This window comes from Affinundibacterium baiyunense (assembly GCF_018139645.1).
GTDB lineage: Bacteria > Pseudomonadota > Gammaproteobacteria > Burkholderiales > Burkholderiaceae_D > Undibacterium > Undibacterium baiyunense.
Map to the genome: position 1 here is coordinate 115,344 of NZ_JAGSPM010000001.1, position 57,671 is coordinate 173,014.

Sequence of the window (57,671 nt, forward strand, 5' to 3'; positions counted from 1 at the left end):
GTTGTGCCAGTTGAATCTGGATCTAAAACATTGAAAGATGCGTTAAACGAAGCGATGCGTGACTGGGTCGCGAATGTCGATAATACCTTCTATATCATCGGTACCGTCGCTGGACCACATCCTTATCCAATGATGGTTCGTGATTTTCAATCGGTGATTGGCGAAGAATGTTTATGGCAGATGCCCGAAGTTGCAGGTCGTCAGCCTGATGTCGTCACTGCATGCGTTGGTGGTGGTTCGAATGCGATGGGAATTTTTTATCCTTACATCGATTTAAAAGAAGTACAGTTGATTGGTGTCGAGGCAGCAGGTGAGGGCTTAGAAACAGGGAAACATTCTGCATCTATAACGGCGGGTTCACCAGGTGTTTTGCACGGCAATCGTACTTATTTAATGCAAGATGCGAATGGGCAAGTGATTGAGACTCATTCGGTTTCTGCTGGTCTCGATTATCCAGGGGTTGGTCCAGAACATGCGTGGCTCAAAGACTCTGGTCGAGCGCAATATGCCACGATTACCGACGAGGAGGCGCTCAAAGCGTTTCATGATTGTTGTCGTATCGAAGGCATTATTCCGGCATTGGAATCTAGTCATGCATTAGCCTATGCTGCGAAGTTGGCGGCAACTTTGCCAAAAGATAAAATTGTCTTGGCAAACTTGTCAGGTCGCGGTGACAAAGACATGCATACCGTTGCAGAACGTGCTGGCTTGAAGTTTTACTGATCAAGTACGCAAGCTAATAAATACAGCGTGAATTTCTGCATTCAAAAAAGCCAATTACCGGATATGACGAATGAAATTTGTTGATGCCGGTACTGCGCTTCCCAATTAACTTCTACTTATTGAAGATGGATAGCAAATACTATGTCCCGAATTCAAACATGTTTGGCCGCATTGGCGGCAAAAAATAAAAAAGGCTTGATTCCATTTATCACCGCAGGCGATCCTGATCCCGAGTTAACTTTGCCGTTGATGCACGCCTTAGTTGAAGGTGGTGCCGATATTATTGAGTTAGGGGTGCCATTTTCTGACCCTATGGCGGATGGTCCGGTGATTCAAAGAGCATCCGAACGCGCTCTGCTGAAAGGTGTAGGATTGCGTGATGTGTTGGCAATCGTGAAGCAATTTCGCGAAACCAACCAAGTGACTCCGGTGGTATTGATGGGCTATGCCAATCCGATAGAGCGCATGGGACAAGAGCAATTTATTCAAGCCGCTGCAGATGTTGGGGTAGATGGCGTGTTGGTGGTTGATTATCCGCCAGAAGAGTGTGAATACTTTGCCGAGAATATGCACAAGAATGGCATGGATACAATTTTCTTATTGGCTCCTACGTCTACCGATGAGCGCATCGCACAAGTTGGAAAAATTGCGACTGGCTATGTGTATTATGTTTCGTTGAAAGGTGTTACAGGCTCCGGGGCTTTGGATTTGGATGCTGTAGCGGCGATGATTCCCCGCATCAAAAAGCACGTCAATGTGCCGGTTGGTGTCGGTTTTGGCATTCGTGATGGCGTCACGGCAAAGGCGATTTCGTCAGTGTCGGATGCGGTCGTGATTGGTTCGAGAATTATTCAAGAACTGGAAAATACTCCAAGAGAACAAGCTGTATCGGCAGTGCAGCAATTTATATCCGAGATCCGCCACGCTCTTGATAAATGAATCTGGTCGATATCGTTGATTTTGTATTATTTGCAAATTTTCAGTGAAGACTATGCAAATCTATGCAAATTTAAGCACCTGAGATCGAGTCAGATTTCGTTGTTGAATAGTTATCTGAGTCGCAATTGGCGCCGAAATAGAATAGAATACGCGCCAATTGCAGCATTCCACGAAGAATGCGCCCCCGTTTGATGTCATAAATCATCAAGCAGATATGAGGAGAGAACTATGAGTTGGTTAGAGAAATTACTTCCCCCACGTATTCAACGCTCTGAGACGGCAAACCGCCGTTCTATGCCAGAAGGTTTATGGGTTAAATGTCCATCTTGTGAAGCCGTTTTATATCGTTCTGATTTAGAAGCAAATGTGCATGTTTGTTCTAAATGTGATCACCATTTACGTATCAGTGCACGTGAGCGCCTTGACGCTTTGCTGGACACAGGTGGTCGCTACGAAATCGGTCAAGAAGTTGTTCCTGTTGATACTTTAAAGTTTAAAGACAGTAAAAAATATCCAGAGCGCTTGAAAGATGCGATGGATAGTACGAATGAAACTGATGCGCTCGTTGTCATGGGTGGCTCAATTATGTCGGTTCCTGCTGTCGTTGCCTGCTTTGAATTTGGATTCATGGGCGGCTCTATGGGATCTGTTGTTGGTGAACGATTTGTGCGTGGTGTACAAACTGCTCTAGAGCAAAAGGTGCCATTTATTTGTTTCACCGCGACTGGTGGCGCGCGTATGCAAGAAGGCTTGTTGTCTTTGATGCAGATGGCTAAAACGACGGCGATGTTGACTAAACTCTCCGAGAAAAAATTACCATTTATTTCTGTTTTAACTGATCCAACGATGGGTGGTGTTTCCGCTTCCTTCGCCTTCATGGGTGATGTTGTAATTGCAGAACCAAAAGCATTGATCGGATTTGCTGGCCCACGGGTGATTGAAAACACCGTGCGTGAAAAGCTCCCAGAAGGATTTCAGCGTGCAGAATTTTTGCTGCAAAAAGGTGCAGTTGATATGGTGGTTGATCGCCGTAAATTGCGGGAAGAGCTGGCACGTTTAATGGCGCTTTTACAAAATCAGCCTGTCGAAGCGGTCTCTTAAATTCAAACCCTTGTTATAGCCTGAAGAAATTTGCTTATTAGGCAAAATCTTCAGGCTTTTTTATTTTTCAGCATCTTAGAAATTTAAAGCAAAATTAATATGACCAGTTCCAGTATTGCAGCCTTACCTACCACTTTGCCTGCTTGGTTGTCAGTGTTAGAAACACGTCACTCGAAAGAGATTGATATGGGTTTGGACCGTGTATCACAAGTCAAACAGCAATTAGATATTCGCTTTGGCTGCCCGGTGATCATGGTTGCTGGAACGAACGGTAAAGGTTCGACGTGTGCAATGTTGGAGGCTATATTAATGCAGGCCGGCTATCGTGTCGGTTTGTACAGTAAGCCGCATTTTTTGGACTTTAATGAACGCGCTCGAATTAATGGCATTCCTGTTGCTGATGAGCTATTTGTACGCGTTTTTGAGCAAGTAGAGAATGCGCGTGGCAACACGTCTCTTACTTATTTCGAGTTCACAACCTTAGCGATTTGTAAGCTATTGGCGGAGGCTCCACTTGATGTTGTTATCTTAGAAGTCGGTTTGGGTGGACGTTTGGATGCAGTCAACGTGATCGACGCGGATGTCTCGATTGTGACTAGTGTCGACATTGATCATGTTGACTATCTTGGTGATACGCGAGAAAAAATTGGATTTGAAAAAGCGGGAATTTTTCGAGCCGGTAAAGTTGCGATTTGTAGTGATCCTCAACCGCCGCAAAGCTTGATTGAACATGCCAATAAAATCGGCGCGGATCTACGTTTATTTGGTCGTGATTTCAATTACAACGGTGACAAACAACAATGGAACTTTGGTGGTCGTGAGCAACGACGTAATTCACTAGCCTACCCAAGTCTGCGCGGAGCAAATCAATTGCTCAATGCTTCTGCTGTTTTAGCTGCATTAGAAGCCTTACGTCACCAGCTTCCCGTTGGTGCACAGGAGGTGAGAACTGGTTTAGTGATGGTGGATTTGCCCGGTCGATTCCAGGTGTTGCCGGGACGTCCAACGGTCGTGTTAGATGTTGCGCATAATCCGCACGCGGCGGCAACCTTGGCGCAAAATCTCGACAATATGGGCTTCCACGCCTACACCTACGCAGTGTTTGGTTCGATGTTGGATAAAGATATTGAAGGTGTGATTTCGCACATGCAAGGCAAAGTGGATCACTGGTGTGTCTGTGATCTGCCATTGCCACGTGCTGCGTCCTCGGATCATTTGGTCGATGCATTGAAAGCTACTGGCGTACAAGAAGATCAAGAACATAGTGTGCAAAAATTCAATAGTCCCGAAGATGCATATATGTTTGCAATCAGCAAAGCGGGGGAAAATGATAGAATAGTGGTCTTCGGTTCGTTTTTGACAGTAGCAGGTGTCATGCGAGCTAGAAGAAACGCTCAATCCTAAGCGACCTACCAAAGAAAATTATTTGCTATGAGCCTAGACTCGCTATTTAAGCAAAATAACAAGAAAAATAATGACGCTGAATTCACCGACGATGTGAGTGGTGAATATCGATCACGCGCCGAAGAAGATAGTTTAAACGCCTCTGAATCCTCAGGACGCACGCAAAGTAAGTCGGCAAGATCCAATAAACGTGCAGCGAATACCTCAAATACACGTAAAAATCATTCTGATGATCATGCTTTACCAGAAAAAAAACGCGCGCGTCGTCGTCTTATTGGTGCTGTAGCACTTGTTTTGGCTGCTGTGATTGGCCTGCCTATGGTGTTCGATTCAGAGCCAAAACAGATCGCGCCGCAAATCGCGATAGAGATTCCTTCCAAAGACGAGCTCGTACCCAAGTCTCCCGTAGTAAATTCTCCGACTATAGAGCCATCTAAAAATCTGAATCAAAGTATTGATCAATCAGAAGAGGTCATTCAAGCAGTTACAGCTCCTGTGCAAAGTGCTAAGCCAGACGCGACCTCAAGCGATACCCGTCAAGTTGTTGGTGTTGATTCGCAAGCTAAGACTATTGTCGCTGCAAATGGAAAGCAGGTTGATAAGAAAGTCGATGTGACGACTGCAACCAATGCAAACACAGCGACTGCAGCGAATAAAGTGGTCGCAACTCAATCACCGCCTTCTACCACCAAGCCTGCCTTGGAACATAACAAAAAGCCTGAAGTAAAAGTTGACTCCAAAAAAGAAAATCAAGACGATGCAGCGAAAGCGCTTGCTTTATTAGAAGGACGCGCTGTTCCTGAAGACTTGGCTAAAGCGGACGCAAAAAACGACAGCAAAGCAAACAAGCTTGATAACGCGGCTGGTTCTTTCGTCATTCAAGTTGCAGCTTTAAATTCCGCAGCAAAAATAAAAGAGTTACAAGCCAAGTTGAAAGCGGCGAATATTAATTCGTACACGCAAAAAGTGATTACGAAAAATGGTGAAGTTAGTCGCATCCGGGTCGGTCCTTTTGCTAATAAAGCCGAGGCCGAAAAAATGCGCGCGAAATTAGTGAAGATAGGTTTGAGTGGTTCTTTGATACCAAATTAATGAAGAAATTTCTGAGACCACGTAATACGCTTTTTATAGAAACTTGATGTTCGACTTTTTGATCGACTTTTTTTGCAGATAGATTCGTGACTTTATTTGATTACATCGTTTTATTTATCATTATTTGCTCCGTAGTAATAAGCACTTTACGCGGTTTGATTAAGGAAATTTTGTCTTTGATCAGTTGGATAGTCGCATTAGTGGTAGCAAATGCGTTTGGTGCGACGGTAGCAAACTGGTTACCAGATGTGATCCCTGGACAACTGAGTCGAATGATTGTGGCTTTTCTTGCCTTGTTCATTGGTGTGCGTTTATTGATGGCTTTATTGATGCGCGCAGTGGATGCCATGATTAAGGCAAGTGGATTAAGTTTAGCTGATCGTGGATTGGGTGGTTTGTTTGGTTTGGCACGTGGCTGCGTGATTGTGATGGCGATTGTCTTGGTTTGTGGCATGACCGCGATTCCACAACAAGCATTTTGGAAAGACGCATTGTTAAGCCCCGTTGCGGTTAGCGCTGTGCGAACTGTGATGCCATTCTTACCCGGCTCTGTGACTCAGCACGTGAGACTGTAAAGCTCAAGTTTTGTTTGTTTTATTTTTATTTCGTTTTTTTTAGGAGTCCACCATGTGTGGCATCGTTGGCGTAGTCTCAAAAAATCCTGTAAATCAATTGATCTATGATGCACTGTTGTTGTTGCAGCATCGTGGTCAAGATGCCGCTGGTATCGCTACTAGTCATGGCAGCAAATTTGCTATGCACAAGGCAAACGGCTTAGTGCGTGACGTTTTCCGTACACGCAATATGCGATCCTTGCCGGGCAATATCGGTATTGGTCAAGTGCGTTATCCAACTGCTGGTTCAACTAGCGAAGAAGAAGCGCAACCATTTTATGTCAATGCACCGTTCGGTATTGTGTTGGCGCACAACGGTAACTTGACGAATGCGAGCGAATTAAAGGTCGAGTTATTTAAAAATGATTACCGTCATTTGAATACCGACTCTGATTCAGAAGTATTACTGAACATTCTCGCGCATCAGATTCAAGAAGTGGTGAGTGGCTATTCTCTTGATCCGGTATCGCTGTTCCGTGCAGTATCGATGTTGCATCGTCGTGTGCGTGGTTCTTATGCGGTGGTCGCGCAGATTGCTGGTCATGGCATGTTGGCTTTCCGCGATCCATTTGGTATTCGACCATTATGTTTAGGCTCCGCGCAAACTGATAATGGCATTGAATATATGCTTGCAAGTGAATCGGTTGCTTTGGAAGGAACAGGATTTAAATTTGAACGCGATGTTGCGCCCGGTGAAGCAATCTTTATTGACTTGGACGGCAAGCTGTATAGCGAACAATGTGCCGAGAATCCAAGCTTAAATCCTTGTGCTTTCGAATTCGTTTATTTGGCACGTCCAGATTCGACTATTGATGGAACTTCGGTTTATCAAACCCGTTTGAATATGGGTAACTATTTGGCTGAGAAAATTCGTTCACAATTTTCTGCCGGTGACATCGACGTCGTCATGCCAATTCCAGATTCCTCTCGTCCATCTGCAATGGAGTTAGCTAAATCACTCAATTTAGATTATCGCGAAGGCTTTATTAAAAATCGTTATATTGGTCGTACCTTCATGATGCCAGGTCAGGCAATTCGTAAGAAGTCGGTACGTCAAAAGTTGAATGCGATCGCCTCTGAATTTAAGGGCAAGAATGTGCTGTTAGTCGATGACTCAATTGTGCGTGGTACGACCAGCCGTGAAATCGTTCAAATGGCGCGTGAGTCTGGCGCTCGTAAAGTCATTTTTGCATCAGCAGCACCTCCAGTGCAATTTCCTAATGTCTACGGTATCGATATGCCGACAAGAAGTGAATTGATTGCCTATGGTCGTTCACAAGAAGAAATTTGCCGCGAAATCACTGCAGATGCTTTGGTTTATCAAGACGTGGCAGATATGAAGCGCGCGATTGCAGATGCAAACCCTGCTTTGAAGAGCATAGAGGCTTCTTGCTTCGATGGTTTCTATATTACAGGCGATGTGACACCGGATTATTTAGACCGACTTGAGGCAGCACGTAATGGATCGAGATCTGATAAAGAAGATATGGTTCGTTCGCAATTGAATTTGAATTTGTCACATAGCACGGACTAAAGTTAAAAAAATTTGTGTTCGCAATCAATCGCCGTTAGTGAAAGCTAACGGCGATTTTTTTGCGCTGTTTGCTGACATTTGTCATATAAAAGTCGTGGCAAATGCTTCTATTTATGCAATTTCATTTGTCGCACAATGATCAGGAATTTAGATTGAACTGATAACGAATTTTTTGATTGGACCGACAATGGCAAACACCGTTCTTGAAGTAAAACAATTATGTAAAACATTTGCGCAGCGTACGGTAGTTGATCACGTTTCTTTTCAAGTTCATGCTGGGCAAACTATAGGCTTACTTGGGCCTAATGGTGCTGGAAAATCGACCACCGTGAATATGATTTGCGGACTCTTAAAGGCGGATCAGGGTGAAGTCTTGCTTGCAGGTGAATCGATGTTTGCCGCAAACAATAAAGCCAAATCGCTGTTGGGGCTTGTGCCACAAGATTTAGCTTTGATTGATGATATTTCTGCGCGCGAGAATTTAAAGTTATTTGGCGCTCTATATGGATTAAGTGGCGGTATTTTACAAGAGCGGTGTGACATCGTCCTCGATATGGTCGGTTTGACAGAGCGTGCAAAAGACAAGCCTGCTTCTTTTTCTGGTGGGATGAAACGACGTTTAAATATTGCAGCGGCATTAATACATGATCCACAACTATTGATACTCGATGAACCAACGGTTGGCATCGATCCACAAAGCCGCAACGCCATTTTTGAAACTTTGGAAATCCTGAAATCACAAGGGCGCGCTTTAATTTATACCAGCCACTATATGGAAGAAGTTGAGCGCCTCGCTGACCATATCGTGATCATGGATCATGGCAAAGTAATCGCCAACGAGACTCCAGCAGAATTGCTACGACGATTGCCAGCACAAGCCGCTCTCCATGTGTGTTTACGGCAGCCAATCTCACCGTTCATTCTTGAGCAATTGAAACAACAAATGGGCGTGACTGAGCTTGTTTTAACTGATGCTAACAAGACACTCGAGATTGCTTTACAGACCCAAGAGTCCGCCTTGCCCGTATTGAATTTTCTGCGGCAAGTGGCCGGTGAGATTGCGCATTTTTCGACGGCAAAAAGCAAGTTGGAAGACGTCTTTCTCAGTTTGACTGGACGTAGTCTACGAGACTAGTTGGTTTGATTCTTTGTTTTTACGAATCGTATTACATATTCATTTGATGAAAGCTGGTGATCTATGATGATTCCCTTATTTGCGCTAATTCGCAAAGATATTATTTTGTTTTTACATGACAAACGCGCATTGGTATTAACACTGTTGATGCCAATTTTGTTGGCTGCTTTCTTTGGTTACTTGACTGGTGGCAGCGGGAAAAAAGAAGCAGCAAAAATTGACATCGCTTTAGTGCAGCTCGATACGCATGTGATTAGTCAAAAAATTGTTGACGGGCTAAAAGCAGACACTAGCTTGCAAATACAAGAGCTCAAATTAGATGAGGCACAAAATTTGGTCAGAAAAGGCAAGTTGGCCGTGGTGATTGTATTGCATCATGGATTCGGTGAGGCTGCTGGAAGAGCATTTTTTAATGCAAAAGAAAAACCAGATTTGCCGCTGTACTATGATCCGTCGCAGACGACTGTTCTAACGATGATTAAAGGGATTCTAACGCAGCATGTGATGCAAAGCGTCAGTGCGGAAATGTTTTCAGGCAAGACCGGTACAGCGATGGTTCAACAAAGTATTGCCGAACTAGATGCTGCGTCAAATCAAAATAAAGATCAAGCGAGTCAAGGAGATCAAATCGAATTGAGGAATTTCTTGCAGGAGCTAAAAAAATTCCAGCAGCATCAACAAAAGACGAACGATGCAAGTGCGCAGAATTTAAGCGCCGATGGGTTAAGTGCTAGTGCCTCAAGCGAATCCGCCGAAAAGGCTTCAGGTCTAAGCATGCCTTTTAAAACAAGCGAGCGTGCGTTGACAGCGAAAACAGGTGAAGCAAGTAACTACAATGGATATGCTCATTCCTTTGCAGGTATGACTGTGCAATTTATATTGTTTCTTGCAATTGATGCGGGAATTGGGATTCTTTTAGCGCGTAAGCAAGGCTTATGGAATCGCCTATTGGCTGCACCAATCGGGATCAAGACCGTGATTATCGCTCGCGCTTTTTCTTGTGCATTGATCGCTTTTTTTATTAGTTGTGTATTGTGTCTGGTTGCTGTGTTGGTATTTCAAGTTGAGATTTTGGGAAGTGTGCTCGGCTTAGTCGGTATTGCTATCTGCTTTTCTCTGATGACCGCGACCTTCGGTCTGCTGATTGCAGCCTTCGGTAAGACACCAGAAGCAGCGCGTGGTATTTCGACCTTTGCGACTTTGATCTTGGTGATGTTGGGTGGAGCTTGGATGCCATCGTTTTTGTTTCCTCAATGGCTGCAGAATTTGACGGTATTTATTCCTACTCGTTGGGCAGTCGATGGATTTGATGCAATGACGTGGCGAGGCTTGGGAATTGACGCTGCGTTGTTACCGATGGGCGTCTTGCTTGGATTCGCATTGCTATTTGGGGGACTCGCGCTATGGCGGTTTGGTCGCGAACAATATGCAAGATAGCTGCACGAAGTCGATCATACGGCTTAACCCAAAGTTGAATTCGTATCGAAACGTAACAGAACAGGCTTACTTGTTTCAATCGCATACAAAACAGCTAGTTTAAAATAATTTATGTACAGGAATTAAAAATATAATGTCGAGACTTTTTCATCAATACTGTGTAGACAATGAATCATCTGCCATCTTCAAGAACGACTATCGCTTTGGCGATTGCTAGCCTGTGTACTTTCGGCCAAATTTCCATTGCTTTTGCACAGCAGGAACAAACCGAATCGGAAAAGTTAGAAGCCGCGAAGAAAAAATCAGAAGAAGCGACCGCACCTAAATCAGTAGTAGAGAGCCGTCGACGTGCTATGCAGAACAACACCGTCAACACGAAGCTAGAGAAAAATGATGGCAAGGAAACGCAGAACGTAAATCAATTACAAAAAGTAACAGTGAATGGAAACAAACAATCGGATCTTGATTTACGTCGCAATTCGATCGCGGGAAAAATTGTCGTCGGTCGCGAGGAATTAGATCGAGACGGCGACTTTACTGTTGGTGAAATCCTTAAACGTTTGCCCGGCGTAACTACCGGAGGTCGACCAGGTCGCGGAGGTGATGTGCGCATGCGTGGTATGGGTGGCGGCTATACACAAATTCTGGTTAATGGTGAACGTCCTCCGCGCGGTTTTTCGATGGAATCTTTATCGCCTGATCAAGTAGAACGAATCGAAGTGATGCGTGGACCTGTTGCCGAGTTTAGTACACAAGCGATTGCGGGCACTATTAATATTATTTTGCGAGAAGAATTTCATCCTAAAGACATTGATGTGAAATTGGCGCTGGGATTGGAGCAAGGTAGAGTCGCTCCAAATTTATCAGTGACCTATCCTGGTCAAATAGGCGATTTCAATTATGTATTTAGTGGCTCTGTATTTCGTAATGGTCAACGCGATTATTCAAATGCGTTGCGAGTAGAGCAGAGTGATGACGGCATAATCCAATTAGTACAAGATCAAATTGATCAGACCAAGCGGCAATCAACTGGCATTCACTTAACACCAAGGTTAAGTTATAAATTGGAGAATGGTGATAATCTGACGGTGCAGCCGTTCTTGATGAGTTCGCGCTCACAGTCGAATAGCCATTCGCAAATTTCCCAAACCCCTGAACTACTTGATCCGATTACGCTAAGGGCACCCGTGGCGTTGGCAAATTCCCAGAGTCATTCTGATTCCACTATGATGCGATTGAATGCGAATTATCAACATCGATTTGAGGATACTTCTAAACTGACATTGCGTGCTGGCGTCAGCAGTGGTCGTGCCGATAGCGACAGTTTGCGTACGCAGTTTGCAAAGAACGGAGAGCAACTCAATTTAATTAGCGATGTTAATAATACGCGCGACACGGGATTGAGCTTCGGCGGAAAATATACAACGCCCATCGGTGATAAACAGAACCTAGCTGCTGGTTGGGATATGGAGCGTAGTCAACGTGAGCAGAAGCGAGTTTCACTCGATAACGGTAAGCCGCAATTTACCGAGTCTGGCGACAATTTAGAGGCCTCAACTAGACGCTTAGCAGCTTACATACAAACCGAAATTGACTTGAGCACTCAGTGGTCAGGTTATGCTGGCATCCGTTGGGAAGGAATACAAACACATAGTAGTAAAGCCAACTATGTAGTCGACAATTCGACTAGCGTGATTAGTCCTATCGTGCATGCTGTTTATCGCATCCCTGACTTTGGTAAAGATCAAATTCGTATGAGTTTGACGAATAGCTATCGTGCACCGGCCTTGAATGATGTGATAGCGGTTCCCGCAATTTCTCCTTTGAATGGCCCAACTCGTCCTGATCGCAGTGGTAACCCAGACCTGAAACCTGAACTATCCCGTGGTATCGATATCGCTTACGAGCACTATTTAAAATCAGCGGGAATCATGAGCGTTAATTTGTTTGTGAAAGAAATTGATGATCTGATTCGACGTCGTACCGAGTTAGTTAAAACAGGCAATGATTATCGCTGGTTAAATTCACCAATTAATATTGGTCGCGCAATTGCTAAGGGAGTTGAGCTAGAAGCAAAATTTCAGCTGCAAGAATTCTTTCCTCAAGTCCCAGCGATCGATGTCAGAACAAACTACAGCCGATTTTGGTCTAGTGTTGACGACGTCAAAGGTCCCAATAATCGCCTAGATCAACAGCCAAGTCAGACTGCGAATTTCGGTTTGGATTATCGCGTAAGTGGATTGCCACTAACTCTGGGCGGAAACTGGAACTGGACACCTGCTTATGTGAATCAGATCAGTGACACCCAGTTATTGAGTATTGGTATCAAACGCCAAGTTGATGTGTATGCGCTTTGGAAATTCTCACCCAATTTTAAAATACGTTTGGCAGCCAATAACTTACAGGCAAACGATTATCTGAGTGGAAATAGTCTGACGATCAATAACGTTAATTATTTGCAGAACAATCGATCTCGCACTTTTACGGTATTTAATTTAAGGCTGGAGTTGAAGATTTGAAGATTCGTTTCAAAGTGAAAGTCTTTTCGACTTGTTATTCACGTTTAGCTTGCGTGGATTGTGTCGTCTAGGTCATCTGTTTTATGCGACACAATATGAATCAGACCGGATTGCGCAGCTTGTTGCGGATGCCGCATGACGCGATTGTAAAAGTCATCAGCTTGCATTGCCTCAGTGTGAACGATACCGATGCAAGCGTTACGACCTGATTTTTTTACCATATATAATCCTTGGTCAGCAAAATTCACGACTTGCGCCCACTTTACGAGATGAGGTTGATGCGGCATGAATGGGAAGCTCGCGTAACCGACTGAGCAGGTTCGAGAAATTTCGATTTCATCCAATAATTTAAAAGTCGTATCAGCAACAACTTGCCTTATGCGCTCGGCGACGATTGCAGCATCTTTGCGATTGCAAGTGCGAGCAACCACAAGAAACTCTTCGCCACCCCAACGCACTAAATAATCTGATTCGCGGAATACATTCTTTAAGCGGTCGCGCATTTGCATCAACACCATGTCGCCGCAGGCATGTCCATAGGTATCATTGACCGATTTAAAATGGTCTAGATCAACCATAAAAAACACCAGATCGCTATCAGCTGGATGATTTAAAAGTTCATTTGGACTACTGATTTGATCTTCATAAGCGCGAAGTGTACGCGCCACATCGCTTTCGATATTTTGTAATAAAAAACGTCGATTACGTAATCCAGTTAATGGGTCGGTAATGCTAACTTCTTCTAATTGATTTTGCGTTTCACGTAAGGCAGTTAATGTCGCTTGTAATTGTTTGTAAGCAGATGCATTATCTAAGGCAATTGCGCCATAGGCAGCGAGTGTTCGTAAAATAGAACGTTCACGTTCTCCATAAACATGGGCTCTGGTTGATTGGATAGACATGACGCCTAGAAGTCGATCACCGATCATGAGCGGTGTGTAAAGCAGACTTAATGTTGCCACAGTACCCGGAATAATAAAACGACCTGTAGCACCTGGTTCTCGCTCTAATATAATTTCTTGTCGTTCGCGTGCGCAACGTGCGAACGAGGATATGGGATGGTCTAAAGCAGTTTCAAAACTCGGAATAGGTACACCATTTTCAATTCCAAAAACGAATCGCAGTGTATTGCCATCTGGTTCGAGTAGCGATATGCCGAAACTCGTGGCATCAAGTAAGTCGTTGACATGTCGATGCAGTGCCTCAAATACGGATTCAACATTGAGATTTGCGGTCAATTCTCTGCCAATCAAACCTAAGGTCTCCAGTGTGTTACTGGCTTCTTGAAGGCTGGCAGCACGTTCAGCTTCACTTGCGGCAATCTTACGATGATATTCTGCATCGGCGCGATGACGCGTATTTTCATAACGCACTTGCATCGCGATCGCACGATTGTGTGCCTCATGTAAGCGATGATTTTCTTTTGCTTTGGCAGCGAGCTTTGAATAATGAAATGCTGATTCAAAATCAGAGATGCTTGCATAAGTGTCTGAGATGCTGTCCAGTAAATCTGCAGGAATGCAGATGCCTTTGATCGACTGACACAAGCTTAATGCTTCAAGTTGATAATGCAAGCTTAGATTGGCTGCAGGAACTTCCATCCGCAGAGCATTTCCATCAAAATCAGGATGTTTTCGTGCCAATTCGGCATATACCCGTAAGCACTTTATCTGCTCGTCGATATTTTGATGCTCACGTGCGATGTGTAAAGCATGACGAATTTTTTCATGTGCTTCGTTAGGTAAATTTAGTCGACAATATGCGATTGCTTGCCCACGCCAACAGTCTGACAAAAATATTGCTTCGTTATGCGCTTCTATCCGTTCGGCTGCTTGTTCAAAATACTGTAGCGCCTGGTTTGGCAATCCAGTATCTAATGAAAGATCGCCTAAATAAGCCAAGGTGTGTGCATAGGTGCGAGAACTAGAGATTTTGGCTTGCGACTCTAAAGACTCTATTAGCTTGTCTTTTGCTTCTTCGAAACGCCCAAGTAAGCGCAGCGCATTTCCGGTTTGTAGCAAGGCAATGGCTACTGAGCTTGGCCATTGATTATGGCGAGCAAATTTTAAAGCAATTTCATCCCATTCTAAGGCTGCATTCATATCACCTAGAGTGGCAAACGAGTCGCCAGCATTCGTCGCTGCCAAAATCGCTTGGCGAATCTGTCCAGTCTCAAGTGCTGCGCTATGCGCTTGTATATGTAAGCGACATGATTCACCCATTTCGCCGATTTTATTGGCGATGATAGCGCGCGCGCTAGCTAGCCATGCAAGCACTGCGGGATGATAATTATGCTCGGGTTGAAAATGGTTCAGTAGTTCGGTATTTGTATTTTGTGGATCTCTGATGGCGCTATTGTGCAATTGGCGCGCGAATGCGATTTGCACACGTAATGGATCGCCGGCCCGCTCATAATGTTCTTTTGCTGCTTGCAAACATCGGTCGCGCTGCAAAATATCGCCTAAGTCTCGATATATAGAACAAAATAAAAAATAGCTGTCGCCAAGTGCGGATTGATCGCCATTTTCTTCAAACAAGTGAAATGCTTGATTGGCTTCGCGTCTTGCTTGTTCTAAATCACCAAAAAGCCAGTGAATTTCTGCTCGTATCAAGGCTAGATGAGCTTTGATTGTACTGGATTCTTTTTCACTTAATGCGTGATCGTCCGACAGCAGTACAGCTTCATTTACCAGCAATAGTGCGCGTTGACAATCACGTTGCCGTAAATGCCAAGCGAGAGGGACTAAAACGTTCAAGCGAGCCAGTGTATCTTCAGACAAAAGCGCAGCTTCTAGTCTGGCGATCTCTGTGTCTGGTACGTACAAATCCATTTCTGCCTTAGGTGATTGTTCGATGTTTTAGTCGATGACGAAAATATAGCGTCGTCGAATTTAACATAAAGGCGCATCGCTTGAAATACGCCATTTTGCTCAATCTAACAGTGTTTTACGATTGCTCTAAATTCTGATTGAATTGTAGTGAACTAAAGATAACTGTTTAATTTATATTTTTATGAATAATATTAATCAGAACAGGGCAGACGTCACTTTCAGAACTTCATCAATGGTTGTTACGCCATCGATAATTTTGTGTGCTCCGGCAATCCGTAAAGGCTTCATATCATCTTGAATAGCCTGATTTCTGAGTGCGTGAATGTCAGAATCTTGTTGTATTAATTTACTGAAGGTCTGTGTCACGGTTAATAATTCATATAAACCGGTACGGCCTTTGTAACCTGTTTGACGGCACTCCAAACAGCCAACGGGACGGTACACCGTCTTAGGTTTTTCAATAGGCCAGTCCTCAACGGTGGCAGACCAGACAGGATCTGGGATTTCTCCATCACTGGTTTTGCAATGTGGGCACAAAGTTCTTACTAAGCGTTGCGCCAGAATGCCAATGATGGTTGCTTCGAGTAGATAATAGGGAACACCCAATTGAAGCAAACGCATAATGGCAGAAGGCGCATCGTTGGTGTGTAAGGTGGAAAGAACCAGGTGGCCAGTGAGCGCAGCTTGAATTGCCATTTCTGCCGTCGCTAAGTCACGAATCTCACCGACCATAATGATGTCAGGATCTTGACGCATCAATGCGCGAATCCCATCGGCAAAAGATAAATCAATATTGGATTGCACTTGCATTTGATTAAATGATGCCTCCACCATTTCAATCGGATCTTCTACCGTACACACGTTGACATCGGAAGTGGCTAGCGCCTTTAAGGTTGTGTATAGCGTAGTCGTCTTGCCTGATCCCGTTGGTCCTGTCACCAGAATAATCCCATGCGGTTTTTTTGTGAGTTCATCCCAACGAATCGCATCATTGGTAGGAAAGCCTAATTCAGGCAAAGTTTTTACCACGACTTCTGGATCGAAAATACGCATCACCAATTTTTCGCCAAACGCGGTTGGTAAGGTTGATAAACGTAATTCAACTTCTTGCCCGTCTGAGGTTCTCGTTTTTACTCGTCCATCTTGCGGCCGACGTTTTTCAATCACGTCCATACGACCAAGTAATTTGATCCTCGCGGTCATTGCGATCATGACGACAGCTGGAACTTGATACACTTGATGTAATACGCCATCAATACGAAACCGAATTGCTGCCATGTCGCGCTTCGGTTCCAAGTGAATATCCGAGGCTCTTTGTTCGAAAGCAAACTGCCATAGCCAATCAACGATATTGATGATGTGCTGATCATTTGCGTCAACTTGTTTATTGGATTTGCCAAGCTCGACTAGTTGTTCGAAATTATTTCTGAGTGCAACGTCATTCCCATTCGATTTGCGCGCATCCTTGATTGATTTCGCTAAGGAAAAAAATTGTGCTGTGTATTGAGCAACATCGAGTGGATTGGCTAGAACTAATTTAATTTCTTTCTTTGTCAGTCTCGAGATTTCGTCAAACCAAGCAGCATTGTTGTATGGATCGGTTGTCGCAATGATGACGCTGTCATTGGTCGCATCCACAGGCAAAATATGAAATCGTGTGGCGTAGGTGGACGACATCACATCAGAAACTTTTGTAAAGTCGATTTTGAGCGGATCAATGCGATAAAAGGGAATGCCAGCTTTGCGAGCAGCCCATTCAGTCAGCCAATCGAGCGTCAGTAATTGTTGCGGGCGTAGTGCTGAATACAATTTTGACTGAGCAATCGCGGTAAAAGGATGCATGCTCTCCGGACCGTTTTTGTGTATTCCTCGCGCGTGATTAAATGCGGCTTTGGCGTCTTCTTTTTTTACGATGCCATCTTCTATCAGCCACGTAAAAATTTGCTGCATACTTAAACTTTTAATTGGTCCGCTATTCATGTTGTTCGCTTCAATTTATTGGCTAATGGAGAGTGAAACTTGATTGATGTTAGTTTGATTTATTTTTGCGTTTTCGCCAATCCATCAACCCATTGTTTTGCTGGAAGTTTGCAAGATTCGTGAATTTGTTGTGCTCTTTGGTACAAAATTTCAAGATCTAATTTTAAACGAGGCTTGAACGCGACCGCGACCACATTGCCTTCGTGGACTTCTGGTAGGCATAAGACAGTACCAAATACATAGCGCAAGACTTTGATATTTTTAGCAAAGCTAGGATGGTCGCCGAATAAGTTCACAGTCAAGATACCATCCGCTTTTAAACAGTCAAAGCAAGCTTGATAAAATTCTGTGCTGTCGAGTACGGGACCGCGTGCTGTTGCGTCGTATAGATCGACCTGCAATGCATCAAACTGATTGTGATTGACTTCATCACAAACGAATTCGAATGCATCAAGTTCCTTGACTGATAAGCGTTCATCATTGGTAGGTAACTTAAACATGCTTTCGCAAATCATGATCACTGCTGGATTTAAATCGACCGCGGTTACCTTTGCATTCGGAAACTGTCGATAGCAAAATTTAGTGAGCGCGCCTGTTCCTAGTCCTAACTGTAATATGTGTTGTGGCTCATCCTTAAACAACATCCAACACATCATTTGTTGTGCGTACTCTAATTCAAGCCAATCTGGTTTGCGCAAACGCATTGCGCCTTGAACCCATTCAGTGCCAAAGTGAAGGTAACGCACTCCATCGTGTTCGGAAATAGTGACCGGAGCAAATTTAGGTTTACGTCTTTTTTCAGCTCCACTTGGGCCTGATCGATAATTTGATTCAGCTTCAATAGATTTTCGTTTGATCAGCATATTGGGGATATAAGGTGAAATTGATTATCATTCAGTTGATGATTGCACAAGTGCTAGTCTAAATAAAATTTAAAATTGCACTTAGCTTATATAAAGATTCATTGTAAGCCCTTCGCCAGTATAAATGCTATTGGTCTATCACTAAGTGATGTGAGCTTACTCATGTTTAAACCTTCTCGCTGGAAGGCCTAAAATGTCAACTAAATGTTAAATTTGACGTTATAGTGAAACAGGTCTAGGAAATTTCTGATGCTTATCGAATTTGTTAAAAGGAGTCTATCTTGAAAAAAATGATTACGATTGCGACGCTTATTGTTGCGACTATGACCTTAAGTGCATGTGTATCAACACGTACTTCGGGCAGTGTTTATCGCCCTTATCAAACTCAAAATGAAATGTCAGTACGTATGGGAGTTGTAGATTCCGTGCGTGAAGTGACGATAGATGGCGGGCGTAGCGGTGTGGGTACATTAACTGGTGCTGCGTTGGGTGGCTTAGCTGGTTCAAGCGTCGGCGGTGGCCGCGGATCGACAGCGACAGGCATAGTTGGTGCGGTTGTCGGTGGCATTATCGGTAATAATGTAGAAAGCAATGCAAACACGCGTAAGGGGCTAGAAATAACTGTTCGTTTAGATAACGGTGAGTTAAAGGCAATCACGCAAGATGCAGATGAAAGTTTTCGACCGGGCGATAGAGTACGCTTGCTTTCAGATCGTAGAACAACGCGTGTTACCCATTGATTGATGTGCATTGATGCGTGTTGACTTGTATTGCACGTATTGGTTTCTTTAGAATAAATTGCATAGATAAAGTCACCCTAGTGGTGACTTTATTCTTTTTATAAGCCCTGATTCCTTGACTCCAGAAGTTATAATCACGCTTTCGGATTTCTTCGTTGATGCTCTTGTTATGCTGCAATTTACGCTTTATTCTCGTTCCTACTGCCATCTTTGCGATGACATGCTAGTCCAGCTTAAAAGTGCCTTACAAGCTATCCCGCATTTAATTGAGGTGATCGATGTCGACGCAGATGAAAAACTAGTAGCGCAATTTGATGAATTAGTTCCTGTTTTGTTTGCTCGCAAAGATGAGCAAGAAGCGCGACAAATCTGTCATTATTTTTTAGATGAAGTGAAACTGAAGGCATACCTTAATGAACACTAAAAATACAGGTAGCCTTGAGAATTTGTCTTTGTTTGATTATGAGGATGAGTTAATTTGTGGCGTCGATGAGGCGGGACGAGGTCCACTTGCTGGGCCTGTTACCGCTGCGGCTGTGATACTTGATCCAGCTCATCCAATTGAAGGATTGAAAGACTCTAAAAAACTCAGTGAAGCCCAGCGCGATTTGTTGGCTGAGCAAATTAAGAAGTATGCTTTAGCATGGTCGATTGCGGAAAGCTCAGTGGAAGAAATCGATACATTGAATATTCTGCAAGCGACGATGTTAGCGATGCGTCGTGCAGTTGAAGGCTTAAAGATCACGCCAAACCTAGCTTTGATCGATGGTAATCGTTGCCCTGTGATGCCAGTCAGATCAGAGGCGATTGTGAAGGGAGACGATAAGGTCGCAGCCATATCTGCAGCCTCGATTTTGGCAAAAACAGCACGTGATCATTTACTGGCTGAGTTACATAGTGTTTATCCGCAATATGCCTTAGACCAACATAAGGGTTATCCCACTGCATTGCATTTAGCTAGACTCAAAAAGTTTGGCGTTTCGGCTATCCATAGAAAATCATATGCCCCAGTTAAAGCATTGTTGAAAGATATCTAAATGAAGCAAATTAGTTCTCGTGATAACCCACTGTATAAAGAGCTAAAACAGTTAGCTAGCTCAGCAAGTGCGCGTAAAAAAGCTGGTAGAACGATTTTAGATGGCGTTCACTTATGTCAGTCTTTTTTACAGTATGCAAGCGTTCCAGAATATTGTGTGATTTCCGATGCAAGTATAGATCTACCTGAAGTTGCCGATTTAATTCACGCTTGTCAGAGCAAGAACGTCAATTGCATCGTTTTGCCAGACAACATGTATCAACTCATGAGCCAGGTTGAAAACGGGATTGGCGTGATGTTTGTTATTAAGACTCCGCAGCATACTAGTCCTACAAATCTTACATCGAATGCCGTTGTGCTCGACAATTTGCAAGATCCAGGTAATCTTGGCTCAATTTTACGCAGTGCGGCTGGCGCGGGTATTGAACAAGTATTCTGTAGTATAGGAACAGCTAGCGCGTGGTCGCCCAAAGTATTGCGTGCTGGTATGGGGGCACATTTTGCTCTGCAAATTTATGAGTCTGTTGATTTGTATGCTTTGTTGCGTGAAGCCACCATTCCTGTGCTAGCGACCAGTTCACATACATCTACAACGATTTATCAGGTGAATTTAAATCGACCTGTAGCATGGTTGTTTGGACATGAGGGGCAGGGAGTCGATCCTGCTTTGATGGCATTGGCAACCGAGAAAGTCACAATTCCGCAGCGAGACGCGATTGAGTCATTAAACGTTGCAGCAAGTGCGGCGATTTGCTTTTTTGAGCAGGTTCGGCAACGAATTTCTTAGTTCAATTTATTCGCCACACTTGAGATTGTCAATCTGTATAAGGTTTTTGCAATTCGAAAGGTTTTAACGATCTCATTGATAATTAAAACCTTTACTTGTAGATGCGCAAAAGAGGACGCATTACAGTCGAGAATCCGGCTTTACTTCCTGCAAAATCGTAGTAGCAATTTCTTCGATTGACTTCGCCGTCGACGATAACCAACGAATTCCTTCTCGTTTCATCATAGCTTCCGCTTCATTCACTTCGTAACGACAATTTTCCAGAGATGCGTATTTGCTTCCTGGACGTCGTTCATTACGAATTTCCGACAAACGTTCTGGTGCAATGCTTAGACCGAAGATTTTTCCTTTAAATTCAGGCAAAGCAGAGGGGAGTTTTCCACGTTCAAAGTCATCAGGAATTAGAGGGTAGTTCGCAGCCTTAATCCCATATTGCATCGCTAAATATAGCGTAGTTGGCGTTTTGCCAGAGCGGGAAACACCGACCAAAATAACATCTGCCAATGACAAATTTTTGTTTGATTGGCCGTCGTCGTGGGCCAAAGAGAAATTAATTGCTTCGATTCGATTCTTGTATTCTTCTGTATCTGCGATGTTGTGACTCCGACCGACGGTATGTGTTGACTTAATTCCTAACTCTTCTTCTAAAGGTGCAACAAAAGTTTGGATTAAATCCATGTGTAAACCTTTAGACTTAAATATCACGTTCGCCAATTCAGGTTTCACCAAGGTAGAAAATACAATTGGTCTGTTTCCAGTTTGTTCAAATGCTTCATTAATGCGCCTTACTGCATCTTCTGCTTTTTCTATATCATCAATAAATGGCAGGCGAACTTGTTTAAATTTGAGATCGAATTGTGTAATTACAGAGTGGCCAAACGCCTCGGCGGTAATGCCTGTGCCATCAGAGACAAAAAAAACGGTGCGATTAGCAATCGGAAGTGCATTTGAAGAGTGGTCTGGCATAGGTATTCAATCTGAATTTGAAAAACGAAAGTGAGGATAAATTGTACTGTAAATGATCCAAGCCAAGCTGGCTGTATGGTGAAATTGACAGTTTGTGTGCGTAAAATATATCGAGCAAATAAATGCACAAATTTTCTCCATCAAATGTGCATTTTGCAGCGCACAAGGTAAAATGCATAGCAAAACTAGCGTTGTTGTTGGAAACAGAATAATAAGAAAGACCGATGATCAACCTATCCATGCAAGCCATTGCGCATCTCAATACCTAGCGCAATACCTTGCAAGGAAGCAGTGCGAAAGATTTCTTATCATCAAAAAAGAGGTTGTTATGTCTAACGCAGCAAATACCGAAGCGACTTATGTTGCTTCGTTTGAGAACTTACGGATGACTGATGTCGATTCCGTCGGTGGTAAAAATGCTTCACTTGGCGAAATGATTAGCCAGCTTGCTTCGGCAGGTGTACGTGTTCCGGGTGGTTTCGCCACGACGGCACAGGCTTTTCGAGATTTCTTATCTCACAGTGTTGATGGTGGTTTGCCATTAGCGCAACGTATTGCAGATCGTCTGGCATCTTTGGATATCGAAGATGTGAAAGAACTTGCAAAAGCCGGTGCTGAAATTCGTCAATGGATTATCGACACGCCATTCCAGCCACGTCTGCAAAAAGAAATAGAAGAGTTTTACAATAAACTGGTTGCTGATTGCACTGCCGAAATGTCATTCGCTGTGCGTTCCTCTGCTACCGCAGAAGATTTGCCAGATGCTTCATTCGCAGGTCAACAAGAGACTTTCTTGAACGTGGTTGGTATCGACAATGTGCTCGAAGCGATGAAACATGTATTCGCTTCTTTGTACAATGACCGCGCAATTTCTTATCGCGTACACAAAGGCTTCACACATGCAGAAGTGGCTTTGTCTGCTGGCGTACAACGCATGGTGCGTTCTGACCTAGGCGCAGCTGGTGTGATGTTCACGATTGATACTGAGTCTGGTTTTAAAGACGTCGTGTTCATTACTTCAAGCTATGGTCTCGGCGAAACCGTGGTGCAAGGGGCAGTCAACCCTGACGAATTTTATGTGCATAAGCCGATGCTCGAGCAAGGCAAATTGCCGGTGATTCGTCGCAATATTGGTTCCAAATTAATCAAGATGGAATTTACTGGCGAAGCAAAAGCAGGACGCTCAGTAAAAACGGTTGACGTGCCGATTGAATTGCGTAATCGTTATTCTTTGAACGATACAGAAGTAGTTGAACTGGCGAAGTATGCTGTCATCATCGAGAAGCACTATGGTCGTCCTATGGACATCGAGTGGGGTAAAGATGGTCGTGACGGCAAACTCTACATTTTGCAAGCACGTCCAGAGACAGTGAAGTCACAGCAAAAATCGACCGACGCACAACAACGTTTCAAACTCAAAGGTACTGGTGCGGTGTTGGTTTCAGGCCGTGCGATTGGCCAAAAAATTGGCGCGGGTCGTGTACGTGTGATTCACGATCCATCCGAAATGGAACGTGTACAACCAGGTGATGTGTTGGTGGCAGATATGACCGATCCTAACTGGGAACCTGTCATGAAACGCGCTTCGGCGATCGTGACAAATCGTGGCGGACGCACTTGTCACGCGGCGATTATTGCTCGCGAATTAGGCGTGCCAGCCGTGGTTGGTTGCGGTGATGCCACTGATTTGTTGAAAGATGGTACTTTGGTGACTGTATCTTGTGCAGAGGGCGACGAAGGCAAGATTTACGACGGTTTAATTGAAACCGAAGTGACAGAAGAAGTACGTGGCGAATTGCCGAAGTTACCTTTGAAAATTATGCTGAACGTGGGTAATCCACAGCTGGCATTTGATTTCCAATCCGTACCGAACGAAGGCGTTGGTTTGGCTCGCTTAGAATTTATTATCAACAACAACATCGGCGTGCACCCAAAAGCGATTTTGGAATATCCGAATATTGATCCTGATTTGAAAAAAGCAGTCGAATCCGTCGCACGTGGTCACGCATCGCCTAAAGCTTTTTATGTTGATAAATTGGCTGAAGGTGTCGCTACCATTGCCGCTGCTTTTTGGCCTAAAAAAGTCATCGTGCGTTTATCTGATTTCAAATCCAATGAATACAAAAAGCTGATTGGCGGTACACGCTACGAACCGGATGAAGAAAATCCAATGTTAGGCTTCCGTGGCGCTGCACGTTACTTAGCAAGCGATTTTGCAGAGTCTTTCGAGATGGAGTGCACGGCAATGAAACGCGTGCGTAACGACATGGGCTTAACCAATGTCGAGATCATGGTGCCGTTTGTTCGTACTTTGGGTCAGGCTGAAAAAGTCGTCACTTTGTTAGCTAAAAATGGTTTGAAACGTGGCGAAAATGGCTTACGTTTGATCATGATGTGTGAAGTCCCATCCAACGCAATTCTGGCAGATGAGTTCTTAGAATTCTTCGATGGTTTCTCCATTGGTTCCAACGATTTGACACAATTAACTTTAGGTCTGGATCGTGACTCCGGTATGGAACTGTTGGCAGCCGATTTTGATGAACGCGACCCTGCGGTAAAAGCCATGTTGTCACGTGCGATTTCTGCTTGCCGTAAAGCTGGTAAGTACGTCGGCATTTGTGGTCAGGGTCCTTCTGATCATCCAGATTTTGCAGAGTGGTTGATGGCTGAAGGAATCGAATCGATTTCTCTGAATCCAGATTCTGTGATTGATACTTGGAAGCAGTTGGCAACTGTCGCAAAGTAATAGATAACAAGATATAGTTAAAATTAAACGCGAAGATTCGAGAGGTTCTTCGCGTTTTTTTATGTTTATTTCATCATGTTGTCATAATAGTTATTAAGAATAGCCTCAAGCAAAATAAGAAATAAAACACATTCGAATTCGTTCAAAATGTCAGCAAAAAAAACCCTCAACATCATTCGGTGTGGAGGGTTTTTTTGTTTGTAAAATACCGATGACAATTTGTTAGTTATCGGGCAAACTGTTGTAATTCTTATTAAGGAGAATAATCAATGGAAGCTTGGACATGGTGGTTGGTGCTAGCTGGTGTGGTCGTCATTTGTGAGTTGTTTACTGGGACTTTTTATTTGTTGATGTTCGCAGTTGGTTTGTTTAGCGCATCAATTGTTTCTTTATTTACAGATTCTACGCAACTACAAATGTTGATTGCTGCTGTGGTGGGCAGTGCAGCGACCTTGGCGCTACATACTAGTAAATACGGTTGGAAACAACGTAGAGAAGTAGCGACTGATCCGAACGTGAATATCGATATTGGTCAGCAATTAAGAGTCGATGAGTGGCAAGAGCAAGGGAATGGAATTTCATTCGCAAGAGCAAAATATCGTGGTGCGATGTGGGATGTTGAGTTGCGTCATGCGCATGCGAGTGCCGGTTTGTTTGTGATTGAGGCGGTAGAGGGAAGTCGATTAATTGTGCGTCCAACGTAGATTTGTGTGCTCTGTATGACTTGGTTGAAGTAAAAAATGATGTTGGTTTAAATAAAAAAAGGAAAATGAGATGGAAAATTCAGGCTTTGTCGTATTAGTTTTATTTGTGCTCGCATTAGTCTTCATCATGAAGACAATTAAGGTGGTTCCACAACAAGATGCGTGGGTAGTTGAGCGCCTTGGTAAATATCATGCGACCTTAGCACCTGGTCTCAATATTGTCGTGCCGTTTGTTGATCGCGTTGCTTACAAGCACGTCTTGAAAGAGATTCCGCTCGATGTACCACCACAAGTTTGTATCACCAAAGATAATACGCAGCTACAGGTAGATGGCATCTTGTATTTTCAAATTACTGATGCGATGCGAGCTTCTTACGGTTCGTCAAATTACATCGCTGCAATCACACAGTTGGCACAAACCACGCTGCGTTCAGTGATCGGTAAGATGGAGCTCGATAAGACTTTTGAAGAGCGTGATCACATCAATACAACAATTGTGAATGCAATCGATGAATCTGCGGCGAATTGGGGTGTTAAGGTATTGCGTTATGAAATTAAGGATTTGACGCCACCCAAAGAGATTCTGCATGCTATGCAAGCGCAGATTACGGCTGAGCGTGAAAAACGTGCTTTGATCGCTGCTTCCGAAGGTCGTAAGCAAGAGCAAATTAATATCGCTACTGGTGAGCGTGAGGCATCGATTGCGAAGTCAGAAGGTGAAAAACAGGCATCGATTAATCGTGCCGAAGGACAGGCCGGCGCAATCCGTGCAATTGCAGAAGCGAGTGCTGACGCGATCCGTCAAACCGCTGCTGCGATTCGTGAACCTGGTGGTGAAGATGCGGTGAATTTGAAAGTGGCTGAGCAATATGTTGCAGCTTTCGCGAATTTGGCGAAAACCAATAATTCCATCATCGTTCCTGCCAATATGAGTGATATGAGTGGCTTGATCGCTAGTGCTATGCAAGTGGTGAAGGCACAGAAATAATTCATATTTTTTGAACGCAGATTTATAGATTGCCTTGCTATAGATTGCTTAATGGTGAATTGAATAGTGTAGATGATTTATTTGTGTCCGCTTCAGTCTGATTAGTCGATATTGCTATTCAAACTTGATGGTCCTATCGTCAGTCTGAGTGAGGAAATAACTGCAAAGCCCCAACATGTCTTTTCGTGTTGGGGCTTTGTGTTTTTGCAACATCTCCTTTAATTTATATTGTTATTTTAATTAAATATTTTTACACTTAAAGCCCATTCAATAACGCGAGAGAACTAAACATGTTTTTTCATCGCTTTCAATATGTTCTAAGTACATTAGGTCGTAAGCAGCATTTTGAAGCTGAATTACTTAAGGGCTGTAATTCAACCGTGCCGATGCGCCGCTTGCTGCTGTCAAGCATCCTAACAGTTGGGTTCCTCTCCGGAAAAGGGTTTGCCGCGTCAAGGCAAACTAGTGAGGCGAGTGAAGAATTGCCGCCATTGAAGAAAACATTCAATTCGACCTTAGCTTTAGTCCTGCCTAAGACAATTTCATTTGCAAAAGAAATAGAAGGGGAAATTGCTAGCTATTTGATCAGTGAGAAGCTTGACGGTGTCAGAGCCTACTGGGATGGCAAACAGTTATATTTTCGTAGTGGTCGCATAATTAATGCGCCTAAATGGTTTGTTGAAAAATTTCCAGACCATCCTATGGATGGTGAACTCTGGATGGGACGCGCGCAATTTGAAGCATTATCTGGTACGGTGCGGCGCCAAATTCCACAAGATGAAGAATGGCGGAAAATTCATTATTGTTTATTTGAGTTGCCACTTGCTACTGGGGACTTTCGGACCCGTGTCGTTTCTCTAGAAAAATTGGTTGATGTGGTTCGTATACCTTGGTTGAGTGTCATTCCTCAAGAACATTTATCGACAGTGGAGCAACTTGAGACAAAGTTGAAACAAATTGTTTTACGAAAAGGCGAAGGACTTGTTTTGCATAAAAGCGATGCCTTATTTCAAGCGGGACGGTCTGCTGAAGTTTTAAAACTTAAACCTCAGCACGATGCGGAAGCAAAGGTGATTGCGATTTTGCCTGGACGTGGGAAGTATCACGGCATGATGGGCGCGCTATTAGTCGAAACGAAGGACGGACAAAGATTCAAATTGGGTACTGGATTTGATGATGCCATCAGAAAAAATCCGCCGCCCGTAGGAAGCTTGCTTACCTATCGTTATCGGGATTTGACAGGAAATGGCTTGCCGAAATTTGCGAGTTTTGTTCGTGTGTTTCATCCGGAGTAGGTATTGGTCTGTATTTCTGTCAGTCGTAGAGCGGGCGACTCTTCGGCTCTCAACAAGGGCTTTATTCGACCATATATTTCTTTTTTAATGTGTCGATTAAGCCAGTAGTCTTTACCTTATCAAATGCCAACCGAATTTTTTTGATGGTGATGGGGTCACATTTTTTATTGATGGCAAAGTAGAGTTGAAATTCGTCATTTAAAACATACACCGCTTCCATCGCGTCTTTCGGATAGGGCAGTTGATTCAATTCATAGTTTGCACCAGCTCTAGTTGCAAGGATTAGGTCGACCCGTTTAAAGAAAAGTTTTTTTAGGTTCGACGCGGTTGTAGGCGCCTCGTCAATTTGCTTGCGTGGGAATAAACCTCGATCCATGACTAGCTTGAGACTGGAAGTATCACGTACGATACTGACCGTGTACTTCTTTAAATCCTCTTTGCTATTGATTTGAATATCTTTGCGTTCAGCCAGTTTGAATAGCCATAATTTTCGTGTCGCAACTGGGCCTATCCATTCGAAGTTTTCTTCGCGTTCTGGCGTTCGGGTGGTGGTATAGATAAGGCTATTCGCTTCTTCACTCGCCTGTTGAAAAGCACGATTCCAGCTCATTAACTTGTAACTGGCGTCGATCTCCGCTTCGCGCAAGACGGCTTGTAGCAGTTCGGTCGAATAGCCTGTTAGCTTGCCGTTTTTTTCATAACTATAAGGCGGCCAAGATTGCGTGTAGACGTGCAGCGTTTGGGCTTGTAGCAAGCTTGCGGCAACCACAAGTGATATTGCCAAACTAATTTGAGACAACCGCAAACGAAGTTCGCGCACTTTGCTCTCAATATCAGAAAATTGATGCCTTATGGTAATGCTGAATCAGATGATAAGCAAGAAAGCTGTCGATAACTTGTTATGTATAAAAAATTTCACTGATTTGAAGAGACTTCCGTACAACATACCGCGTGGCCGGACTTTGAAGAGACTCTGGCAGCAAGTGTCTTAGATGCACTAGCTAAGACACCGTAGCATCGCGATGTTTTTCTATCTAAAGTTTGATCGCGTCCGGCACTTGCGCTGAGGTCTCATTTGTTGGTTTTGCATGCCTTTTATTTATGTGCTGATGCAATTTGTTGTAGCAATGCTCAGCTACTAATTCGCTGCTTCTAAAAACTCCTGTTGCTCCAACCAGTCGGCTTCCAATTGATCTAGCTCTTTGACCACATAGGCTTGATCCAATAGGAGATTTTTTAGCTTCTCTTTGTTGGCGTCGTCGTAAATTGCACTATCTTCGAGTTGCTTGCTGTAGTCTTCTTTTTTGAGATTCAGTTTAGCCATTTGCTCTTCTAAGCGTTTAATGCGCGCTTCGATTGGTTTGCGTAATGCAGCAATACGCTGACGCTCTTCGGCATCACGGCGCTTGCGTTCTTTGTCATCGATAGGCGTGCTCGGTACTGGCTGGGCTTGCGGCAGAGCGCTTGCTTTTTCTTTTGATTTGCTTGGTAGTGTCGTAGGGGTGGCTGCTGCCGCGGCTTGTTCCAATTTGGTTTTATACAGCCAATCTTTGTAGTCGTCTAAGTCACCATCGAATGGTAAGAGCTTGCCGTCGGCAACAATAATAAATTGGTCGGTCGTGGCACGTAATAGATGACGATCATGTGAGACCACCACCAAGGTTCCTTCGAATTGAGCGAGCGCTTCGGTTAATGCTTCACGTGTTTCTAAATCTAAATGGTTAGTCGGTTCATCGAGTAATAACAGGTTAGGGCGCTGCCAAACGATCATCGCCAATGCTAAGCGTGCTTTTTCTCCGCCAGAAAATGGCGCGATTGGGCTGGTGACCATGGTTCCTGGGAAATTGAATCCACCCAAAAAGTTACGCAATTCTTGCTCGCGTACATCGGATGCAATATGTGCCAAATGCCACAATGGCGATTCGTCATGTCGCAACATTTCTACTTGATGCTGGGCGAAGTAGCCTATCGATAAACCTTTGCCCGTCGTAATCGAACCTTTGAGTGGCGCCAGTTCACCGACGATGGTTTTGATGAGTGTTGATTTACCCGCACCGTTGATTCCAAGTAGACCAATGCGCTGACCGATTTGCAGCGAAAATTTCACGTCGCCGACAATTTTCTTTTCGGTAAAACTGTGATCAGTTTGTGACTCCAGTCGATAACCACAATCGACATCGTCCATCACTAACATAGGATTCGGTGCGCTCAAAGGTTCGCGGAATTCAAATGAAAATTCAGCCGCTGCACGTAATGGTGCCAATTCTTCCATTTTTTCCAAAGCTTTGATACGACTTTGTGCTTGTTTCGCTTTTGATGCTTTTGCCGCAAAACGATCAATAAACGATTGCAGATGAGCGCGTTTGCGATTTTGTTTTTCAATTGAGCTCTGTGCCAGAATCAATTGCGCGGCGCGTTGGCGTTCAAACGCAGAATAGTTACCTGAATAGCGTTTTAATTTGCGCTCATCAATATGTACGACGACGTTGACAACACCATCTAAGAAATCTCTATCATGCGAGATGATGATCAAGGTTCCTTCGTAGCGTTTGAGCCAATCTTCTAGCCAGATAATTGCGTCCAAATCCAAATGGTTGGTTGGTTCATCGAGCAGCAGTAAATCAGATTTGCACATCAATGCTTGTGCTAGATTTAAACGCATGCGCCAACCACCGGAGAAACTCGCTACCGATTGTTCCATTTGTTCCAGCGTAAAACCTAAGCCCAGTAACAATTGTTCACCACGTGAGCGCACCGTGTAGGCGTCTGCATCAGCTAAGGCACCATATACCTCACCGATGGCGATGCCGTTATCATGTGATTCTGGTTGCGCTTCGAGTTCTGCTAATTGTGCTTCTAATTTTCTTAGTGTGACATCGCCGTCAATCGCGTAATCAATCGCGCTGCGTTCGAGTGGTGGGGTCTCTTGTGCGACATGTGCCAATTGCCATTTGGCGGGGAACTCGATGCTGCCTTGATCTGGGTGTAATTCGCCTCGTAGCATTGCAAACAGGCTGGATTTACCCGCGCCATTGGAGCCAATCAAGCCGATCTTGTCGCCGGGATTGAGTGTGACATCGACGCTGTCGAAAAGTGGCTTGGTGCCGCGGGCGAGGATGACCTGTTGAAGACGTATCATAAATAACTAACAAATAGAAAAGCGTAGCGAACTACAAAAATAAAAATGCTCAAAACGCTTTATCAAACGTTTTGAGCGATAAGGCGAAGCGCAAGAAAAGTGCTTAACTAGCTTCTTGCAATTGTTCTGCGGTGAGCAGGAAAACCATATCATCACCGGCGCTGGTCGATAGCCAAGTTAAACCATATTCAGCGAATGCTTCTTCGGCAAAAACACGTTCATTGCCAATCTCGACCATTAAAATACCATTTGGTTTGAGTCGTGATGCGGCGCCTGCCACGATTTTGCGCACTAGATCCATACCATCGTCGCCACCAGCTAAGGCGATTTGTGGCTCATGTAAATATTCTTTGGGCAGTTTGCTCATTGAATGTGAGTTCACATACGGCGGATTGGTAATGATCATGTCGTATAACTTGTCAGGGATATTGGTGTACAAGTCGGACTCAATCAAAGTAATGCGATCTTCTAATTCATAAGTGGCGATATTTTTAGCTGCGACCGCCAACGCATCTTTAGAAATATCCACCGTATCAACATGTGCATTTTCAAAAGCGTCCGCTAACATGATAGGCAGGCAACCAGATCCAGTGCACAGCTCGAGAATGTCGGTGACTTCTTCGGGATCTTGTACCCACGGTGTAAAGCGCTCAGGAATTAACTCTGCGATAAATGAGCGTGGCACAATCACGCGCTCATCAACATAGAAGTTATAAGTGCCTAACCAAGCTTCATTAGTAATATAGGAAGCGGGTATACGATCTGTTGCACGACGTTCAATGACAGCGATCGCCGCATCAATTTCGTGCGGTAAGAGACGTGCATCCAAGAACGGTTCAATTTTATCGAGCGGTAACTTTAACGTGTGCAGCAATAAATAAGCGGCTTCATCCAAAGCATTGGCACTGCCATGTCCGAAAAAAAGTTGTGCCGTGTTAAAGCGTGTTACCGCGTAGCGCAATAGGTCTCGCAGTGTTTGGAACGGGAGCGTATTTGCATTCGTCATAGCATTCTTAGCCTAGTAAAAGATTTTCCAGCGCGCGGCGGTAGATGTTTTTGAGTGGATCAATGTAGCGAACTTCAATATGCTCATCAATTTTATGGATACTGCCATTCGGTGGACCAAACTCAACCACCTGCGGGCAAATTTTGGCGATGAAGCGTCCATCTGAGGTGCCACCAGTGGTGGATAATTCTGTCGTAACGCCCGTTTCATCGTGAATCGCCTTCGCCAAGGCATCACTTAAATTGCCTTTGGGTGTTAAGAAGGGATGACCACCAATTGTCCATTTTAGATCGTACTTCAGTTTATGCTTATCGAGTATCGCATGCACGCGTTGTTGCAATCCCTCGGCCGTGCTTGCGGTTGAAAAACGGAAATTAAAATCGATCACGACTTCACCAGGTATCACATTTGATGCACCGGTTCCACCATGAATATTTGACACCTGCCATGAAGTGGGTAGGTAATATTCGTTGCCCTGATCCCATACTTCATTGACCAAATCATTGAGCGCCGGAGCGACTGTGTGAATTGGATTTTCTGCCAGTTGTGGGTAGGCGATATGGCCTTGAATGCCTTTCACTGTGAGCTTGCCAGACATCGTGCCGCGACGCCCGTTTTTAATGGTGTCACCAAGCACTTCACTGGAAGTTGGTTCGCCAACGATGCAATAATCGAGTTGTTCGCCACGTTCTTTGAGTTTATTACAGACGACAACCGTTCCATCGGTAGCAGGGCCTTCTTCATCGCTCGTAATCAAGAACCCAATCGAACCTTTGTGATCAGGGTGTGCTGCCACAAATTCTTCTGTGGCGATGACAAACGCAGCGATTGATGTTTTCATGTCGGCTGCACCACGTCCAAATAATTTGCCATCTCGATGTGTAGGCGCAAACGGCTGCGACTGCCATTGTGAGACTGGGCCGGTTGGAACAACGTCGGTGTGGCCTGCAAAGACAACTAGAGGTTGACTCGTGCCGCGACGTGCCCAAAGGTTCGTCACGTCGTTCGATTGTATGGTTTCACATACGAAGCCCAACGGTTCTAATAAGCTGATTAAGGTATTTTGGCAGCCCTTATCTTCTGGCGTGACGGAATCAAGAGCGATTAATTGTTCAGTCAATGCGAGCGTTTTACTCATGAAAACTTACTTTTCTAAAAAAATGGAAGAATAGAGTTGGTCGTTGAAACCAACACCCACATAGTCGAGCTGATCGTCGCTGATTTGCAATACTGGACGCTTGATCAAGGACGGATTTGCTAAGATTAAATTCATTGCGCCAGCTGGTGTTTCTGCCTCATTTTTTTGTGCATCGGATAGTGCGCGCCAGCTTGTTCCTTTACGATTGATCAGTGTTTCAAAGTTTATTTTCTTTAACCAAATATCGACCTGCGCAGCGCTCAATCCGTCTTTTTTGAAATTATGAAATTCAAACGGGATAGATTGTTGTTCTAGCCAAGTGCGCGCCTTCTTGACCGTATCGCAGTTTGGAATTCCAAATAAGGTGATGCTTGAAGATCGGTTCATATTACATATTTAAATTAAATTCAGTAAAGGTTGCTTCTGTGTGGCGCTCTAGCTCAGGCTCGGCTTCGGCCGCTGCTTTTTGTGCTAACGCGGCATCATTGTTGAGCAACCATAAAAGATTGTTCGCAGAATCCGCATTTGCGAGACCTTCTTCTTGGGTAATTAAGCCGTCCTTAATCAATTGCAGTAAGGCGCGTTCAAAAGTTTGTGAGCCCGGTGCCAAGCTCTTTTCAATCGCTTCTTTAATTTGGAAAATATTTCCTTGTTCGATCAATTCGGCGACATAGCGCGTGTTGAGCATGATTTCAACAGCTGGACAGCGACCACCGTCCACCGCCTTGATTAATCGCTGTGAAATTACTGCTTTAATTGCAGAAGCTAAGTCGAGTAATAGCGCGCTACGGTTCTCAATCGGGAAGAAGCTGATGATACGATTTAAAGCTTGGTAGCTATTATTCGCGTGTAATGTGGCGACCACTAAATGACCAGATTGGGCATAAGCGATCGCTGCCATCATTGTTTCCAAGTCACGAATTTCGCCAATCAAAATGACATCAGGTGCTTGACGTAAGGAGTTGCGTAATGCCGTCTTTAAACTATCTGCATCCGTACCAACCTCACGCTGATTCACGATGGATTTTTTACTTCTAAACAAATACTCGATTGGATCCTCGATAGTTAATATGTGACCAGTTTTGGTCTCATTCCGATAATCGAGCATAGAAGCAATCGAAGTCGACTTTCCTGAACCTGTAGCACCGACCACAAGAATTAATCCGCGCTTCTCCATGATTAATTCAGATAAAACTGGTGGTAGGTGCAGCGATGAAATGGCAGGGATGTTGCCCGGTACAAAACGGAATACCGCCGAAGTCGATCCACGTTGTCTAAACGCAGACAAGCGGAATCGACCAACGCCAGCCATGCCGATTCCCACATTGAGTTCGTTCTCTCGCTTGTATTGCGCTATTTGTTCGCCAGATAACACTTCACCAAGCAAAGCCAAAATATTATCTTCATCCATCTTCTGTTGATTGATGGGAAGCAGATTTCCATTGATTTTTAAATGTATCGGCGAGTTGATGGCGAAGAACATATCGGAAGCGTTCTTGTCCTTCATCAACTGAAACAATCGATCCATTGCCATGATAATTCCTCTACGAAAATAAAAAGGATGAAACCTGAAGTTTTAATACAATGACTTAGCGTTGGATAAGGTGCTTGAATTGACTAATTAAGCACCGCGCAATAATTCGTTGATGCTGGTTTTTGATCGCGTTTGTGCATCAACACGTTTTACGATCACAGCGCAATACAAACTATATTTGCCACAAGCAGATGGCAAGTTGCCAGAGACAACGACCGAGCCTGCTGGTACGCGGCCATAACTAACTTCGCCTGTCGCACGATCATAAATTTTGGTCGATTGACCGATATACACGCCCATCGAGATTACCGAATTCTCTTCGACGATCACTCCTTCCACTACTTCAGAGCGCGCACCGATAAAACAATTGTCTTCGATGATGGTTGGATTCGCTTGCATAGGTTCAAGCACGCCACCGATGCCTACGCCACCAGATAAATGCACATTTTTTCCGATTTGCGCGCAAGAACCAACAGTAGCCCAAGTATCGACCATAGCGCCTTCATCGACATAGGCACCAATGTTGACGTAGGAAGGCATTAACACAACATTTTTGCCGATAAAACTACCACGACGTGCGACTGCAGGTGGCACGACGCGGAAGCCGCCTTTTGCGAAATCTTCTGCCGTATAGTTTGCAAATTTGGTAGGAACCTTATCGAAAAATTGCATGTGATCGCCAGATGGCATGACGATGTTGTCTTCTAGGCGGAAAGACAATAACACGGCTTTCTTTACCCATTGATTGACTTGCCATGCTCCGTCCAATTTCTGTGCCACACGCAAACTGCCTGAGTCGAGTTGTTCGAGTACATACGCAACTGCTTCACGCAATTCTGTTGGTGCATTTTTTGGTGAGAAATTTGCACGGTCTTCCCAAGCTTGATCGATGATGTTTTGTAATTGCTGTGTCATGTGATTGTCGATTAAAAGTAAAAAATTGAAAGTGATTTTTGAGAACGATTTACGAGAGCTTGCGTGCTAATAAAGAACTGTTACTTAGATAGCTTCATTTGTTCGCACTGTTATGTGTTTCTATGTATTTGCTTAACTAGTTCATCAGTTGTTTCACGAAGCTGGCGATTCTTTGCGCAGCTTCCATGCATTCTTCAACTTCGGCCACTAATGCCATGCGTATCCTTTGGCTACCAGGGTTGATTCCATGTGCCTCTCGTGCCAGAAAACTACCTGGTAAGACTGTGATATTATAGTCTCGGTAAAGACCTTGGGCGAACTCTGTGTCAGAGATTTGAATGTATTTATCGACGCGAGCCCATAGGTAAAAGGCCGCATCAGGAAGTGCTACATCAAGCACCTCCTGTAGTACTGGGGTAACTTGAGAAAATTTCTTGATATACAGTGCACGGTTTTCTATGACGTGTTGCTCGTCATTCCATGCCGCAATCGATGCCGCTTGGATACTTGGAGACATTGCTCCACCGTGGTAGGTGCGATAAAGTAAAAACTGCTTAATAATTTTTGCATCGCCAGCCACAAAGCCTGAGCGCATTCCAGGTACATTTGAGCGCTTAGACAAACTTGAAAGTGTAATGAGTCGTGGATAGTCATTACGTCCCAGAGCACGGGCGGCAGCCAAGCTGCCAAGTGGTGCTGTGTCACCGAAATAAATTTCTGAATAGCATTCATCTGCTGCAATTACGAAATTGTAGCGATCAGATAAATCAAACAATTCTTTCCAATCTTCGAGAGTCAATACGGCGCCAGTTGGATTTCCTGGCGAGCAAACATAAAGCAACTGTGTGCGTTGCCAAATCGAATCAGGCACTTGGCTAAAATCAGGCGCAAAATTTTTCGCAGGATTGGCATTCGCAAAATATGGCTCAGCGCCCGCGAGGTAGGCTGCTCCTTCGTATATTTGATAGAAGGGATTCGGGCACATCACAATTGGCTTGCCTAAATTACCTAAGCCATTTTGCTGCGGATTAATTACGGCTAGCGCCAGTGAGAATAGCGCTTCACGAGAACCATTTACCGGCAAAATCTGTGTCATTGGATCGAGCGCTGGAATCGCGTAGCGCTTGACTAACCAATTGCTGATGGCTGCGCGTAAATTGTCGCTGCCGTTGGTGGATGGATAATTGGCGAGTCCGTTTAAATTAGCAACTAGTGCATCTTTGATTAGCTGGGGCGTTGCATGTTTAGGTTCACCGAGTCCTAAGCTAATCGGTTTATAGCTTGGATTGGGAGTAATGCCGTCAAATAGCTGTCTTAATTTTTCAAAAGGATATGCTTGTAGTTTTTCTAAATTGGGATTCACGGAGAAATTCACTTAAAAATTACGGATAAAAAATCTGAAAAGAAAACAGCTGGTCTGATGCAGAATTTGCACACAAAATCTAATGAAACAAGCCAACGCGGTTTCTGAAAAATCTGCTAGCTGCGTATTATAGCTGCGCTTGCACTTAATTCTATGCACGGATTCAAGAAGCTTCGCCATTTATGTCATAAAACTGTGGAGACTTAGGATTTTTAACATCGTTTGCTAATCAAAATCTGTAAAACTTGGCATCGTGAATGTTATGATGTGCGGTCTTACTTGTCCGAACTGCAAGGAGATAGGTAATGAGAAGATGTACTTTTATTGCGTTTGTGAAAAAATAAAAGATCTTTTGGTAGCGAATCTGAAGCCGATTGAGTTTGTGTATTTTGGTCTAAAAATCGATAAATAAAAATAACGTGCGCTTAACTTCTATTAAATTAGCAGGATTTAAATCCTTCGTTGAACCTACCCATTTTCAAGTTCCAGGCCAACTAGTTGGGGTGGTTGGTCCGAATGGTTGCGGCAAGTCGAATATTATCGATGCCGTGCGATGGGTCTTGGGTGAGTCTAAAGCATCAGAATTGCGTGGAGAATCCATGCAAGACGTCATTTTTAATGGCTCGACTCATCGTAAACCTGCTGGACGTTCCTCAGTCGAATTAGTCTTTGATAATAGCCTTGGAAAAGCCGCTGGTCAGTGGAGTCAATACGCCGAAATCGCCGTCAAGCGGACTTTGACGCGCGATGGTACTTCGACTTATTACATCAACGGTCAACCTGTTCGGCGTCGTGATATCCAGGATATTTTTCTTGGTACTGGACTAGGGCCACGCGCATACGCGATTATTGGTCAGGGCATGATTTCTCGCATTATTGAATCACGCCCAGAAGAATTACGTGTGTTTTTAGAAGAAGCTGCTGGTGTTTCGCGATACAAGGAACGTCGCCGTGAGACAGAAAATCGAATTCATGACACGCATGAGAATTTAGTGCGTGTCGAAGACATTCTGCGCGAATTGAATAACAATTTAGAAAAATTAGAAGCGCAGGCAGTTGTCGCCAATAAGTACCATGCTTTGCAAGCCGATCAAGAAGAAAAACAAAAACTCTTGTGGATGCTGCGCAAGCGAGAAGCCGCAACAGAACAGAAGAAATACTTTGCCGAGATCGAAAAATGCCAGCTTGATTTGGAAGAGCAAACGGCTAAATTGCGTCATGTCGAGTTAGAACTTGAGCAAATGCGACAAGCTCACTATGCGGTGGGCGATAAGATGCATCAGGCGCAAGGGAATTTGTATCAAACCAATGCAGAAATTGGTAGTTTAGAAGCGCAAATTAAGTTTGTGATTGAATCTCGTGCGCGCTTGCAATCGCAAATCAATTCTTTATCTGCGCAACGTGATCAATGGCAGCGCCAAGGTCAACAATTTCAAGACGATCTGGCCGATGCTGAGATGCATGTTGAAGAGTTGGCGATGCGCAGTGAACAGGCGCAAGAGTCTGTGGCGCAGCAGAATGAAAAAATTCCCGCGCTTGAGCAAAGTTGGCGCGACGCGCAGTTAAAAGCGACCGAATCGCGCGCCAAGATCATGCAAATGCAACAGCAGATCGAGTTAGAATCTGCACATCAGCGTAATGCGTCGAATATCTTGAATACCTTAGCAGTACGACGTGAGCGCTTAAATCAAGAGAAGCAAGGCTTGGTGGTTCCTGATTCTTCGCATTTGCAAAATCTCTCCATGCAGTTGGAAGAGAAAAAACAAATGTTGGAAGAAGCAACTTTTCAATTAGAAGAAGCGCAAGCTGGCTTGCCGCAATTAGAGGAAGAGCGTCGTTCTGCACAAGAGCAAGTTAATCAAGATACGGCGCATTCGGCGCAACTCGACGCAAAGTTGGGGGCGCTGAAATCCTTGCAAGAAAAAGTCGAAAGCCAAGGTAAAGTACAACCATGGCTGGCGAAGCACGAGCTAGAAAAATTGCCGAAACTATGGCAAAAAGTGCAGATAGAAAATGGCTGGCAGACCGCGCTTGAGTCGATTTTGCGTGAGCGCACCTCCGCTTTAGAAATGTCAAATTTAGAGTGGGCAAAGGCGTTTTTCAGTGACGCTCCTCCGGCAAAATTGGCGCTCTATTCACCACAAGTGCTTGCTCCTGTGACGATGGTTGAGGGATTAAAACCCTTGTTTAACTTACTGCAATTGAATGATGCTGGTGTGCGTAGTGTGATGCAAGATTGGCTGCACAATGTATTTGTCGCACCTGACGCGCCCACTGCATTCGCGGAGAGAACAAAGTTGCCTGCAGGTGGATGCTTCATCACCAAAGAAGGACATATTATTAGCGCCAATAGTGTGCGATTTTATGCGGCAGATTCTGAGCAAGATGGCGTACTGGCGCGTCAACAAGAGATAGAAAATATAAGCAAACAGGCACGCGCTCAACATTTGTTAGCGGACGAAGGCAAGACGCGTGCAGTTCGTGCGGAAGCAGCTTTGAGTCAGGCAACACATAGCTTGCAAGAATTGCGAGTTCGCGTAGCCGGATTGACGCAAGCGGTGCATGGTTTGCAGATTGAATACATGAAGTTGGCCGAAGTGCAGGAACGCTTTAATCAGCGCAGCACGCAAATTGCATCTGATTTAGCGGAGATTGCTGAGCAAGAACAAGAGCAACAGACTGCGCGCGCAGAGTCAGAAGCGAAATTTGAAGAACTTGATATCGCCCTTGCTGAAATGCAGGAAACGCATGAAGATGGACAGACTGCTTTCCTTGAAAAAGAACAGCATTTGAACGACGCGCGTATACGTCTACGTGATTTGGAATTGGCTGCGCAAGAAGCCAGTTTCTCGGAAAAAACGCATCGCGTCAAAATGGAAGAGTTGCGACGAAATATCGCAACCGCGTTAGAGCAATCTTCGCAATTGTTCGCCAATATGCAGCAAGGCCAGCTTGAGTTAGAAAGCATGGATGAACAAACTGCTCACGCAGGTTTGCAAACCTTGTTGGAAAAACGTAGTGATCAAGAACGCGTATTGGCGGATGCCCGCCATGAGCTTGATCAGTTGACGCAAAAATTGCGTCACGCAGAAGAGTCGAAGATGCAAGTTGAACGCAGTTTGCAACCGCAGCGTGATCGGATTGTTGAATTGCAGCTGAAAGAGCAAGCCGCGCGTTTGAATCAAGAACAATATGAAGAGCAACTAAGTAATTTCGAAGTTGATGAAGCTGCGCTCGAAGAAAAATTACATGATGATTTGAAACCGTCCTATTTACAGGGTGAGGTAACACGTCTGACCAATGCGATCGCCGCTTTGGGTGCGGTGAATTTGGCGGCACTTGATGAATTGGCGCAAGCAACTGAACGCAAAACCTTCTTAGACGCGCAATATGCAGATTTGACCGAAGCAATTACCACATTGCAGGATGCAATTCACAAAATTGATATCGAAACACGTGATTTATTACAAGATACTTTTAATCGTGTAAATCATCATTTTGCAGAGTTATTTCCAATTTTGTTTGGTGGTGGTCAAGCGAAATTGATTATGACTGGGGATGAAATTCTGGATTCTGGCGTGCAGGTGATGGCACAACCACCTGGTAAAAAGAATGCGACTATTCATTTGTTGTCGGGTGGTGAAAAAGCATTGACGGCAACGGCACTGGTGTTCTCGATGTTCCAGTTAAATCCTGCACCGTTTTGCTTACTCGATGAGGTTGATGCGCCGCTGGATGATTCAAATACAGAACGTTTCTGTAATATGGTGAAACGGATGTCTAGCAATACACAATTTTTATTTATCTCCCACAATAAGATTGCAATGGAAATGGCGCAACAATTAATTGGCGTGACCATGCAAGAGCAGGGGGTTTCTCGAATCGTTGCGGTTGATATGGAATCTGCCGCAAGTTTAGTTGGTGAGGGTTGAGCAGTATGTCAGAGTTAACAATGAGTTTGATTATCGCGGGTGTTGCGTTTGTTGTGATTGTTTATATTTACAGCAAATGGCAAGAGTACCGTGCTCGAAAAAGTGTAGATCGTGCATTTTCTGATGGGCACGATGATGTGCTGATGAATGCACATGATGATGTCGACCTTGTTCGTCAAGAACCACAATTCGATCACGACGAGCTTAGTGAACTTGATGCTGCAGATCCAGTCGACTTTGCTGGTGGTGAGCCGGGATCAGAAAACAACGTGGCAAAACAGGATTTTGATGCGACCATGTTCGGCAAAGAATTGTCGGTTGATGATCTCATTGATTGTGTCATTCCTTTGGAGTTTGATGCGCCAATTCGGGGTGAACGCTTACTCAAAGAAGTCAGTGACTTAAAATATGTCGGACGCAAGCCGGTGCATTTTATTGGTCTAACACACGATGGTGTGCGTGATGAAATTGCACATGGCAGCATATACACAGCGATGTTTGCGGGTATCCAAATGGTGAGTCGTAGCGGTCCTTTAAATGAATTGGAGTATTCTGAATTTGTCAGCAAGTTACGTGAAATTGCAGATCGTCTGAATGCACATTCCGACGTGCCTGATATGAATCGCGTGATGTCGAACGCACGTGAACTGCATCAGTTTGTGGCTGAACACGATGCCCAGCTTAGTGTTAACGTTTTGTCGAATGGTGCACCGTGGGACATCACAACTTTGCTCGGCGCTTTAGAAAAACAAGGATTTGACGTTCGCCCAGATGGGCGTCTGGTGATGCCTGATGGTGATGTCGGTAATTTGTTTACGCTTTCCACCAATGTCAGCGCCAGTGAGACAGTGACATCAAAATTGACTTTGCTATTGGATGTTCCTTGTGTTTCTCCCGACCTTGAGGGTTTTGGTGTCATGGCAAAATGCGCTCGTTCTCTTGCATCGAGACTTGGCGGCACCGTTGTCGATGACGGTAATAATCCTATTTCTGAGCAAGCCTTAGGTGAGATCGCAGAGCAAGTGCGCGAATTTTGTAATGCGATGGCGATAGCAGAAATTCCTGCTGGTTCTCGTCGCGCGAAACGCTTATTTAGTTAATCTGACCAGACGCTTCATCATGCAAAATGATTTATTTGGGGATAGGAACGCTGATTTAGGTGCTTCGAATGTAGAGTCGTTGTCAGATCAAGCAAGGCGTTTGCGTGAAGAGCTCACGCAACACGCCTATCTCTATTACACCTTAGATCAACCAAGTATTCCGGATGCCGAATACGACAAGCTGTTTCGGCAATTGCAAAACTTAGAACAAAATTATCCTGAACTAAAAACGGCGGATAGTCCTACGCTAAGGATTGGTGGTGCCGTTTTACCCGAGTTTTCACAAGTTCAACATACCGTTCCAATGCTGTCCTTGAATAATGGTTTTGAGGACGAGGATGTGCTTGCCTTTGATCGTCGCGTGCGTGAAGGATTGGGCCTTGATAAGCAGACCAATCAGCAGGAGATTGAGTACGCGATTGATCTAAAGTTTGATGGCTTGGCGATTAATCTTCGTTACGTTAATGGTGTTTTTACCCAAGCTGCTACGCGTGGTGACGGCTACACAGGCGAAGACGTCACTGAGAATATTCGCACTATTCGTAGCTTACCTTTGCGCTTGCGTTGCGATAATCCGCCCGCAATTCTCGATGTGCGTGGTGAAGTGTTGATGTTCAAGGCAGATTTCGACAAACTTAATCAACGTCAACGTGAACTTGGTACCAAAGAATTTGCCAATCCACGAAATGCGGCGGCGGGTAGCTTGCGACAATTGGATTCAAAAATCACTGCGCAACGTAGTTTGCGTTTTTTTGCTTATGGCATAGGAGCGTTGGAGGGAGCAGATTTGCCTACTTCGCATCGTGATTTGTTGGATTGGTATCAGCAAATGGGCATTCCAACTTGCGAAGAAAAAGCTTTGGTATCAGGCGCACAAGGTTTGCTCGATTTTTACCGCGCGATACAAGAAAAACGTGCCAAATTGCCCTACGAAATTGATGGCGTCGTGTACAAGGTCAATCGATTTGACCGGCAGGAGACACTGGGTTTTGTGTCGCGTGCACCGCGTTTTGCCATCGCCCATAAATTTCCTGCGGAAGAAGCATTGACAACTGTGTTGGATATCGAAGTGCAAGTTGGTCGTACTGGTGCGATCACACCAGTCGCTCGATTGGCTCCCGTTTTTGTTGGCGGTGTGACGGTCACCAATGCGACTTTGCACAACGAAGAAGAGGTTCAGCGCAAAGATGTAAGAGTCGGTGACACAGTCATCGTTCGACGTGCTGGAGATGTGATTCCTGAGGTCGTTGCCAGTGTTTTGGAAAAACGACCTGAAGGAACGCATCCATTTTTATTGCCGAAGCAATGTCCTATTTGCGGTTCGGATATTCTTAAACTTGAAGATGAAGCAATTGCGCGCTGCTCTGGTGGTTGGATTAAATGTGCCGCGCAACGTAAAGGTGGTCTGTTCCATTTTGCTTCGCGCAAAGCCTTAAATATTGAAGGCTTGGGTGAACAGCTAATTGAGCAATTAGTCGATAAAAATGTGGTGACCACCGCTGCTGATTTTTATAAATTGGGCTTAATGGCTTTGGCCGAACTAGATCGTATGGCAGAGAAGTCAGCGCAAAATGTATTAGATGCACTGGAGACTTCTAAATCGACGACCTTGCCACGATTCATTTATGCGCTTGGTATTCGGCATGTGGGTGAGTCGACCGCCAAAGATTTAGCGCTACATTTTGCAGAAATTGAAGCACTCATGGCGGCGACCGAAGAGCAACTTTTGCAAGTGAATGATGTTGGGCCAGTCGTCGCTAGATCAATTACACAGTACTTTTCCGATCCAATTAATGTTGAGTTAGTGCGGCAATTAATTGCTGCGGGAATCCATTGGCCGACCATTGAAAAAATCGATCTTAGTACCGCAATTTTTGCAGGTAAAACTTTAGTGTTAACTGGAACGCTACCAAATCTAAGCAGAGATCAAGCTGCAGCACTCATAGAAAAACATGGCGGCAAGGTGGCAGGCTCGGTTTCCAAGAAAACTAGTTATGTAGTTGCCGGTGAAGATGCTGGTAGTAAGTTAATAAAAGCACGTGAGTTAGGTATTACCGTCTTATCGGAAGAAGAGTTATTGACTCATTGTGGCACGCAATAAGATGATGACATATTCGGTAAGTCGAATAGCCGGTGTGTAAAAACAAGCGAAAGAGAAAATCGCGCAAGAAAATAGTACAAAAAATAGAATAATGGTGGTGAGGGTTTTATGAGAAAAATTAGAAAGGCAGTCTTTCCAGTCGCCGGTTTTGGTAGTCGATTTTTGCCAGCGACAAAGGCGCAGCCAAAAGAAATGCTATCAGTAGTGGATAAGCCCTTGATTCAGTATGCGGTAGAAGAAGCAGTTGAAGCTGGCATTACTGAAATGGTGTTTATTACTGGACGCAATAAACGGGCAATCGAAGATCACTTTGACACAGCGTATGAACTGGAGCATGAATTAGAAGCTGCGGGTAAAGATACTCTGTTGGATATTGTTCGTAGCGTAATCCCGAGCAACATCCATTGTATTTATATTCGGCAACCAGCAGCGCTCGGATTAGGTCATGCGGTCTTGTGCGCTCGTCCGGTAGTTGGTGAAGATCCTTTTGCTGTTTTATTGGCGGACGATTTAATGGATGTGCGTCCTGGCCAACGTGGTGTAACAGCACAGCTCGCCGCTTTATATGCACAAGAAGGTGGGAGTATCGTTGCGGTCCAAGAGGTAATGCGCGAGTTCACCAATCAATACGGTATTGTCAGTGGCGAAGCATATAAACCGAATCTTGAGCGGATGTTAGGCATTGTCGAAAAACCGAAACCAGAAGAAGCACCATCGACGTTAGCGGTCGCTGGTCGTTATGTGTTAACCGCGAATATTTTTAATTATTTGGAAAAATTAGGTAAGGGGTCGGGCGGTGAGATTCAATTAACAGACGGCATTGCAGCCATGTTGAAAGACGAGGCGGTTTTTGCGTATCGATGTGATGCAAAGCGCTATGATTGCGGCTCCAAGCTCGGCTACCTTAAAGCCAGTGTTGCACTGGGATTAAAACACCCTGATATGGGTGAAGATTTTGCTAAGTATCTGCAAGAGTTGAAACTCACCCCGTAAATTTCTTTCGTCAAAACAGGAGCTCAAAATCTATGATTTATCCAATTTTGAAGATGGGTGATCCACGTTTGCTGAAAGTCTCTGATCCGATTCAAGACTTTGATACGCCGGCTTTGCATCAATTGATCGCAGATATGTTTGAAACCATGCAGCATGCCAACGGAGCTGGTTTGGCAGCACCACAAATTGGCATCAATTTGCAATTGGTCATTTTTGGTTTTAAGAAAAACCCACGCTACCCAGATGCACCCAATGTCCCTGAGACGGTGTTGATCAATCCCATTTTAACGCCTTTATCCACCGACACTGACGAGGCATGGGAGGGCTGTTTATCTGTGCCAGGAATGCGTGGCTTGGTGCCGCGCTGGAGTCGTTTGCGTTATGAAGGATTCGATCAGTTTGGAAATAAAATTGATCGTGAGGTAGATGGCTTCCACGCAAGAGTCGTGCAGCATGAAACCGATCATCTAAACGGCGTTCTCTATCCTATGCGGATCAAAGATTTGACCAAGTTTGGATATACTGAAGTATTGTTTCCTGAGTTAGATCCGAGCGATGATGATTAATACTCGCAAATACATGCATGTAAGATTTTGATTTCTTTGCTAAACAAAAAGCCGTCTATTGACGGTTTTTTGTTTGATGTTGCTAATTAGGCTGACATCGCTTTCGAATTTGAGTTTCATACCTGAGTTGGAAATCATCGATGATTGCGAGACATCATCATTAATCGCTCAAATAAATGTAGGTCTTGCTCATTCTTTAAAAGTGCACCGTGAAGTGGTGGTGTCATGCTTGCGCCATCTTTCGCATTGAGCATTTCTGCGGGAATATCCTCTGCCAACAGCAGTTTCAGCCAGTCAATGAGTTCAGATGTTGATGGTTTTTTCTTCAGTCCATTTATTTCCCGTAGTCTATAAAAAGCTTCTAATGCATTGACGAGTAACTCCTCCTTCAAATGCGGAAAGTGCACATTGACAATCTCCTGCATGGTTTGTTTGTCTGGGAACTTAATGTAATGGAAGAAGCAGCGACGCAAAAAGGCATCGGGTAGTTCTTTTTCATTATTCGACGTGATAATCACAAGTGGACGATGTTTCGCTTTAATCATTTCACGCGTTTCATAAACATAAAACTCCATTCGATCTAATTCTCGCAATAGGTCGTTTGGAAACTCAATGTCCGCCTTATCAATTTCATCAATTAATAATACGACTGGTTGATCTGCATGAAACGCCTGCCACAAGACGCCTTTGACGATATAGTTATGAATATCCTTCACACGTTCGTCGCCAAGTTGCGAATCACGTAAGCGTGATACCGCATCATATTCATACAATCCCTGTTGGGCTTTTGTGGTTGATTTGATGTGCCACTGTAAAAGTGGCATACCAAGTGCGGCTGCTACTTCTTCTGCTAACATCGTTTTGCCGGTTCCTGGCTCGCCTTTGATTAACAACGGGCGTTGCAGCGTTAATGCGGCATTTACTGCGAGTTTTAAGTCATTTGTGGCGACATAGTTATCCGCGCCATTGAAACGTTTGTTAGTCATCATTATTAGTTTAAATTGGAAATATCAGAGTCAAAGAATGCTGCAAGTTAGGTGAGTATAAACAAAATAATTTTATTATTGGCTTGATTCGCTGTTCTAGTAGAAAGCTTCGAACAGTATTTATTGCAGAATTGAATTCTCATGCAGGCTAATAAAAATGACCTTTGCAGCGAAAATGTGTCTGAAATACACATGAAAATTGCGCAAAATTAATGGTTATCAGCTAAAATGCTGACTTCGATCAAATCGCTGTTTTGATTTTCCTGATTATTTTCTCTCAGCTAATATGAAAAAATTATTTGCTCTACTCGCTTTGGCGAGCGTCGCACAGGTTGCTGTGTCGGCTGAAGTCGTTGGTAACGCGAAAGCCGCAGAAAACAAAGTGGCGATGTGTATTGGTTGCCATGCAATCCCTGGTTATAAAGCGACTTTCCCAGAAGTTTACCAAGTTCCAATGATTGGTGGACAGTCCGCTAAATACATTGAAAATGCACTGAAAGCATATCGTAAAGGTGATCGTAAGCATCCATCTATGCGTGGTATCGCTGGAAGCTTGAGTGATCAAGATATTGCAGATTTGGCTGCCTACTACGCACAACAGAAATAAGTTGAGGATAATGATGAAAAAAATCGTTTTAGCAGTTTTGGCATCAACATTGTCTGTTGCGGCATTTGCTGGTGGAAATATCGAGGCTGGAAAAGTAGCCGCAGCAAAATTTAATTGTGCTTCATGCCACGGTGCCAACTACAGTGAACCAATTGACCCTAGTTACCCAAAATTAGCTGGTCAACATAAAGATTATTTGGTTCAAGCATTGAAATCTTACCAGCGCGGTGCTGTTGGTACTTCTGGCCGTAGCAATGCGATTATGGAAACGCAAGCAAAGGCTTTGAGTAACGCGGATATTGAAAATATTTCTGCGTATTTGGCTAGCTTAAAAGGTAGTTTGGTATTGAAAAAATAATCACCGTATCTTTTGGTGGAATTGGCTGACTAGAATTGGCTTGATTTAAACACCGTCATTCTTCAGCTATAAAAAACCTCACTTTTTAGTGAGGTTTTTTTACGACTAAACGAATGTTTGATAGATTATTTTACGCTCAACAACATCTCATTCAAACGTTTAACAAAAGCACTTGGGTCTTCAAGTGTTCCGCCTTCAGCCAAAGCTGCCTGATCAAATAAGATGTGCGACCAGTCGTTAAATTTGGCTTCTTCGTACTTCAAGCGTTGCACCAAAGGATGATCTGGATTGACTTCCAAGATAGGCTTAGATTCTGGCGCGGCTTGACCAGCGGCTTTCAACATTCTGACTAGGTTACCTGATAATTCATTTTCATCGGCAACTAAACAAGCAGGTGAATCTGTTAAGCGGAAAGTGATGCGAACGTCTTTGGCTTTATCTGCCAAGGCCGTCTTCATTTTTTCGACTAGATCTTTGAATTGAGTTTCGGTTTCTTCATGCTGCTTTTTCTCAGCTTCGTCTTCTAATTTACCCAAATCCAAATCACCTTTGGCGACAGACACCAAATCTTTGCCTTCGAATTCAGTCAAGAAAGACAACATCCATTCATCAACGCGATCTGTCAACAACAAGACTTCAACACCTTTTTTGCGGAAGATTTCTAGGTGTGGGCTGTTCTTAGCTGCTGCGTAGGTGTCGGCTGTGACGTAGTAGATCTTGTCTTGGCCTTCTTTAGCGCGCGCGATGTAGTCAGAAAGCGAAACGTTTTGGATGTCGCTATCATTGCGTGTAGAGGCAAAACGGAGTAGGGCGGCAATGCGATCTTTATTTGCTGCATCTTCACCAATACCTTCCTTCAAAACTTGACCAAACTCTTTCCAGAAGCTCGCAAATTTTTCTTTTTTGCTTTCAGCTTCATCGCCCTCAGCATTCGCCAAGTCTTCCAACATGCCCAACACACGTTTAGTTGAGCCTTCGCGAATCGCTTTGATGTCGCGAGATTCTTGCAAGATTTCACGTGATACGTTCAAAGGTAAATCGTTGGAATCAATAATGCCTTTGACGAAGCGCAAATAGACCGGCATCAATTGCTCGGCATCGTCCATGATGAAGACGCGTTTGACGTAGAGCTTAATGCCACCACGTTTATTGCGATCCCACATATCAAATGGTGCGCGGCTTGGAATGTACAGCAGTTGCGTGTACTCGCTGCGACCTTCGACGCGATTGTGGGTGTGCGTCAGCGGAGCGCTGTAATCGTGTGAAATGTGTTTGTAGAATTCAGTATATTGTTCAGGTGTGATGTCAGACTTGCTGCGCGCCCACAAAGCACTCGCTTGGTTGACTGTTTCAAGCTCATCTCTCAATACTTGTTCTTTCTTCTCATCATCCCATTCTTCTTTTTGCATCAAGATTGGCAAGGAGATATGATCTGAATAAGTGCGGATAATCGATTTCAATTTCCATGAAGACAGGAATTCATCTTCACCTTCACGCAAATGTAGGGTAATAGCCGTACCGCGATCTTCTTTGGTGATTTGTTCGACACTGAAATCGCCTGCGCCTGCAGATTCCCAGCGAACGCCTTCGCTAGCAACAGTGCCAGCACGACGGGATTCAACGGTCATCTTATCGGCAACGATAAAGCCAGAGTAGAAACCAACACCAAATTGACCAATCATGGCGGCATCTTTTTGTTGGTCGCCGGAGAGTTTTGCAAAGAATTCTTTGGTGCCAGATTTCGCAATCGTACCTAAATGATTAATCGCGTCGTCACGCGTCATACCTATGCCATTGTCGGCAATCGTGATGGTGCGCGCTGCTTTATCGAAGCTGACGTTGATTTTGAGTTCTGAATCATTCTCAAATAGACTGGCGTTGTTAATTGCCTCAAAGCGCAGTTTGTCTGCCGCATCCGAAGCATTGGAAATTAACTCTCTCAAAAAGATCTCTTTGTTTGAATACAAAGAATGGATCATCAATTGCAATAACTGCGAAACTTCAGCTTGAAATCCTAGGGTTTGTTTTTCTGACATGCTTTCCTCGATGTTGAAGTATAAATAGTTAATTTACTAAATAAATTTGGCGAAAATAACGCGAGTGAAGGGACAGGTAGGGTGTTTGCTGAAAATTTCAAGAGGAATTTCTCGTTTATTTCGCAATTGAGCTGAGTTTTGAGGTGATTAAGTCAATCTATTGCGTTGGGTTTGTGTTGGACATTAGGATAGATTTGTCCACTTGAGTTGAATATGACATGCGACTTTCTGTCATCATTTAGTAGTAAGTCTTTGAAATAATGACGAAAATATCTGCATTGTTTGTAATCGAGACGTAAGTTTTGCATTGCAACATGCTATAATCGCGGGTTATCCGAATTACCTCTAATTAAACACAATCATGACCGACAATATTCGCGCTATTCGCAACATCGCCATTATCGCTCACGTTGACCACGGCAAAACAACGCTGGTGGATCAATTGCTGCGTCAATCTGGCACTTTCCGTGATAATCAACAAGTTGATAATCGCGTTATGGACTCCAACGATATTGAGAAAGAGCGCGGTATTACGATTCTTTCCAAAAACTGTGCAGTTGAATACAAAGGCACTCATATCAACATCGTTGATACCCCGGGCCATGCTGACTTCGGCGGTGAAGTTGAACGTGTATTGTCCATGGTTGACAGTGTTTTGTTGCTAGTGGATGCGCAAGAAGGTCCAATGCCGCAAACCCGTTTCGTTACGCGTAAAGCTTTGGCATTAGGTTTGAAGCCTATCGTGGTTGTGAACAAGATTGACCGTGAAAATGCGGATCCGCAAAAAGCGGTGAATGCAACATTTGAGTTGTTCGACAAACTCGGCGCAACGGATGAACAATTAGATTTCCCTATCGTTTACGCTTCTGGTTTCAAAGGCTACGCTGGTCTCGAAGACACAGTGCGTGAAGGTAATATGGAACCGTTATTTGACGCGATTTTGAAATACGTTCCAGCACGTGAAGATGATCCAAATGGTCCATTGCAATTGCAGATCACGTCTTTGGAATACTCTTCTTACGTCGGTAAGATTGGTGTTGGCCGTATCTTGCGTGGCCGTATTCGTGGTGGTCAAGACGTCGTGTGGATGAATGGTCCAGAGGACAAACCAACCAAGGCGCGCGTCAATCAAGTGTTGACGTTCAAAGGGTTGGATCGTGTCCAAGTTGAAGAAGCCTATGCCGGCGACATCGTTTTGATCAACGGTATCGAAGAGTTGGCGATTGGTTCCACAGTGTGTGCGGTTGACACACCAGAAGGTTTGCCAATGTTGAAAATTGACGAACCAACGTTGACCATGAACTTCATGGTCAATACTTCGCCATTGGCTGGTCGTGAAGGTAAGTTCGTCACGACACGTCAAATTCGTGATCGCTTAGAGCGTGAATTGAAGTCCAACATGGCATTGCGCGTGGTGCAAGCTGAGGGCGACGATTCCACATACGAAGTTTCTGGTCGCGGTGAATTGCACTTGACGATTTTGATCGAAAATATGCGTCGTGAAGGTTTCGAGTTGGCAGTGTCTCGTCCACGCGTTGTTTTCAAAATGATTGATGGTGTACGTTATGAGCCATACGAAAACTTGACGGTCGACGTTGAAGAAGTCAACCAAGGTGGCGTGATGGAAGAGCTCGGCCGTCGTCGTGGCGACTTGCAAAACATGGAACCGGACGGTAAAGGTCGTGTTCGTTTGGAATACCATATTCCAGCACGTGGCTTGATTGGTTTCCAAGGCGAATTCATGACCTTGACGCGTGGTACTGGTTTGATGAGCCACGTCTTCGACGAATACGCTCCAGTAGACAATACCAAAGGTGAATTGGCTGGCCGTCGTAACGGTGTGTTGATTTCTCAAGAAGATGGTGCTGCTGTTGCTTACGCGATTTGGAAGTTGCAAGATCGCGGCCGTATGTTTGTCAGCCACAACGATCCAGTGTACGAAGGCATGATCATTGGTATTCACTCTCGCGACAATGACTTGGTTGTGAATCCAGTTAAAGGTAAGCAATTGACGAACGTGCGTGCGTCCGGTACAGACGAAGCGGTACGTTTGGTACCACCAATTCAGTTGAATTTGGAATACGCGGTTGAATTCATTGAAGATGATGAATTGGTCGAAGTCACACCGAAGAGCATTCGTTTGCGCAAGCGTTTCTTGAAAGAACACGAGCGTAAGAAGGCATCTCGCGAGGCGTAATATGCGTTTGAGGATAAGTTCCTCATTCATATTGTCGCTTGTCGTAAGTCAGTGAAAAATTTTATTCGATTTACGTAAAGTAATAAGAAGCCCGCTTGATTCTTTGTCAAGCGGGTTTCTGCTTTCTATTTTGGAGTATTTGCGTGCGCCAACCTAGCCACAAAACAGCTTTACTTTTGATGATCATTGCGCCGACGATGTGGAGCACTGCCGGTGTCTTGTCACGTCAACTAGAATCTGCACGTGGATTTGAAGTGAGTTTTTGGCGAAGTTTTTTTGCCGCGATTTTTGTGCTCGCCGTATTGGCTTGGCAACACAAGTCACAGCTAGCAAAAAAAATAATGAGCCTCGGTGCTTATGGACTAGCATCAGGTTTTATGTGGGCAGCGATGTTCACTTGTTTCATGTTGGCTTTAACCATGACGACCGTGGCGAATGCTTTGATCGTCGAAAGTTTTGCACCTTTGCTGACAGCGATTTTTGCGTGGATTTTTTTGGCTGAAAAAATTCCCAATCGCACGTGGTTAGCAATTTTGGTCGCATTCGTTGGCATGCTGTGGATGTTTGTAGATGGCTTTTCCAAACTCGACGGTCGTGGCTTGATTGGTGTGATGCTGGCTCTGTGTGTGCCTTTTGCCGTTGCGGCGAATGTGATCATTCTGAAGAAAGGCGGACAGCACGTCGACTTAATTCCGGCGGTGCTTGTCGGTGGTGTGATTTCTGCCTTATTGATGCTGCCGTTTGCTTGGCCATTTTCCGCATCGAATCATGACATCTTGATTTTAGCGACCTTGGGCGTATTTCAGTTGGGCTTGCCTTGTATGATCATGGTGCATGCAGCGAAAGGCTTGAGCGCGCCTGAAATTTCATTGTTGTCTCTGCTGGAAGTGGTGTTGGGGCCATTTTGGGTTTGGCTGGCGATTGGTGAGGAACCTGCTAAAGCAACGCTACTTGGTGGCAGTATCGTCCTTGGCGCTTTGATCTTTAATGAGGTTATGGCGTTCCGTGAGGATAAGTTGAAAAATCAAACTTCTTCACGTTAGTGCGTTTGAGTTTGTCTGATCTCAAAAATTTTTATTAATCTTTCGCGGCTTGCTTGATGTGGAAAGTCGCTGTTTTTAAATGGTGTTGCTATGTCGAATTCATCTAGTTTACTCAAATCGCCAGAACTTTTGTTGCCTGCCGGCTCTTTAGAGAAAATGCATGCCGCCTTTGATTTTGGTGCAGATGCGGTGTATGCAGGTCAACCGCGTTACAGTTTGCGTGCGCGAAACAATGAGTTCTCGACGCTGGATATTTTGCAGCAAGGCATCGAGGGTGCGCATGCACGTGGTAAGTCTTTCTTTGTGGCGAGCAATATTTTTCCACATAACTCCAAACTGAAAACCTATCTGAATGATATGGAACCAGTCATCGCCATGAAGCCTGATGCTTTGATTATGGCGGACCCAGGTTTGATCATGATGGTGCGTGAAAAATGGCCAGAAGTGAACGTGCATTTGTCCGTGCAAGCGAATGCGGTGAATTGGGCTGACGTCAAGTTCTGGCAAAAAATGGGTTTAACGCGCGTGATCTTATCGCGCGAATTATCTTTAGACGAGATTGAAGAAATCAAGCAACGTTGTCCAGAAATGGAATTGGAAGTATTCGTCCATGGCGCTTTGTGTATCGCTTACTCCGGTCGTTGTTTATTGTCTGGCTACTTCAACCATCGCGATCCAAACCAAGGTACTTGCACCAATTCATGCCGTTGGGATTACAAAGTTGAAAATGCGACGGAGAACGAGACTGGTGATTTGCAACGCATTCCAGTCGAGACAATTAAATTCGATTTCAACAAGGCCTTGGAAGAAGCGAATCAGTCATTTTCTGCGATGGGCGATATGCAGCGCCATCCACTTGCTGATCGTCCTTATTTGATCGAAGAGGCCGGGCGACCAGGTAGTTTTATGCCTATCTTAGAAGATGAGCATGGCACTTACATTATGAATTCTAAGGACTTACGTGCGATTGAACATATCGAGCGTTTAACTAAAATTGGCGTCGATTCTTTGAAAGTCGAAGGTCGTACTAAGTCGCTTTATTACGTGGTTCGCACCGCGCAAGCATACCGTCGCGCGATTGATGATGCAGTTGCTGGACGTCCGTTTAACGAACGTTTATTGGGTGAACTGGATGGCTTGGCAAACCGTGGTTATACCGATGGTTTCTATCAACGTCATCATACGCAAGATCATCAAAATTATATGGAAGGCGTATCAAAAGCGCACCGTAGCCAGTATGTGGGCAATGTGCTGGCAATTGAAGATGGCTGGGCTGAAGTTGAGGTGAAAAATCGCTTTGCGGTGGGCGATAAGATCGAGGTCATTCATCCAAGTGGCAATGAAATTATCGATTTAGCGCAAATGAGAAATAAGCACAATGAAGCAATTGATGTAATTGGTGGTGCAGGCCACAAAGTGCGCATTCCACTTGATGCAAAATATGACAAAGCTTTGTTAGCGCGCATGCTGTAATTGCTCGCGTCGATAGAGGTAGGCGAATAACTGAGTGGCAGATTTGGGTAAAGAGTTAAGTAAAACATTTCTGCCACAATGATGATGGGCTGCTGCTTGTGGAAGCAAGTTGCAGCCCATTTTTATTAGCAAATTTTGATAAGATAATTTCGATAGGTGCGATACGTATCGAATTGAACTTTAGTGTAAGTGCACAGAGCCTTCAGGCGGTGCATCCTCAGGCATTTCAGGGTGAACCAAATCGCCTTCCGCATCGGCGTAAAGTGGCGCTTGGCAGTCTTCACAAAATTCCAAACCAAAAATGTCTTCTAAGATCAGAACTTGGCTAATACCACTTTCTTTCAATAATCTTGGAATTTCTCCTTCACGTTCATCCATCGTGCTATTGGATGGTCCAACCAAGGCATGAATTTCATCTTCTTGCTGATACAGTGGCCAGATCACGCCATAAATAATTTCAGATGCTTTTTTCAAAGTGAAGCCAACTCGAATCTCATCGACTTGACCAGGATGTGTCTCTGGACCGAAGCGACCAACGATCGCGCTTAACTCGCTGGCCTCTACGTTCAGTGTTTGGCATAAATAGAATACCGTGGCGCGAATAGATATCGGGCGTACCAAAATATCCGCTTCTCTGCAGGCTGAGTAGTAGGCTTCTGGTAGCAAAAATTCAAAACCGCAACCCGGAAGCAAATGTGCAATATCTGCATGGGCTCTTTGTTTCCATAACAGTAAAGCGGCTTCTTTGGCTTTGCTGATGTCGAAAGGTGAGGGAGTCATTTGCCACTGAAACAGTGGCGCATTGCTTGGTGCGAGAATTACCCCAAGCAAGTAACGACTATCGGCCAAAAACGGAACGGTTTTTGGCAAATCTTTCGGTGCAATGATTGCTTTATTTTGTAAAAAATGCTGCGCAGTCTGGTGTAATAATTCGTTAACCGCACAATGATCTTGCGGTAATTGGTCGATTGAGAACAAGTTAGGCAAGATGCAAACTTGAACACCCTTGCATAGCAAAGATTCTCGCCAACTCGTGGTTAATGATTTGATCAAATTTGTAGGAATCGAGCCCGAAGCGATATCAAATCGACTCCACGCCAAGATTGGTGCTGCCACCAACAAGATATCATAGCTAGTATCGCCGTCTTTGATTTGTCCTGAAGTGGCGATCGACTCGATCGCTTCGATCAATACTTCATAAGCGTCCGCTTGATTGGTAAAGACGTGTTCAGCCGCAGCATCCAAAATAGATTGGTGTTTGGCCTCTAAAATTTTAGCAATAAGCGTATCGAGTAAGGATTGCCAATCATTATCCTCAAGCCGGCTACCCGCCTGCGAGATCGCTTGTGAGAGATTGGCGATACGTAGTGCATCGCCAGCTAGTTTTTGAATTTTCTTTTTCGGTGCGCGTCGCATAATTGTTTTTATTCCTCATCGAGTTTGTAGTGCTGGCGCAGATGTTTATGGCAAATCAATCGCAAAAAAACAGCATTAAATCACGCTATTTTTTTCGCATATTGTGTTTGGCCAAACAAGATATCTTTTGCCTTACTATCGGTTAAAGGCTTTCGATAATCTGCAAGTACGGTAAGCGCTTTTTTTACCGCAGGTCTATCATTAATCTGATCAAACCAACGTTTTGTATTAGGGTAATCTGCCCAGTCAATTCCCTGATTCGCTGCTGAGCGAGCCCACGGGAAACAAGCAATATCAGCAACTGTGTAGTTGTCGCCGGCAAGATAGGATTGTTGTGCCAACTGATTTTCTAGCACTTGATAAAGTCGTTTCGCTTCATTGGTATAACGATCATAAGCGTAATCAATTTTCTCCGGCGCATAAATCCGAAAATGGTGTGCCTGCCCCAACATCGGGCCAAAACCACCAACTTGAAACATCAGCCACTGCAAAGTTTGATATTTTTCTCGATCACTTTGTCCTAGGAATCGTCCAACTTTGCTAGCTAAATAAATCAAGATCGCACCGGATTCAAATAAGGCGATGGGCTTTCCATCCGGGCCATCTGCGTCGACGATGGCCGGGATTTTATTATTTGGCGAAATGCCCAGAAACGCAGGTTTAAATTGATCTCCGGCACCGATATCAATTGGAATCGCGCGATAGCTCAAACCGCATTCCTCAAGCATGATATGGACTTTATGGCCATTCGGCGTGGGCCAAGAATAAACATCAATCATTGCAAGATCCTCCTGTAGTTGCTCGTGCTTCATTAGCGCGAATTGGAAATTGACTATTCGCATTGATTATATCCTGAGTCTCGCGATTCAGAATTCAGGTTCTTTCAATCCTTTTGTTGACGCTGGTGTTAGTGCGCTCAGAAGTTTGAAGTGCGGCCAGCAGTAGATAAAGGCAGATTCGATCTATGTATTAAAACAACAAAACAAATTAAAAACCAAAAGAGTTAAATTTTATCTAGACAAATCGATCTACATTATTCTGAGTTCCCATGAAAAAAAATGACGTTAGCAACACAAAGAAATCTAGCCCACCGAAACCAACGGCTGCTGAAATGGAGCTAATGCGTTTGCTGTGGGTTCTCGGTCCAGCTACCGCCAAACAAGTGCACGAAGCAGCAATGAAAGAGCGACCAGAAATCGCTTATGCCTCGGTTTTACGCATGCTTCAAGTGATGCACAGTAAAGGACAATTGCGACGTGATGAAAGTCAAAAAGCGCATGTGTATGCCGCTGTCGAAGAACAAGATACTTTGCAGACCAATCTAGTGAAAGATTTAATTCAAAAAGCATTTTCTGGTTCTGCCAAAGCTTTGGTGTTGGCGGCATTGCGGTCGCACGTTAGCAAAGAAGAGCGTGAAGAAATTCAAAAGTTCTTGCATGGAGATGATAAATGAATTTCGACTTCCAAATCATCACGCATGCGCTTGGTTGGGCGCTGATTCATTTTCTCTGGCAAGGACTTGCGATTGCTCTAGCTACAGCATTTTTGCTACAAATCAGCAGGAATGCTCGTGCACAAACACGTTATTTGATTGCATGTTTCAGTCTAGTAGCATGTGTTCTTGTGCCGATTTGGGAAGTGCTAACAAGCTTACAACCGACAGTTGAGTTTATTGGTGCGCAAGTGATCCCTAGTAGTTTTGCTGAAGCTAAAACAGCGTTAAGTTGGGCTGAACAAGTGCAGATATGGTTTCAGCTGCACATTGATCTCATCGTCATCGTATGGGCGATAGTGGTTGCCATGCTTGGCTTGCGACTATTGCTCGGCGTCGTTTGGTTACGGTCGTATAGCAACGGAGAGCGAGGTGTCAGTGATCCTTATTGGCAGCAAAAAACCGATCAGCTAGCTGCGCATTTTCAGATCGCCAAGCCTGTGCTTGTGCGTATTGTCGAAGAACTAGATAGCCCGATCACGATAGGGTGGATACGCCCGATGATTTTGATTCCTGCGTCACTTATTACTGGCATGACGCCGAGCTACCTGGAAGCGCTGATCGCGCACGAATTAGCCCACATTTCGCGCTTCGATTATCTGGTCAACTTTATTCAAAATCTGATTGAAATGGTTTTGTTTTTCCACCCAGCTGTATGGTGGATTTCAAAGAGAATCCGTATTGAACGCGAGAACATTGCGGATGATTTAGCGGCAAGTATGCTCGGCGAACCGCGGCGTCTAGCACTTGCATTACAAGAATTGGAATATCTCCAATTCACAACCCCTCAACTCGCCCAAGCGGCACATGGAGGAAATCTTATGTTAAGAATTAAACGATTA

General features: G+C 44.3%; 46 protein-coding genes (2 of these 46 cut by a window edge). 30 read left to right on the forward strand and 16 right to left on the reverse strand.

What is annotated here, in order from left to right:
• The 10 genes from trpB to KDM92_RS00565 form a co-directional block, all read left to right on the forward strand.
• Positions 1 to 723 carry the 3' portion of a tryptophan synthase subunit beta gene (gene trpB / locus KDM92_RS00520; protein WP_212682531.1) on the forward strand. Its footprint begins 570 nt before the window's first position, so only the last 723 of its 1,293 coding nucleotides appear in the window; its start codon lies beyond the left edge, outside the window; its stop codon occupies positions 721 to 723.
• A gap of 141 nt (positions 724 to 864) precedes the next feature.
• Complete coding sequence (trpA, locus tag KDM92_RS00525) at positions 865 to 1,662, forward strand: tryptophan synthase subunit alpha (protein WP_212682532.1); 798 nt, start codon at positions 865 to 867, stop codon at positions 1,660 to 1,662.
• 228 nt (positions 1,663 to 1,890) lie between these two features.
• Complete coding sequence (gene accD / locus KDM92_RS00530) at positions 1,891 to 2,763, forward strand: acetyl-CoA carboxylase, carboxyltransferase subunit beta (RefSeq protein ID WP_189344073.1); 873 nt, start codon at positions 1,891 to 1,893, stop codon at positions 2,761 to 2,763.
• A 99-nt stretch (positions 2,764 to 2,862) separates the two neighbouring features.
• Positions 2,863 to 4,167, forward strand: coding sequence for a bifunctional tetrahydrofolate synthase/dihydrofolate synthase (gene folC / locus KDM92_RS00535; RefSeq protein ID WP_212682533.1), 1,305 nt, complete (start codon positions 2,863 to 2,865; stop codon positions 4,165 to 4,167).
• A gap of 27 nt (positions 4,168 to 4,194) precedes the next feature.
• On the forward strand, positions 4,195 to 5,259 hold the full coding sequence (locus KDM92_RS00540) for an SPOR domain-containing protein (protein WP_212682534.1): 1,065 nt from the start codon (positions 4,195 to 4,197) through the stop codon (positions 5,257 to 5,259).
• 86 nt (positions 5,260 to 5,345) lie between these two features.
• On the forward strand, positions 5,346 to 5,834 hold the full coding sequence (locus KDM92_RS00545; protein WP_212682535.1) for a CvpA family protein: 489 nt from the start codon (positions 5,346 to 5,348) through the stop codon (positions 5,832 to 5,834).
• Positions 5,835 to 5,886: 52 nt separating this feature from the next.
• Positions 5,887 to 7,407, forward strand: coding sequence for an amidophosphoribosyltransferase (gene purF, locus KDM92_RS00550; RefSeq protein ID WP_189344077.1), 1,521 nt, complete (start codon positions 5,887 to 5,889; stop codon positions 7,405 to 7,407).
• 187 nt (positions 7,408 to 7,594) lie between these two features.
• Positions 7,595 to 8,542, forward strand: coding sequence for an ABC transporter ATP-binding protein (locus KDM92_RS00555; RefSeq protein ID WP_212682536.1), 948 nt, complete (start codon positions 7,595 to 7,597; stop codon positions 8,540 to 8,542).
• 63 nt (positions 8,543 to 8,605) lie between these two features.
• The gene (locus KDM92_RS00560) at positions 8,606 to 9,979 is read left to right on the forward strand and encodes an ABC transporter permease (protein ID WP_230408100.1); all 1,374 of its coding nucleotides are present in this window, start codon (positions 8,606 to 8,608) and stop codon (positions 9,977 to 9,979) included.
• 167 nt (positions 9,980 to 10,146) lie between these two features.
• Positions 10,147 to 12,498, forward strand: a complete 2,352-nt coding sequence (locus tag KDM92_RS00565; protein WP_230408101.1) for a TonB-dependent receptor plug domain-containing protein — start codon at positions 10,147 to 10,149, stop codon at positions 12,496 to 12,498.
• 44 nt (positions 12,499 to 12,542) lie between these two features.
• Here the strand turns inward: KDM92_RS00565 and KDM92_RS00570 are convergent, their stop codons facing one another.
• From KDM92_RS00570 to KDM92_RS00580, 3 genes are all read right to left on the reverse strand, one after another.
• Positions 12,543 to 15,329, reverse strand: coding sequence for a diguanylate cyclase (locus KDM92_RS00570; RefSeq protein WP_212682537.1), 2,787 nt, complete (start codon positions 15,327 to 15,329; stop codon positions 12,543 to 12,545).
• Positions 15,330 to 15,524: 195 nt separating this feature from the next.
• Positions 15,525 to 17,309 (reverse strand): type IV pilus assembly ATPase TfpB, encoded by a 1,785-nt coding sequence (tfpB, locus tag KDM92_RS00575; RefSeq protein ID WP_212682538.1) that lies wholly within the window; start codon positions 17,307 to 17,309, stop codon positions 15,525 to 15,527.
• Positions 17,310 to 17,368: 59 nt separating this feature from the next.
• Positions 17,369 to 18,172 (reverse strand): spermine/spermidine synthase domain-containing protein, encoded by an 804-nt coding sequence (locus KDM92_RS00580; RefSeq protein ID WP_212682539.1) that lies wholly within the window; start codon positions 18,170 to 18,172, stop codon positions 17,369 to 17,371.
• A 281-nt stretch (positions 18,173 to 18,453) separates the two neighbouring features.
• Here KDM92_RS00580 and KDM92_RS00585 point away from each other — a divergent pair, with 281 nt between their 5' ends.
• From KDM92_RS00585 to KDM92_RS00600, 4 genes are all read left to right on the forward strand, one after another.
• Positions 18,454 to 18,912 carry an outer membrane lipoprotein gene (locus tag KDM92_RS00585; RefSeq protein WP_373295212.1) on the forward strand — a complete coding sequence of 153 codons (459 nt, stop codon included), beginning with the start codon at positions 18,454 to 18,456 and terminating at the stop codon, positions 18,910 to 18,912.
• Between the two features lie 115 nt (positions 18,913 to 19,027).
• Positions 19,028 to 19,336 carry a glutaredoxin family protein gene (locus KDM92_RS00590; protein WP_329603107.1) on the forward strand — a complete coding sequence of 103 codons (309 nt, stop codon included), beginning with the start codon at positions 19,028 to 19,030 and terminating at the stop codon, positions 19,334 to 19,336.
• Positions 19,326 to 19,949 (forward strand): ribonuclease HII, encoded by a 624-nt coding sequence (rnhB, locus tag KDM92_RS00595; RefSeq protein WP_212682540.1) that lies wholly within the window; start codon positions 19,326 to 19,328, stop codon positions 19,947 to 19,949. Before KDM92_RS00590 ends, rnhB begins: the two co-directional genes overlap by 11 nt.
• Positions 19,950 to 20,735 (forward strand): TrmH family RNA methyltransferase, encoded by a 786-nt coding sequence (locus KDM92_RS00600; protein ID WP_212682541.1) that lies wholly within the window; start codon positions 19,950 to 19,952, stop codon positions 20,733 to 20,735.
• 120 nt (positions 20,736 to 20,855) lie between these two features.
• On the opposite strand, the gene ppsR is transcribed toward KDM92_RS00600, so the two are convergent.
• Complete coding sequence (gene ppsR, locus KDM92_RS00605; protein ID WP_189344085.1) at positions 20,856 to 21,701, reverse strand: posphoenolpyruvate synthetase regulatory kinase/phosphorylase PpsR; 846 nt, start codon at positions 21,699 to 21,701, stop codon at positions 20,856 to 20,858.
• Between the two features lie 328 nt (positions 21,702 to 22,029).
• Here ppsR and ppsA point away from each other — a divergent pair, with 328 nt between their 5' ends.
• From ppsA to KDM92_RS00625, 4 genes are all read left to right on the forward strand, one after another.
• Positions 22,030 to 24,447, forward strand: coding sequence for a phosphoenolpyruvate synthase (gene ppsA / locus KDM92_RS00610; RefSeq protein ID WP_212682542.1), 2,418 nt, complete (start codon positions 22,030 to 22,032; stop codon positions 24,445 to 24,447).
• A 269-nt stretch (positions 24,448 to 24,716) separates the two neighbouring features.
• Positions 24,717 to 25,151, forward strand: coding sequence for an NfeD family protein (locus tag KDM92_RS00615; RefSeq protein ID WP_212682543.1), 435 nt, complete (start codon positions 24,717 to 24,719; stop codon positions 25,149 to 25,151).
• A gap of 70 nt (positions 25,152 to 25,221) precedes the next feature.
• The gene (locus tag KDM92_RS00620) at positions 25,222 to 26,139 is read left to right on the forward strand and encodes an SPFH domain-containing protein (protein WP_189344088.1); all 918 of its coding nucleotides are present in this window, start codon (positions 25,222 to 25,224) and stop codon (positions 26,137 to 26,139) included.
• Positions 26,140 to 26,429: 290 nt separating this feature from the next.
• Positions 26,430 to 27,434 carry a DNA ligase gene (locus KDM92_RS00625; protein WP_212682544.1) on the forward strand — a complete coding sequence of 335 codons (1,005 nt, stop codon included), beginning with the start codon at positions 26,430 to 26,432 and terminating at the stop codon, positions 27,432 to 27,434.
• Between the two features lie 61 nt (positions 27,435 to 27,495).
• Here the strand turns inward: KDM92_RS00625 and KDM92_RS00630 are convergent, their stop codons facing one another.
• The 8 genes from KDM92_RS00630 to dapC all read right to left on the reverse strand — a co-directional run bounded on the left by KDM92_RS00630 (position 27,496) and on the right by dapC (position 36,529).
• Complete coding sequence (locus KDM92_RS00630) at positions 27,496 to 28,254, reverse strand: substrate-binding periplasmic protein (RefSeq protein WP_212682545.1); 759 nt, start codon at positions 28,252 to 28,254, stop codon at positions 27,496 to 27,498.
• 318 nt (positions 28,255 to 28,572) lie between these two features.
• On the reverse strand, positions 28,573 to 30,573 hold the full coding sequence (locus KDM92_RS00635; protein ID WP_212682546.1) for an ATP-binding cassette domain-containing protein: 2,001 nt from the start codon (positions 30,571 to 30,573) through the stop codon (positions 28,573 to 28,575).
• Between the two features lie 103 nt (positions 30,574 to 30,676).
• Positions 30,677 to 31,579, reverse strand: a complete 903-nt coding sequence (prmB, locus tag KDM92_RS00640) for a 50S ribosomal protein L3 N(5)-glutamine methyltransferase (protein ID WP_212682547.1) — start codon at positions 31,577 to 31,579, stop codon at positions 30,677 to 30,679.
• Positions 31,580 to 31,586: 7 nt separating this feature from the next.
• The gene (gene dapE / locus KDM92_RS00645) at positions 31,587 to 32,717 is read right to left on the reverse strand and encodes a succinyl-diaminopimelate desuccinylase (RefSeq protein ID WP_212682548.1); all 1,131 of its coding nucleotides are present in this window, start codon (positions 32,715 to 32,717) and stop codon (positions 31,587 to 31,589) included.
• Between the two features lie 6 nt (positions 32,718 to 32,723).
• Positions 32,724 to 33,104, reverse strand: coding sequence for an arsenate reductase (locus tag KDM92_RS00650; protein WP_212682549.1), 381 nt, complete (start codon positions 33,102 to 33,104; stop codon positions 32,724 to 32,726).
• A 1-nt stretch (position 33,105) separates the two neighbouring features.
• Positions 33,106 to 34,251: a PilT/PilU family type 4a pilus ATPase gene (locus KDM92_RS00655; protein WP_212682550.1), complete on the reverse strand. Its 1,146-nt coding sequence runs from the start codon at positions 34,249 to 34,251 to the stop codon at positions 33,106 to 33,108.
• Positions 34,252 to 34,338: 87 nt separating this feature from the next.
• A complete protein-coding gene (gene dapD / locus KDM92_RS00660; protein WP_212682551.1) occupies positions 34,339 to 35,166 on the reverse strand; it encodes a 2,3,4,5-tetrahydropyridine-2,6-dicarboxylate N-succinyltransferase in 828 nt (275 codons plus the stop codon).
• Between the two features lie 136 nt (positions 35,167 to 35,302).
• Positions 35,303 to 36,529 carry a succinyldiaminopimelate transaminase gene (dapC, locus tag KDM92_RS00665; protein WP_212682552.1) on the reverse strand — a complete coding sequence of 409 codons (1,227 nt, stop codon included), beginning with the start codon at positions 36,527 to 36,529 and terminating at the stop codon, positions 35,303 to 35,305.
• Between the two features lie 419 nt (positions 36,530 to 36,948).
• Between dapC and smc the strand changes: the two genes are divergently transcribed.
• From smc to def, 5 genes are all read left to right on the forward strand, one after another.
• Entirely contained in the window at positions 36,949 to 40,461 is a 3,513-nt protein-coding gene (smc, locus tag KDM92_RS00670; RefSeq protein WP_212682553.1) for a chromosome segregation protein SMC, read from the forward strand.
• A 5-nt stretch (positions 40,462 to 40,466) separates the two neighbouring features.
• The gene (locus KDM92_RS00675; RefSeq protein ID WP_212682554.1) at positions 40,467 to 41,561 is read left to right on the forward strand and encodes a cell division protein ZipA C-terminal FtsZ-binding domain-containing protein; all 1,095 of its coding nucleotides are present in this window, start codon (positions 40,467 to 40,469) and stop codon (positions 41,559 to 41,561) included.
• 19 nt (positions 41,562 to 41,580) lie between these two features.
• Positions 41,581 to 43,662 (forward strand): NAD-dependent DNA ligase LigA, encoded by a 2,082-nt coding sequence (ligA, locus tag KDM92_RS00680; RefSeq protein ID WP_212682555.1) that lies wholly within the window; start codon positions 41,581 to 41,583, stop codon positions 43,660 to 43,662.
• Positions 43,663 to 43,770: 108 nt separating this feature from the next.
• Positions 43,771 to 44,655, forward strand: a complete 885-nt coding sequence (galU, locus tag KDM92_RS00685; protein WP_212682556.1) for a UTP--glucose-1-phosphate uridylyltransferase GalU — start codon at positions 43,771 to 43,773, stop codon at positions 44,653 to 44,655.
• Positions 44,656 to 44,687: 32 nt separating this feature from the next.
• Positions 44,688 to 45,221, forward strand: coding sequence for a peptide deformylase (gene def / locus KDM92_RS00690; RefSeq protein WP_212682557.1), 534 nt, complete (start codon positions 44,688 to 44,690; stop codon positions 45,219 to 45,221).
• A gap of 134 nt (positions 45,222 to 45,355) precedes the next feature.
• Here the strand turns inward: def and KDM92_RS00695 are convergent, their stop codons facing one another.
• A complete protein-coding gene (locus KDM92_RS00695) occupies positions 45,356 to 46,207 on the reverse strand; it encodes an AAA family ATPase (protein ID WP_438947450.1) in 852 nt (283 codons plus the stop codon).
• 286 nt (positions 46,208 to 46,493) lie between these two features.
• Here KDM92_RS00695 and KDM92_RS00700 point away from each other — a divergent pair, with 286 nt between their 5' ends.
• Together KDM92_RS00700 and KDM92_RS00705 are read left to right on the forward strand one after the other, a co-directional pair.
• A complete protein-coding gene (locus KDM92_RS00700; RefSeq protein WP_186920588.1) occupies positions 46,494 to 46,814 on the forward strand; it encodes a c-type cytochrome in 321 nt (106 codons plus the stop codon).
• Positions 46,815 to 46,827: 13 nt separating this feature from the next.
• Positions 46,828 to 47,172, forward strand: a complete 345-nt coding sequence (locus tag KDM92_RS00705; RefSeq protein ID WP_212682559.1) for a c-type cytochrome — start codon at positions 46,828 to 46,830, stop codon at positions 47,170 to 47,172.
• Between the two features lie 125 nt (positions 47,173 to 47,297).
• Here the strand turns inward: KDM92_RS00705 and htpG are convergent, their stop codons facing one another.
• On the reverse strand, positions 47,298 to 49,208 hold the full coding sequence (gene htpG, locus KDM92_RS00710) for a molecular chaperone HtpG (RefSeq protein ID WP_212682560.1): 1,911 nt from the start codon (positions 49,206 to 49,208) through the stop codon (positions 47,298 to 47,300).
• A 361-nt stretch (positions 49,209 to 49,569) separates the two neighbouring features.
• Here htpG and typA point away from each other — a divergent pair, with 361 nt between their 5' ends.
• The 3 genes from typA (at position 49,570) to trhP (ending at position 53,921) form a co-directional block, all read left to right on the forward strand.
• Entirely contained in the window at positions 49,570 to 51,405 is a 1,836-nt protein-coding gene (gene typA / locus KDM92_RS00715; RefSeq protein ID WP_212682561.1) for a translational GTPase TypA, read from the forward strand.
• 143 nt (positions 51,406 to 51,548) lie between these two features.
• Entirely contained in the window at positions 51,549 to 52,448 is a 900-nt protein-coding gene (locus KDM92_RS00720; protein WP_329603108.1) for a DMT family transporter, read from the forward strand.
• A gap of 90 nt (positions 52,449 to 52,538) precedes the next feature.
• Positions 52,539 to 53,921: a prephenate-dependent tRNA uridine(34) hydroxylase TrhP gene (gene trhP, locus KDM92_RS00725; protein ID WP_212682562.1), complete on the forward strand. Its 1,383-nt coding sequence runs from the start codon at positions 52,539 to 52,541 to the stop codon at positions 53,919 to 53,921.
• A 180-nt stretch (positions 53,922 to 54,101) separates the two neighbouring features.
• On the opposite strand, the gene KDM92_RS00730 is transcribed toward trhP, so the two are convergent.
• A complete protein-coding gene (locus KDM92_RS00730; RefSeq protein ID WP_212682563.1) occupies positions 54,102 to 55,337 on the reverse strand; it encodes a DUF2863 family protein in 1,236 nt (411 codons plus the stop codon).
• An 80-nt stretch (positions 55,338 to 55,417) separates the two neighbouring features.
• Positions 55,418 to 56,116, reverse strand: coding sequence for a glutathione binding-like protein (locus tag KDM92_RS00735; protein ID WP_212682564.1), 699 nt, complete (start codon positions 56,114 to 56,116; stop codon positions 55,418 to 55,420).
• 269 nt (positions 56,117 to 56,385) lie between these two features.
• Here KDM92_RS00735 and KDM92_RS00740 point away from each other — a divergent pair, with 269 nt between their 5' ends.
• Together KDM92_RS00740 and KDM92_RS00745 are read left to right on the forward strand one after the other, a co-directional pair.
• A complete protein-coding gene (locus tag KDM92_RS00740) occupies positions 56,386 to 56,790 on the forward strand; it encodes a BlaI/MecI/CopY family transcriptional regulator (protein WP_189344109.1) in 405 nt (134 codons plus the stop codon).
• Positions 56,787 to 57,671: the 5' portion of a M56 family metallopeptidase gene (locus KDM92_RS00745; protein ID WP_212682565.1), read on the forward strand. It continues 426 nt past the right edge of the window; 885 of the gene's 1,311 nt are visible here — the first part of the coding sequence; its start codon is at positions 56,787 to 56,789; its stop codon lies beyond the right edge, outside the window. Before KDM92_RS00740 ends, KDM92_RS00745 begins: the two co-directional genes overlap by 4 nt.

Bases quoted from the DNA above. Each gene is read 5' to 3' on its own strand.
- trpA (WP_212682532.1), top strand. From the start codon at position 865: ATGTCCCGAATTCAAACATGTTTGGCCGCATTGGCGGCAAAAAATAAA.
- accD (WP_189344073.1), top strand. From the start codon at position 1,891: ATGAGTTGGTTAGAGAAATTACTTCCCCCACGTATTCAACGCTCTGAG.
- folC (WP_212682533.1), top strand. From the start codon at position 2,863: ATGACCAGTTCCAGTATTGCAGCCTTACCTACCACTTTGCCTGCTTGG.
- KDM92_RS00540 (WP_212682534.1), top strand. From the start codon at position 4,195: ATGAGCCTAGACTCGCTATTTAAGCAAAATAACAAGAAAAATAATGAC.
- purF (WP_189344077.1), top strand. From the start codon at position 5,887: ATGTGTGGCATCGTTGGCGTAGTCTCAAAAAATCCTGTAAATCAATTG.
- KDM92_RS00555 (WP_212682536.1), top strand. From the start codon at position 7,595: ATGGCAAACACCGTTCTTGAAGTAAAACAATTATGTAAAACATTTGCG.
- KDM92_RS00560 (WP_230408100.1), top strand. From the start codon at position 8,606: ATGATGATTCCCTTATTTGCGCTAATTCGCAAAGATATTATTTTGTTT.
- KDM92_RS00565 (WP_230408101.1), top strand. From the start codon at position 10,147: ATGAATCATCTGCCATCTTCAAGAACGACTATCGCTTTGGCGATTGCT.
- KDM92_RS00570 (WP_212682537.1), bottom strand. From the start codon at position 15,329: ATGGATTTGTACGTACCAGACACAGAGATCGCCAGACTAGAAGCTGCG.
- tfpB (WP_212682538.1), bottom strand. From the start codon at position 17,309: ATGAATAGCGGACCAATTAAAAGTTTAAGTATGCAGCAAATTTTTACG.
- KDM92_RS00580 (WP_212682539.1), bottom strand. From the start codon at position 18,172: ATGCTGATCAAACGAAAATCTATTGAAGCTGAATCAAATTATCGATCA.
- rnhB (WP_212682540.1), top strand. From the start codon at position 19,326: ATGAACACTAAAAATACAGGTAGCCTTGAGAATTTGTCTTTGTTTGAT.
- KDM92_RS00600 (WP_212682541.1), top strand. From the start codon at position 19,950: ATGAAGCAAATTAGTTCTCGTGATAACCCACTGTATAAAGAGCTAAAA.
- ppsR (WP_189344085.1), bottom strand. From the start codon at position 21,701: ATGCCAGACCACTCTTCAAATGCACTTCCGATTGCTAATCGCACCGTT.
- ppsA (WP_212682542.1), top strand. From the start codon at position 22,030: ATGTCTAACGCAGCAAATACCGAAGCGACTTATGTTGCTTCGTTTGAG.
- KDM92_RS00615 (WP_212682543.1), top strand. From the start codon at position 24,717: ATGGAAGCTTGGACATGGTGGTTGGTGCTAGCTGGTGTGGTCGTCATT.
- KDM92_RS00620 (WP_189344088.1), top strand. From the start codon at position 25,222: ATGGAAAATTCAGGCTTTGTCGTATTAGTTTTATTTGTGCTCGCATTA.
- KDM92_RS00625 (WP_212682544.1), top strand. From the start codon at position 26,430: ATGTTTTTTCATCGCTTTCAATATGTTCTAAGTACATTAGGTCGTAAG.
- KDM92_RS00635 (WP_212682546.1), bottom strand. From the start codon at position 30,573: ATGATACGTCTTCAACAGGTCATCCTCGCCCGCGGCACCAAGCCACTT.
- prmB (WP_212682547.1), bottom strand. From the start codon at position 31,579: ATGACGAATGCAAATACGCTCCCGTTCCAAACACTGCGAGACCTATTG.
- dapE (WP_212682548.1), bottom strand. From the start codon at position 32,717: ATGAGTAAAACGCTCGCATTGACTGAACAATTAATCGCTCTTGATTCC.
- KDM92_RS00650 (WP_212682549.1), bottom strand. From the start codon at position 33,104: ATGAACCGATCTTCAAGCATCACCTTATTTGGAATTCCAAACTGCGAT.
- KDM92_RS00655 (WP_212682550.1), bottom strand. From the start codon at position 34,251: ATGGCAATGGATCGATTGTTTCAGTTGATGAAGGACAAGAACGCTTCC.
- dapD (WP_212682551.1), bottom strand. From the start codon at position 35,166: ATGACACAGCAATTACAAAACATCATCGATCAAGCTTGGGAAGACCGT.
- KDM92_RS00675 (WP_212682554.1), top strand. From the start codon at position 40,467: ATGTCAGAGTTAACAATGAGTTTGATTATCGCGGGTGTTGCGTTTGTT.
- ligA (WP_212682555.1), top strand. From the start codon at position 41,581: ATGCAAAATGATTTATTTGGGGATAGGAACGCTGATTTAGGTGCTTCG.
- galU (WP_212682556.1), top strand. From the start codon at position 43,771: ATGAGAAAAATTAGAAAGGCAGTCTTTCCAGTCGCCGGTTTTGGTAGT.
- def (WP_212682557.1), top strand. From the start codon at position 44,688: ATGATTTATCCAATTTTGAAGATGGGTGATCCACGTTTGCTGAAAGTC.
- KDM92_RS00695 (WP_438947450.1), bottom strand. From the start codon at position 46,207: ATGACTAACAAACGTTTCAATGGCGCGGATAACTATGTCGCCACAAAT.
- KDM92_RS00700 (WP_186920588.1), top strand. From the start codon at position 46,494: ATGAAAAAATTATTTGCTCTACTCGCTTTGGCGAGCGTCGCACAGGTT.
- KDM92_RS00705 (WP_212682559.1), top strand. From the start codon at position 46,828: ATGAAAAAAATCGTTTTAGCAGTTTTGGCATCAACATTGTCTGTTGCG.
- htpG (WP_212682560.1), bottom strand. From the start codon at position 49,208: ATGTCAGAAAAACAAACCCTAGGATTTCAAGCTGAAGTTTCGCAGTTA.
- typA (WP_212682561.1), top strand. From the start codon at position 49,570: ATGACCGACAATATTCGCGCTATTCGCAACATCGCCATTATCGCTCAC.
- trhP (WP_212682562.1), top strand. From the start codon at position 52,539: ATGTCGAATTCATCTAGTTTACTCAAATCGCCAGAACTTTTGTTGCCT.
- KDM92_RS00730 (WP_212682563.1), bottom strand. From the start codon at position 55,337: ATGCGACGCGCACCGAAAAAGAAAATTCAAAAACTAGCTGGCGATGCA.
- KDM92_RS00735 (WP_212682564.1), bottom strand. From the start codon at position 56,116: ATGATTGATGTTTATTCTTGGCCCACGCCGAATGGCCATAAAGTCCAT.
- KDM92_RS00740 (WP_189344109.1), top strand. From the start codon at position 56,386: ATGAAAAAAAATGACGTTAGCAACACAAAGAAATCTAGCCCACCGAAA.